This window comes from Actinomycetospora sp. NBC_00405, assembly GCF_036044095.1.
Lineage (GTDB): Bacteria > Actinomycetota > Actinomycetes > Mycobacteriales > Pseudonocardiaceae > Actinomycetospora > Actinomycetospora callitridis.
The window spans coordinates 5,894,622-5,950,240 of record NZ_CP107938.1 but is presented as its reverse complement, the minus strand read 5'-3'; the positions used below and the strand labels follow the sequence as shown (position 1 = coordinate 5,950,240).

Below are 55,619 nucleotides of genomic sequence, written 5' to 3'. Positions count from 1 at the left end.
GACTATGCGCTCGGGTTCGTGTTCGGCACGAACGACAGCGACGCCCTGCTTGTCGACGCCGGTCCACTCGTGGTTGCAGCCACGGTGATGGTCGATCAGCTCAGCAGCCGATCGAATTCCTTCCACGCCATCGTCGCTCAGGCCAATCTCCTTCACCACATCTCGCGGAGCACGGGCAAGCCGACGAGCGTGAACGCGGACGATGTCAATCGGAGCACCGCACTCGCGTTTCGCAGCTCCGTCATCGGTCAAATCATGGCGACCAACGATGCTGACCTGGCCGCCGGCTACAGCCGTTCGGTGAAGTCCTCTCCCCTACTGGCGATGGTCGAGGACTGGGCGTTCCCGACCTACACACACGACGCGAAGCCGACGCCGGACTTCTCCTTGCCGCGGTCCCTGCTCCTGCGTCACACCGCGGACGAGGTGATCCGCGAGGTGGACGAGTACAACGACGCCTACTTGATCTACCTCGCGGAGACGTCGATCCCAACGATCATCGCCCGCGACGAGACGTTCGGTCTCCGTCGCGACCACCTCCGGTCAAGGCTGCGAGCTCGTCGCGAGCGGGTCTTGCTGCCGGAGGCTGCTACCGCCTGCGACGCTATCCTCGGAGAACTTGACGGGACGGCGAGCGCAGTCGGAGGCAGTGGCTTTGACCAGCAGTGGTAGCGAGTCCGACACCTACGCACGGAACGCCGACTTCTGGGTAAAGATCATCCGCGAGGACCTGGACCGCTACCGCACCGAGCTGACTAACGACGCGGTGCTCGACGCCGTCGGCCCCTGTGAGGGTCTGGACGTGCTCGACGCCGGCTGTGGCGAGGGCTACATGGGCCGGCTACTCGCCGAGCGAGGCGCGCGGGTCGTGGGCGCAGACATCTCCGACTCGCTCATCGCTGCCGCCCGGACCCACGAGGACGCCGAGCGCCTGGGCCTTCGGTACGAGGTTGCAAGTCTCGAAAACCTGCCCGAGCCGGACGACAGCTTCGACCTCGTCATCTGCAACCACGTCCTGAGCGACGTCTCGGACCCGGGCCGCGCGCTCGCCGAATTGGGTCGCGTCCTGCGCCCCGGCGGAAAGCTCGTTGCGCTGATGCTGCATCCGTGCTTCTACACAGCGCACGCCGAGCGTGACGCTTCGGGCTCGATCCCAGTCACAACGTACTTCTCGGAGAGGACGATCTCGCAGCCTTTCAAGGTCGCAGGAGTCGAGTCCCCGGACGAGGTACACATGAACTTTCGATCGCTCGAGTTCTACGCAAGCGCTCTACTCCGAGCGGGTTTCCTAATTTCTGGACTAGAGGAACCGCATCCCCGGGCAGCAGTACTTAGTACTGATCCCTGGTGGGCGAAGAATTTCGTCAAACCACTGTTCCTCTTGATCTCTGCTCGGCGAGACAGGTGAGCGAATCGCCACCCAAGTCAAGCGCTGCAGGCAAAGAAGGCAAGGAGGACCGTCGGTTCAGACTGCCTCTAGGCTTGAACGTTGCCGCTGCACTCTTCTTGGCGATTCTCGTCGCAATCTTCTCGTTCGTTAGTGTTTGGTGGCTGCTTGGCCAGCCTGACCTAAGAGCCGGCGGGTTCGAAGCGCGGGATCGCCTCGATATAGTAAAGATTGCCCTCGCTACGGTTGCAGGTGTCGGCGGTGTGGTCGCACTCGTCGTGGCGTACCGGAAACAGCGGCTCAACGAAGCCGAGGACCGCCGTAAGGAAGCGGACTCAGCTCGCGAGAATACAAAGCTCCTCACCGAGCGGTTCGGGCGAGCGGCCGACCAGCTCGGCTCCGAGCGAGCAGCGGTGCGACTTTCTGGGCTCCATGCATTAGCTAACCTAGCAGACGACTGGGCTGCTGGGCGCCAAATGTGCATCAGCGTTCTTTGCAGTTATCTGCAGATGCCATATTCGACTCCAACACCATCCAAGCTACCTTGGAAACGACCCGACGTGGCGGAGCAACATCGAGAAAAGGGCGTCCGCGCAACAGCCTTTCGACTTATCGCAGATCGCCTGCGGCCTGGAGCGGAAGTTACGTGGCGCGGACACACCTTTGACTTCAAGCGCGCGGTAGTGGATTCGGCAGACTTCAAAGGATGTATTTTCGATAGCACCACAATGATCTCCTTCGAAGGTGCCACCTTTCCCTCGGGCGGCTTCGTCGACTTTCGCGACGCCTCCTTTGAAGGTGGAGTTGTCGACTTCACCGCCGCCAGTTTCTCCGGAGCCGCCATCGACTTCAACAGCGCGAGCATCGTTGACGGTGCAGTAGTTCAGTTCGCTGGTTCCGACTTTTCCGGCGGCGAGATAGACTTTGTATGCGTGGAAATTCAAGATGGCTGGCTCGATCTCGCCCACTCCTCGTTTTCCGGCGCATTAGTGCGCTTCAATGGAACCAAGGTCACAGGCGGCGGAATCCAATTCTCCGGATCGACGATATCAGGCGGCGAGGTACGGCTCTACCACGCCGAAGCTTCTGGCGACGGTTTGGTGAACTTCGCTGGCGTGCAGGCGATTGGCGGCTTCATCAACCTGGAAGGATTTCGGTCGACCGAGCCGAATCAGCTCCGAATTTTTCGAGCAGATCTTGATGCGGCGCATCCAACTTATTCTGCAATGAGTGCAGATTCGCATCCTCCAGACTTCTCCGACTGAAACCGCGAAGCCGACGTGAGCCGGAAGGAGCTAGCTTGGCCAATCTCCCCAGTCGGATGTGCCACCGTAGTTCACACGGCGCGGAAGCCTCCCTGGAGAAACAGTGACGAACGGCCGCCCGTCGTCGTCGATCGTCTGGGTCCGACGTACTCCTTCAACGAGCATTTCTAGCTCAATTGACCACTCGTGCCAGATAGCGTGCTCCGAATCTTGGGCATTGGCCCAGATATGAACCTGCTCGATGTCCCCCGCCGCAAGCTTCGCGGTCAGGGGCTTACCGACATCACCTGACGGGTTGCGCCAAGTAGTCAACGGCTGCTCACCCCAATCTAGGTCGATCTCAAGGCGTCGGGGTTCCAAGTCCGCACCCCCGACCCCTCTTGTTAGGATAATTCCTTCTTGAAGCTCGATTGTTCGGTGTTTCGCGACGCGCACGTTCTCCACCACGACTGCCGCCTCGACCCTCGCTTGGACGGTGACCCTCAGCGGAGTCGTTAGCGCATCGACCGCATTCAGTACACTGGCCCACTCCAGCCATGCATCGCGTCCCGTCGGTGCGCCCGACTCATTGATACGAAGTGGATCGTCGACATATACTGAGAAGCCAATCCAATCCGGATCACCCGACCAGATGACGCGCGGGTCACGATCGACGTGTACGTATATCGGTGAATGGCCGGGAAGCGACTCTCGCCCCTTCCGCTCGACCAACGAGGTGAGAGGCTTGAAGTAGGCTTGTACCGTCATCCCGAGAACCACGCCAATTGCGCCACCCAGTAAAAGCTCAACGAGATTCAAAGTACATCCTTCGCAGTAGACCGCGCCATTAGGCAAGATCGCGACCAAGATACATGATCCAGCTACACCATCGTGACAGCTCGAAGGACGCCGATAGCTGCGTTGAGCTGGCCGGCGCTATTAGGTCTTCTGACCCGACCGGCCTTTGAACAACTCCTATCGAGCCCGGCAAATCGGTCGGCTAGCGCCGTCGTCTCCTCGTGTTCGGCTCTCCCAACTCGTCCTGCGCTTCAGCCACAAGGCCCTCGGGCCCGAAAAGTCCAGTCGTCATCTGCAGGCCATTACACGCCACATTCGGCATGTAATGCACCCGGTCGGCGAAATCGCGAGGGCAGTAAATCCACTGAGAACGGTCGTCCTTGACGAGCTTGAAGAATTGAGCCTCGTTAAAAAGTTCCGGTACGAGCGGAATCGCGGAGCCAGAGACGCCCTCGAACCTCTTCCTCGCGTCGGCCCTTCGCACAATAGTGCTCATTACATTACCCCCCACTGCGCCATTCCAGCTACTAACCGCTCGAATGGCCCGGGTCAGCAGCCTTGCGATCGAGTTGGGGGAAAGGCCACGCCTAACGCATCGCCGTACTACCTTGACGAGCCGACGACGGTAGTCAGGCGAAAGACCCACTCCGGTGGCGTGCAACACGAGGTGGCCTTGGGGTACGAATTGAAGCTCGACGCTGAAGTCCCGGCTCGCCTCCTCCTCCCAGCCAGCGGCTAGGGTTTGCGCATTGCTCACCAAGCAAATGAATGATTGTAGCCCGTCGGGAGACGGATCTAGACCAGACAGATCAGGCTTGCGAGGTTCAAGGAAACCAGCACCAACGAAGGCGGTGCGCCTCACCTTGGCTCGATCCGCACGCGCAACACCTGGCAGAACCAGCGAACGGACCGCTCTCGTTGCGTTCCTTCCAAGCTCGTCCAGAACACCGTCGAAGTTCTTTGACCCGTGGACGCCGAGGGACCGAAGCAACAGCTCGTGAGTTTTCTCGGTGACGCCCATGTCCGCAAGCCCCGTGTACGCAAATGTTGCGTGGTTGCACAGCAGAGTCGCCTTATTCTCCTTCTCTTCAAATAGTTCTCCTCTCATCGTCGTCAAACGGCGGTCCGACGCTTGAACGACGCAGGACGGCGTTATGCACGTTAGAATCAACGTCACACCCGTGATACTCGCACTCGTACCGCCTTCCGTCATAGCGCTGCTTGGGTGAGATTTAGCTGGTATGCTCGTGTCGCTGCCAGAAACGTTGAGTTGCGCGATCCCGGTCCCACATGAGCTATCTCGGCGCGCTGTCGTTAGTCATTGTCAACGTCGTAGCGGTGGCGTCGGTGCATCGCTCCACAGCAGGCCGCGATCCTTCAGCCATGTCCGCGCCGCGTCGAGCCCGTCGTTCTCTGCGACGCTAAGCAGCTCGCACGCGCGGTTGTTACGCTGTACGCAGTCCCAGGTGTCGCCGCTCAGCGCGAGACGGCTGTCGGCGTCCAGGTCCTCCGCGGCGATGTCTTCGTCGGTAGCCTCTTCCCCGAGCATGGCGAGCCTGCGCAGGTCCCGCCGTCCGGTGGACCACGTCAGTTGTCGCCGGCCCTCGCTGGACTGCTCCCACTCCCACCAGCGCGCCATGGCCGACTCCTCGTAGGTGTCGACCGCGTCGGCGAGGAGCTGCATCGGAGTCCGGCCACCGGCCCGCTGGCCTTCCTTGCGGTGCGATCCGGTGACTTCGTGGGCGATCTTGGTGAAGTAGTCGGCCAGGTCGCCGTCCCCGAGCTGCACACGGCGCAGGTCCCACCCGTGATCATCGGACGCGTCGAAACCCTTGCGCTCCAGCGCGCCACGCCAACGGGCGAACATGCGAGCGCCGACGCTGCCGGCGACAAGCTCGGCGGAGACCTGGGCGCCGAAGCAAAGCAGAGCGTGGACGTGAACGTGCCAGCCGTTGTCGCCGTCGGTGACCTCCACGACCCGAGCCCAGCCCAGTAACCCGCCAAACAGCTCCTGATCGGCCTGCCACGCTCCGCCCGAGGTGACGCGCGCCCAGGCGTCGGACAGGACGTCCCAGCAGCCACGGGCCTGGCGCAGGGTGTTCTCCTCGATCGCTTCGGCCTCAGCTTCGCGCTCGTCGAAGTCCCAGTGGTTCGCATTGGCCGCTTCGTACAGCGAGCGGTTCTCCTCGAGGCGGCGCAGCCGGGCGCGCTCGTCCTTGCTCAGCCCGAGCCGGTCCCCGCGCGAGTGGCGCATGGTCAGGGTCAAAAGGAAGGCCGACCCGCCGGCCCCGTCGACCGCGCGCATCACCTTGGACAGCTCGTCCGCCCGCCGGGTGGCGATCTTCGCGGCGCACTGCGGGCAGCTCCACACCGACCCGCATGACGCGAGCCCGGAGTAGCCGGCCGAGCGGGAGCCGTCCTCGCCCGTCGTGAGCGCGAGCGTGACCCCGCCGTCGGGGTCAAGCGGGGTGCCGCAGTTCCGGACCCGGCGCAGGCTGGTGATGGGCCGCAGCTGCGACCGTCGCCCCCAGCGGGTCTCGCGTCGGTGCTGGGCCTTCGCCACCCGCTCACCCGGACTCAGTCGCTCGTTGGCTCCCCGGCGGGACCTGGTCTTGTGAAGACCTGTTCGCCCATTACCGAGAGCCGCCCCGCTCACCGGGCACCACCAGCGGTCAGAGCCGGCGCTGGCGCGCCGGCGGTGGCCGGCCCTTCCGGGCCGGCCACGCTCTCACTCCTGACTTCGTCCCGTGCCGCGCGGCCGGCCCCCGGGCCGGCCACCACAGCGGCGACAGCGACGACCTGGGCCACGGAAGCGACCAGGAGCAGGACGAGCATCGGCCTCCGGCGGCCAGGCGCTCCGCCCTGGACCAGGGCACCGACCTCAGGAGAGCCCTCGACGGCGACGAGCTCGGGGAAGTGGTGGTCGGGGCGGGGCCCCACCCTCGACGACGCGCCCGAGGGCTGCCAGACCGCCCGCACGGCCGCAAGCGCCACCCGGCAGCGCAGACGCCCGTCCTCGACGGCAGGGGCGCTTGCACCCGCACGAACGGCCCGGCAGGGCAGAGCCCGCGCCGCCGAGGGAGAGACCCCTAGGCCGATCGATGGCGGGGCATGGACGAGGCGGTGTAGCTCGGCCAGGGTGAGCCGGCCAGACCCGGCCTGGACCCCGCCGCCCGCTATGTAGACGCAGCCTCGACCGAAGGCGGACCGATGGACACCTCTGACGGCCATGACCTCAGCTGGCACGAGGACGACGAGCTCCACCAGGCTGAGGGCGTGCTCTCGGAGCGGCTCGGGATCAGCATGGACGAAGCCGTTATCGCCATCCGACGGCGTGCTGAGGCCTCGGCGCTGACGCCGGCCGAGATTGCCACCCAGGTGCTCCACGAAGTCAGGACACCCAGGCGCTGAGCGAACATCGCAACGACGGGCGGGCCGCCGCCGAGCGTGCGACAGCGCGACCCCGTTGTCTGTGGAGCACGTCGCCATGGTGAGCCGGGCAGGGCGAGTCGGTTCACCGACGCGACCGGACGAGACGGTGTTGGGCGCCTCCCCAGACCCCGTGAAGGCGGGGCCGGCTTGGACGAGAAGCGGCAAGAGCAGGCTCATCGAACCAGCACGGGACTGCTGAGATTGCCCGGACTCTGTACGGTGGCGGCCACAGCGCTCGACTTGACGGGCGCCGACCGGACGTGGAGCGCTCCGCTGGCTAGGAGAGCTCCCGGTGGTCCCGTTGTTCATGTGCGTCCCGACTGACCTGCGGGTGGCGGGCAGAACGCAGCCCATGTCGCTTCGGCTCTGCTCGGCGCACCAGCATCGTTGACCTGTCGCGCTCGTCCCCGCCGCGATCTTCAAGGTGGGACCCACATGGACCCCCGTCAGCACGACGAACTCGTCACCGCCCTCCGCCAGGCCGCCCGCGGCCTGGCGAGCCGGCGCAGCATCCGCGACCTCGAGGAGACGCTCGGGCAGATCGTCACCTCGGCCGTGGCCACGATCCCCGGGGTGGACGCGGGCAGCATCTCCATCACCCACCACGGGCACATCGAGACCCGCCACCCCACGAGCGAGACGATCGGCAAGCTCGACCGCACCCAGAGCGAGCTCAACGAAGGCCCCTGCATCTCCGCGATCAAGGACCCGCCCGAGGACGGGATCGTGATCGCCCGCGACCTCGCCGGCGACGACGCCCAGCGGTGGCCCCGGTTCGCCCCGCTCGCGGTCGAGGCCGGCTACCGGGCGCTGATGTCGACCCAGCTCTCGACCAACGGGGGCCCGCGGGCCGCGCTGAACCTGTACTCGGCCACCGCGGACGCCTTCGACGAGCACGCCCGCACCCTGGCCGGGCTGTTCGGCATCCAGGCCGCGATGCTGCTCTACGGCGCCGACACGGCAGCGAACCTGCAGCGGGCCGTGGACAGCCGCGACCAGATCGGGCAGGCCAAGGGCATCCTGATGGAACGGTTCTCCCTCGACGACGAGGCCGCGTTCCAGATGCTGGTCAAGTCCTCCCAGGACACCAACATGAAACTCACCGACGTCGCCCGCTGGCTCACCAGCGAAGTCGGCAAGAGCGCTGCCCGGCGTGCCTCCGATCAGGACCACGGCGGTTGATCCCGCACCGGCACTTCTCAGGTCGTGCGCGCCTGCCGCAATACTGTGATCGCCTCCCATCGCAGGACGACGATCGCTGGTGACTCCCGACCTGGTGCGGTAGGTCCCATCTGCTGCCATCGCCGCCGAAGAGGCCGAACGACCGGTTGAGCTGTTGAACGACTGTCGCGCCTGAGCCACCGTTGCGCGCGGGGCGCATCGGCTCATCGCGTTTCCCGGCGACACGCCACCGGGAGCACACTGTGTCGAGCCCCAGACACCACGCGCGCCTAAGTTCGCAGGTTGGCGGAGACCATGGAGAAGGTTCCAGCTACCACCGCGCCACTGGATGGCGCCTTGAAGGCGCATCTGTTGCAGCCAACGAGAAGTCGGGTGGAGGGCGGGGAGGGCGCTGACCACGGGCAGGTAGGCGCCGACGCCCGGGATGCCCTCGCAGACCCGCGAGGTTCGGCCGCCTACGAGCGCGAGCGCCGTGCTGACCACCGGGACGCCGAAGCTGGGCAACGAGAGCACCAGGCCGACGAGCGTGAGCGGCAGGCCGACGAACGCGACCGGCAGGCCGACGAACGCGAGCGGCAGGCCGACGAGCGCGAGACCTTCTTGGACGACCTCGCCCGCGCGATCGGAGTGGTTACGGCTAGAGGTCTGGACCGCGCAGAAGCAAGCCTGGACCGCGCATCCGAGGAGGTGGCGCGGGCGAACGAGGCCGTCGACCGTCTCCGCGAAACACTGCGCCGTGCTCGACAGCGAACAACCCGGGACCAAGCCGAGATCGATCGCGAGACTGCGGAGGTGCTCGATCGGGCGGCCAGAGCAGGACTCGATGAGCGGACTCTGAGCCACTGCCTTGCTGATATCAACAGCGATTCCGCAACCGAACTCGACTCGGATGCCGAGCCGAGCACATCCCGATCCCCGGCACCCTTCGCGCCCAACCCTCTCCCCGCGGACTAGTACGACGACGGAGCCGGCGCGGCCCGCAGCTACCTCAAGCGGCTCTCGCAGCCGTGGCTCTGCTGAGCGATGGGCCGTCGACTCGGCGTCCACAGGAGTCAGCAGGAGCGCCGGCTGAACCTCTGGGCCGTCACCCGCGGTTGGTCGCGAGCTGATCGAGCCGACTGCTGAACAAGATCGACCCAGCAAGTACCCATGACATTCGTCCGCCGACGGTCCAGGAGCCGCGAGAAACGCGCGAAGAACCGGTAGCCCGTTCTCGCAGGTCGGCCGGGTTAGTCGCGGATCGACGGTGACTCCATAAATCTCCCCGTCGAGAATCACTGGGTTCGGGGTTCGAGTCCCTGACGGCGCACCCATCTCGCAGCTCACAGCTCTACGAAGCGATCTTCGATGTGACTCCAAGGCCGTCCGGCGGGCCGTTCACTTCACGCACTGACCCCGACATGACCAGCTTCGGGGGTCTTCCGGCCTGTCGCTGTGACCGCCACTCCTCTATGTCGGAGGTCGGCGCTACCGTCGACCTATGACCGCCGCAGCCCAGCCAGAGCCGGCGCCGCACCCGCTGGCCGCTGGGGCGTCCCCAGCCGTGGTCAAACAGTGGCTGCTCCCCCACGACGCGGAGCGGTTCATCGCCGAGTACCGAGCAGCTCTCGACGACGCCCGCACCTCGCTGCAGCTCGAGGTCGTCCTCGAGGTCGTCGAGCGCTGGCGAGGCATCGCGATTCTGCAAACCGCCCCTGCGGCCTACCGCCGCACCGTCCGCCATGCCGCTCAGATCGCCACCGGCGAACCCTCCCCCCAGGACGAGCCCCTCGAGGTCACCAGCACCAAGGCCGGCCTCTAGTCACGTGTACGTCGTCGAGCCGGTCGGCGAGGACGTGCAAGCCTCGATCGAGGCTCTCCCACCTGAGCTGCTCGCTGCCTTCGCCGAGCTACGGGCAGCCCTCGAGCTCTCGCCATGGACAGTCGGCACGCCGCTCGTCCCCTCCAACCCGACGGGCCTGCGCGTCTCGACCATCGGACCTGATGGCACTGGCCAGGTCGTCTTCCACGTGGTCTAACGGGACCGCATCGTTCCCGTCGTCCAGGTGACCTTCGTCTGAGCGCAGGGCCTCCGGCGTGAGAACGTGCCCGCTCCACCGTAGGGCGCGCAGCGTGGCTTCATCAGGCGGTGTTGACCACCTCGAGCGGCATCACCTCGTGCCTCTCGGACAGCTTCACGCTTGTCCGTCACTCCTCGGCCTCGGGGAACTCGGTGTACCCGAGGAGATGTTCGCGGGCCTCAGTGCGCTTGAGCGCGGCGAGAACCTCGGCCGGCGTGGCGCGGAAGAAACCCGCGGCGCAGGCGGACGCGGCGGTCGGCGAGCTCGAGGTGCAGGCGGTCTGCACCGACAGTGCTGCTCGTACCGGGCCGACGCGTGACCGTCGACGGTGATGTCCGACGGCCCGCTTACGTCACACCGTCGCGCCGCACCAGGCTCTACTTGCCACCACAACCGACGAGTTCGTGCTCTGCCTGCCCGACGCCGGGAGCCGGTAGGACGTCGTCGCGCGCCTCGCGGCCGCCGGTCGGTACCCGGTCGCCCCCACCGCCTGCTGGGCCGACTATGACGGGATGACCTTCGTCGACCCTGACGGGCGCCGGTTGATCGTGACCTCCTGGATCTACTGCCCCTCGTGAGGTGCCCGACCTCGAGCCGCCGACGAGGACATTGAACGCTCTCGTAGACGTCGCGCCAGGTGCGGCCCGCTCGCGGACCGGGGCAGGTCGTGAGCTGCGGCGTGGCCCCCGCCGCCCGCACGGTCAGAACGGCTTGGAGCCCGTCGGCGATAAGGGACGGGGACCTCGCGGCACCCGAGAGCCCCCACGACCGTCGTCGGGCGGGTCATCCCCGGTGGGCGCACACCAGAAGCACACCCGGTTACCGGCGGCCATGCGCGCGTGCGGGCGAGGACGCTGCCCGCACACGACCGTGCCGTCCTGGCAGCGGGCGCATGGGACGTCCGAGCCCTGCGCCACTCGCCGAGGCAACAGACCGGCGTCGAGCACCGCGTCCTCGGCAGCCGTCACGGTGAGACCGCTGAGATCGGGTACCTCAGCACCCGGGCGCCGCCGACCCATGCCATCTCCCCGCGGCCCTCGACCCGAGCTCGGGCGCGCACAGAACAGGGTGTCGCGCCGAGTCAAAGGAACGAGACGCGACCTGATCGTCCGCGGTCATCTCGAGTGCTCGGTCACCACGGCGATCTCGGCGTCCGGGCCCGGGAAGACCAGGCACGGGTCCCGCCCTTCGAAGCGCACCAAGAACGGGCCGTCCTCGCCGTGCACTTCCACGATCGTGCCGACCCGATCAGCCTGATCGACCCGTCGGCTGTGCTGGATGATCCGGTCTCCGACGTTGCCACGCATGCGAGCTCGCCTTCTTCCCTCCAGCTCCGAGCAGCTCCATCTCGAGCAACGTCCTACGATCGGCGCGTCGACGAGCGGATGTCAACGCGCAGCCTCGATGAGACGGCGAGAGGCTCCGCTGATCGCCCCGGCCGTCCTGCTCTAACGCCTCCCGGTGGAAGCCAGAACGACACCGGCCCGGCCACGCCGTCGCGAGGGGCCAGATGGTGCGCCCACGCCGGCCCGACCCGAGACCGTGCCTCGCGCGACGCTGTGGTCCTGCTCGGCCGGGACCGCCAGGAGCCGGTGGCGATGCCGATCGGGAGCCCGAGCCCCAGCGCGAGGGCCGCCACCACGGCAACCGGACGCCTGGTCGACGTCGAGGATCGACCGGTTCCGCCGGTGTTGGGAAGGTCGTCGAGCAAGGAGACGAGTTCGTGGCGGTAGCGCGCCGCATAGGCCGCGGTCGGCGGACATCGGTCTCGTCGAGGTCGAGGCGCCCCTCAGGAGCGCAGGCTGCAGAGCCGCGGCCGCGTCCTCGAGTTCAGCATCGGTGGCCTCCACTGCCACGGGTTCGGGGTCATGCCTGCCTCCTTTCGCCGGCCCGACGGTGCGGCCGAACATCGGACGCGATCGGCATCGAATGCCTCCGGGTTGGTCAGCGAGATGGCGACACCCTCCTCGGCCCACGTGAGGTCCCGGAGAAGGGCCCGCGCAGACCACATCCCACCGACCGAATCGTGCTGACGAGCAGGGCTTCCCGGCTTTCGCTGCGCTACCTTTTCCCGGCGGCTTCCTCTCGGATGGGAGGCCGCGCGGTGAGGGAAGTGGCGAAATGATCGTTGCCCTTGCGCTCTGCGCTGCCGTTCTCCTGGTGGCCGCGATGCTGGTCGGGACGAGCATGCGGATCGTCCGCCAGTACGAGCGCGGAGTCGTGTTCCGGTTCGGCAGGGTGGAGCCCGGCACCACGAGAGCGCCCGGGATCGTCCTGCTCTGGCCGTTCGCGGACCGGATGACGAAGGTCAACATGCAGATCGTGACCCTGCCGGTCCCGGCGCAGGACGGGATCACCCGCGACAACGTCACCGTGCGGGTCGACGCGGTCATCTACTTCCGGGTGGTCGATCCCGTCCGCGTGGCGGTGGACGTGCAGGACTACATGTCCGCCGTCGGGCAGCTCGCCCAGACGTCGCTGCGGTCGATCATCGGGAAGAGCGACCTCGACGATCTGCTCAGCAACCGGGAGAAGCTCAACCAGGGCCTCGAGCTGATGATCGACACCCCGGTAATGGACTGGGGCCTGCACATCGACCGCGTCGAGATCAAGGACGTCTCCCTGCCCGAGTCGATGAAGCGTTCCATGTCGCGTCAGGCCGAGGCCGAGCGTGAACGTCGCGCTCGCGTCATCACCGCTGACGGCGAACGCCAGGCGGCGGCGACGCTCTCCGAGGCCGCGGAGACGATGTCGGACCACCCGGCCTCCCTGCAGCTCCGCCTCCTGGAAACGGTCGTGGAGGTCGCGGCCGAGAAGAACTCGACACTCGTGCTGCCCTTTCCCGTCGAACTGCTGCGGTTCCTCGAGCGCGTCACCCCCGAGGAGAACCAGGCCCCGACCGCGAGGGACCGGACCGCAGCAGGGGCTGCGCCGCCCCTCCCCCTCCGGGATCTGACCGGGTCCACGGCACGAACCCGGTCGGGTCTCCGCTCGACGACCCGCCTGCCAGTTCGGCCACGCCCCCGGCCACGATCCCGGAGGAAGACGCCGGCACGCGCCACCCGGAGGTGACCCTGCTCGGGGGCACACATCGCCCGGCTCGCACGCACAACCGTGCGCGGGCCGTCCAAGGACAGCCCGCGCACGAGGACACCAATCGGGCGGCTCAGGTCTCGGCCTTCACCGCCAGGATGGGGACGGGGCTGTCGAGCAGGAGGCGCTGGGCGGCGCTCCCGAGCAGCGCCTTGCTCACCGGCGAGCGGCGCTTCATGCCGATCACCAGCCGCTGCACGTCGGGACGCTGGTCGATCTCCTCGAGCACGGTGTCCGCCGGATCGCGATCCACCGGGCCCGGGCGCTCGAGGAGCGTCACCTCGAGGTCCTCCGAGCCACCGTCGCCGCCCACCCCGCCAAGGCAGCCCGACCTCGTGGAGACGATCGAATAGCTCGGCGCCCGCGGCATCGCTAGTGCCGAGCAACCTCCCCGACGGCCGCTCGGGGCGGTCGCCGCTCCGACCCGCTTCAACGGCCGACGGCACGCTTAGGGACCGCTTACGTCACACCACGGCCGCCACCGTCACTCCACCGCCGATGATCGATGAGCAGCAGCACCGATGCTGACCAGCACAAACGAGCACCAGACGTCACCGCGCAGGCCGAGGCTCTCGTCCACTGGGTTCGGGGTTCGAGTCCCTGACGGCGCACCCTTTCCGCTGCTCACAGCTCTACGGAGCGATCTTACGTGTGAGCCGAGGCCGCGCTACCGGCCATTTACTCCCGGCTCGCGGCGTCGGTTACCGCTGCTTCCCGGCGTAGAGATCACCACCGCGGCGTGCGGGCGGTGGTCGTCGAAGGCGTCGGGCACGGGCAGGTGGGCGGCCAGGTTCGATGTGCGCCCTTGGGATCGACGACGAGATCATCGTCGACATCAGAGCTCCTCGGGCTGGAGGTGCGCCGGCTCGCCGTGCTGGTGCCAGGCAGCGGAGTGGGCCCCGATGACCGAGAGCAGCTGCAGCTTGTCGTAGCTCTCGCTGCCCGGGACCGCCGTAAAGACCAACAGCAGGTGGGATTGCTCGGGGTCGAGCAGCGTCTGGCAGTGCAGCTCCAACGCGCCAACCTCGGGGTGCACGAGGCGCTTGAGGCCGTCGGGCCGTACACCGATCTCGTGCGTCTCCCACAGCGTGCGGAACTCCTCGCTCTGCGGCAGGAGCAGCTCGGCGAGGTGCGCGGCCCGCGAATCCGGGCCCCGCAGCGCGACGACTGAGCGCAGCCCGGAGACGTAGCGCCGGGAGAGCAGCGCATGGTCCCCGGGCGGGAAGAGCGCACGGGCGGCGGGGTCGGTGAACCAGCGGTAGCCGATGCTGCGCGCGGGCCCGGTGTGGCGGGTCGTGTCGCCGGTGAGGGCGACCCCGAGCGGGGTCTGACGCAGCGTCTCGCCGAGCTCGGTGACGATCTCCGCCGGGGTGTCGGTGAGCCGGTCGAGGATCCGCAACAGGCCCGGGCTGATGTGCTCGCTAACCACACCCCGGGCCGGCGGGTGCTGCCCGGCGAGCCGGAACAGGTGGTCACGCTCGGCGAGCGAGAGATGCAGCCCCTGGGCGATCGAGGCGATCATCTGCTCCGAGGGCTGCGGGCCGCGCTCCCGCTCGAGACGCGCGTAGTAGTCGGTCGACATGTGGCACAGGGCCGCGACCTCCTCGCGCCGCAGCCCGCTCGTCCGGCGGCGCTGACCGCGCGGCAGGCCGACGTCCTCGGGCTGCAGCGACTCGCGCCGGCGTCGCAGGAACGCCGCCAGGCCGGTCCGGTCGATCTCCACGCCAACGTGTCTACCGCCTGCGGCCCCGCGCAGCCACGGCCCGTCGATCCCCCTCTCCGGCCCGAGGGGCGGCCCGCTCAGACACTGATCAGCAGGCCGTGGCTGTCTCCCCGCCGACCCGCGAACGTCATCGGCACACAGCCACCGACCCGCGGAGCTCCCCGTGCCGAACGACCTCACCCCCACCGTGTCACTCGACCCCACCGTGCCCGTCCCGCTCGACCGCTCGACGGACCGCAGCGCCGACGAGCCGGCCGGCGGTGAGGAGGCGACGACGCTCTCGGCGGCGATGCGCGGCAGCCTGGCCCGCTCCGGAGGCGTCGCGGGGATCCTCGTCGCCGCCGCACCCGCCGTCGCCTTCGTCGTCGCCGACGCCGCCGGCGGACTGATCTGGGCGTTCATCGCCCTCGCCGTCGCTGCTCCCGCGGCCTTCGGTGTGCAGCTCGTCCGCCGGGAGCCGCTGCGGGGCGCGCTGGTCGGCCTGGCCGTGGCCGGCGTCTGCGCCGGCATCGCCGCGTTCTCCGGCGAGGCCCGGGCCTTCTTCCTGCTCCCCACCCTGATCCCCGCCGTGATGGGCGTGGTCTTCCTCGGCTCGGTGCTCGTACGCCGACCGGTGACCGGGATGCTGTTCAACCGCGTGGTCGGCGGCCCCGCCGACTGGCACGAGCACCCCCGGCTGCTGCGCGTCTACACCCTCACCACGCTGGCCGGCGTCGCGCTCCACGCGGTCAACCTCGCCCTGCGCGACGTGGCCTACCTCGCGAACCAACCCGCGGTCCTGGCCGCCCTCGGCGTCGCCGCCGCACCGGTGTTCGCCGCCCTCGCCGCGGTCACCGTCGTCGCCGCCCGCCGCGCGATCACGTACAGCGCCCCCGCCGTCGCCTGACCCTCGTCGCCTGACCTCCGCCGCTCGATGGCCGGCCTAGACCCGAACACCTCACCCCAGGAGCAACCATGTCCCGCACCCCTGACATCGACGTCCCCGACCTCACCGGCAAGCGCGCCATGGTCACCGGCGCCAGCGACGGCATCGGGCTCGGGATCGCCCGCAGGCTCGCCGCCGCCGGCGCCGAGGTCGTCCTGCCCGTGCGCAACCCGCGCAAGGGCCAGGCTGCGATCGCGGCGATCCGCGAGCAGACCCCCGGGGCAGCTGTGTCGCTGCGCGAGCTTGACCTGTCCTCCCTCGCCTCGACCGCCGCGCTCGGCGCGACCCTGCGCGACGAGGGCCGCCCGATCCACCTCCTGATCAACAATGCCGGCGTCATGACCCCGCCCGACCGGCAGACCACCGCCGACGGGTTCGAGCTGCAGTTCGGCACCAACCACCTCGGCCACGTCGCCCTCATCGCGCACCTGCTGCCCCTGCTGCGCGCGGGCCGGGCGCGGGTGACCTCCCAGCTCAGCGTCGCCGCGCGTAGCGGGCGCATCAACTGGGACGACCTGCAGTGGCAGAACTCCTACGCCGGCGGGATGGCCGCGTACTCCCAGTCGAAGATCGCGTTCGGGCTGTTCGCCCTCGAGCTCGACCGCCGTAGCCACGCCGAGGGCTGGGGCATCACCAGCAACATCTCCCACCCGGGAGTCGCCCCGACCAGCCTGCTCGCCCCGCGCGCCGAGCTCGGGCGCGACCAGCCGGCCCGAGGGCGGCGGTTCATCGGTGCCCTGTCCGCCCGCGGCATCCTGGTCGGAACCGCCGACAGCGCCGGACTCCCCGCCCTCTACGCCGCGACCTCTCCGCAGGCCCGCGGTGGGCACTTCTACGGGCCCGGCGGGCTCGGCAACTTGGGCGGCGCCCCCGCCGAACAGCGCCTCTACCGTCCCCTGCGCAGCACCGACGAGGCCGCCCGCATCTGGCAGGTCTCCCTGGAGCTCGCCGGCGTCCCCGTCGACAGCGCCGCCCCCACCACGGCCGACGACGCGCCCGCGCCCCGCCGCGTCCGACAGCACTGAGCCTCGCACCGAGCCGCGCGCGACGCCTCGAGCTTGAAAGGCGTCGCGCGCGAGCCGGAGGTCGCCCCGCACGGCGCCATCGCCGGCGGCGACCCCGCCCCTCGTCAGCAGCGACGGAGGGCGTTCGTCCTCGCCTTCACCAACACCGAAACAGGAGAACCCTCGTGGGAACCAACCGCATCGCCCTGGTCACCGGAGCCAACCAGGGCATGGGCAAGCAGCTCGCCACCGAGCTGGTCTCCGACGGGACCACCGTGTTCGTCGGGGCCCGCAACCTCGACCGGGGCCAGGCAGCGGCCGCCGAGATCGGCGACGGTGCCACCGCGCTCCACCTCGACGTCACCGATGCGCCCTCGATCGCGGCGGCCGCCCAACGCATCCGTGAGGACGCCGGCCGACTCGACCTCCTCGTCAACAACGCGGGCGCCGCCACCATCGGCACCGACGTCCGCGACCTGGCCGAGTTCCGCGCCGTCTCGAAGGCGAGCACGGTGCCCCTCGAGGAGGTGCGGGCCGTCTGGGAGGTCAACGTCTTCGGGCCCCTGGCGGTGTACCAGGCCATGCTGCCGCTGCTCCGCGCATCGTCGGACGCGCGAATCGTGAACGTGACCAGCGCCCTGGGCTCCCTGGCCACAGTCGCTGACCCGGCCTCCGTCTACCACTGGACGTTCGACCCGACCTACGCCGCATCGAAGGCCGCGCTGAACGCCCTCACGCTGTCGATGATGATCGAGCTGGAAGCCAGCGACATCAAGGTCAACCTGGTCTCGCCAGGCTTCGCGAACACCGCGCTGGTCAACTTCGAGGGGACGGACACGGTCGAGGACGCGATCCGTGAAGTGGTGCGGGTCGCCCGGTTCGGACCGCACGAGCCGTCCGGCACCTTCACCAGCTGGGAGGGCGCAGTCGTACCGTGGTGACAGTCCGCGCGAGTGGGAGGCTCATGCCCTCAGGAACGACCTTCCGAGCCGCAGAGATCCTCCGTCTCGTCATCCGGTCTGGTCCACACCTGGTCAGTGGGAGGGCGGCGAGACACGACGGTGGACACCGTCGAGACGGACCGCACCCGCCTCCACACTGGGCCCGAGGGCGTCGCTGCGGTTTGGAGCGGCTGCCCATCAGACGGCCGCTCAGCGCAACAACGACTGATGACCACCGGCCGCTGAGGTGGCCGCTTACGTCACACCACAGCCGCCGGTACCCGCACACCGCCGATGATCGGCGGCCAGGAGTACCGTTGCTGACCAGCACAGATGAGCACCGAGCATCATCCGAGAAGACGTGACTCTCGTCCACTGGGTTCGGGGTTCGAGTCCCTGACGGCGCACTCTTTCCGCTGGTCACCGCTCTACGGAGCGATCTTCCAACGTGACTCTCTTCACCTTTCGGGCACGCTTACTCTTGCGCGATGATCCCTTTGAGCGGTCGTGTGAAGATCGCTAGGAGCCGACCTGCGTAGATGATCGTGTAGGCAGGAGGCCACGCCGATGGGCCGAGGCTGACGTCATCGGTGTTTTCACCGGCCGTCACGTCCGGCAGCCGAACGCCTGGCTTCGTCTTGCTCGATCGTGACTCGCGCACGCCACAACTGCCTCCTACGGTCGGTTGGCACCGCCGGGGACAGACTCGCCGTGACCATGCTCAGCGTCCCGGTCGATCCTCGTGCCGCACTGCGGATGCTCGAGGCCGAGGCCGACGACCTCTCAACGCTGCTCGCCGAGGTCCCCGTCGACCTCGACCTCATCGACACCGAGGACCGCCAAATCGAGACGGACTCGCCTGCCGATCAGGTGTGGCGGCATGTCGATCGTTATCACCGCGGCCCGTCAGTCGCCTTCTGAACGCTGTCGATCCAGTGGCGCAGGTGGTGCAAGAGACAAGGATGGCGACCCTCAACGACACGTCGCCGTCCGACGTCCGAGCCGATCTGCCAAGCTCGAGGGCCGGCATCCGACCGGGTTCTTGGTTCTCGGCGCCGCGCGCGATGAAGCACCGGGGCCAGGTGGACCGCTACGAGGCCGGTCATGCCGGATGCCTGCCGTCTGGTGCAGGGATGAGGCCCCGCTCCATCGCCACGACCACGGCGCGCGTTCTGTCGCCCACGTCGAGCTTGGCGAAGGCCCGGAGCAGGTGCGTCTTCACCGTTGCCTCCCCTATGCCGAGACGGCGTCCGATGGCGGCGTTCACGAGGCCCTCGGCGACGGCGACGAGCACGTCGGCCTCGCGCCGAGTGAGGACGACGCGGGGTTCGGGCCGGCGAGTACGTGCCAGCAGCCGCGCGGCCACACGGGGAGCGAGGACCGTCTCTCCGCGGTACGCCGCATGGATGGCATCGACAAGCTCGGTCCGATGGGCGTCCTTGAGGAGATAGCCCACCGCACCCGCCGCCACGGCGCGTTCGATGTCGTCGTCGCTGTCGTAGGTGGTGAGCACGAGCACCCGGGTCTGGGCAGCACCGGAGGTCACCTCAGTGGTGAGCTCGACGCCGTCCAGCCCCGGCATCCGTAGGTCCACGAGCGCAACATCGGGTCGTAGGGACGCGATGCGGGCGAGGGCTTCGTGCCCGTTCGCTGCCTCACCGACGATCCGGACGGACGGCTCGCCGTCGAGCAGTGCAGCCACACCGGCCCGCATCACCGCGTGATCATCGACCACCAGTACCCGAACTGCCGTGTCCCTTACGGCGGTCACGACTCCCCACGCTCCTGGGCCCGTGCGAGAGAGGCGAGGATGCGAGTGCCGGTCCGGGGTGAGCTGGTGACGGTCAGCAGCCCGCCCAGCTCGGCCATCCGTCGGGCCATTCCGACCAGACCGAACCCTTCGGCCTCGGTGATCGCGAAGCCCCTGCCGTCGTCAACGATCTCGAGGTCGACCCGGTCGCCGTCGGCCGTGAGGGTGATCGACACAGTGCTCGCTCCGGAGTGACGGCGGACGTTGGCGAGCGACTCCTGGCTACACCGGAGCAGGGCGAGCCGCTCGGCCCGGCCGATCGGGACTTCGGTCAGATCGATGTGCACGTCGATGCCGGTGTCCGCGGCCAACCGCTCCGCGGCCAGCCGCAGGAGCTGTGAGATCGAGGCCTGGGTGGCTCCCTCCTCGGCTCCGGTGACCAGCACCCTCGCCTCGGCCAGGTTCTCGCGGGCGGTGGCCTCGATCGAGTCGAGCCGCCGTTCGGCGCTGCCGGGATCGGGCTGCACCGCGGTGCGCGCGGCAGCGGCGAGCGCGATGATCGACGCGAGACCCTGGGCAAGGGTGTCGTGGATCTCCCGGGACAGTCGTTCCCGTTCCTCGGCGGCCCCCTGTCGCTGGTGGGTCTCAGCCAGCTCGCGTTGGGTCGAGGCCAACTCCCGATCGAGCCGATCGGCCCGTCTCGCGGCGTGTGCTGCGAGCCGGTGCCCCCACACCCCGAGACCGGCTCCGGCCAGGAACCCGGCGACGACGACCGGGGTCCCGAGCGGCACGTAGCCGCCTCCCCACCAGGACCCGATCCCGGGACCAACCGCCATCAGGGCTCCGGCGGCGCTCCATGCCAGTGATGAACGGGTGCCGGCCGATTCCGACCAGTACAGCGGCAGCGACACGACGAACAACGCCTCCGCCCCGGCGGACAGCACCGCGAGCGTCCCGATCACGGCCGTGAGCACGGCCGAGAATGGCCACCGGGCGGCGCTGCCCGAGCGCACGACGCCGACGTACGTCAGACCCAGGACGACCACGGCCACCCACACGGTGGCCCGCACGCCGGCCGGCTCGTTCGTCGCGCCGATCACCGGCGGAGCGAGGCCGAACAGCACCCACAGCACCGGGTACCAACGTCCGAGGTCCGTCGGGAGCAGGCTCATCGCTGTCCCGCTCCGATCCGGCGGGGCGCCCGCGCGTCGGCCGTCCGGCCTCGCGGACCCGGCCACCACGCCTTCTCCCCCAGCAGCAACAACACGGCGGGCACCACGAAGAGCCGCACGACGAAGGCATCCAGCAACACCGCGACCGCCAGGCCGAGGCCGATCTGTTTCATCTCCATCAGGTGCAGGGACGCGAATCCCCCGAACACGGTCACCATCACGATCGACGCGCTCGCCACCACTCGTGCCGAGGCTCCCATTCCGGCCAGCACCGCGTCCCGGGCCCCGAGTCCGCGGTCGGCCGCCTCCTTGATGCGGCTGAGCGCGAAGAACTGGTAGTCCATCGACAGTCCGAAGAGGATCACGAGCAGGAACAGCGGTACCCGGGACCCGATCGAGCCGGTCGAGCTGAAGTCGAGCAGGCCCTCGGCCCACGTCGGCTGGAAGACCGTGACCACCACTCCCAGCGCGGCGGCGGCGGACAACAGGTTCAACACCACGCCGAGCGCACCGAGCACGACCGACCGGAAGGCCCACACGGTCACGGCGAAGGTCACCAGCAGCAACGCGGCGATGATCAGCGGCAGCTGCTCTGCCTGGTGCTTCGGGTAGTCGGCGTAACGGGCGACATCACCGGTCACCGCGATGGTCGCCCCAGGCAGTGCCGCGGCCAGCCGGGGCGTCGCCTCGTCCCGCAGCTCCGCCAGAGCCGCCCGGGCAGGCTCTGATCCCACGAGATGGGGAACCGGGAGATCGAGAACGGTGACTCGGCCGTCGCCGGAGGTCCGGAGCCTGCCTCCGGCAGCGAGGCCCGTGGCCTCCCGGTCCAGGCGGTTCAGCTCGGCGACCACCGCCCCGGCACGCTCCGGCCGATCCTGCACGACGACCCGATTTGCGGCGATCCGATCGGGGAACGCGCTGTTGAGCCGGTCGAAGGAAACCATCTCCGGGATCTCTCGGGAGTGTGTCTCGCGGCCCATGTCGGTGATGGTCAGCCCCAGCAGTGGCGCGGCCAGGACGAGCAGGGCCGTCACCATGACCACCAGCGTGACGACCGGGCGACGACCGACCGCCGACAGCGCCGCCCCGGTCGCCCGGCCCGGGCGAGCCGCCCGCCTGCGGAACTTTTCCGCTCCGCTGTGCCGCCCGGTTCGCCGGCCGAGCAGCACCACGACTGCCGGGAGAACGGTGAGGGCGCTGAGCACCGCGACGGCCGTCACGGTGACCGCCGCCGTGGCCACCGACGAGAAGATGACATCGTCGGCCAGGTAGAGCGTCGCCGACGAGACGACCACGGCGAAACCGGAGAGCACGACGGTCCGTCCGGCGGTCGCCGTGGCCAGCCGGACGATCGCCTCGCCACTGAGCGTCCCTCCGGCACGTTTCCGCTCCTCGCGTTGGCGCTCGAGGTAGAACAGCGTGTAGTCCACCCCGACGGCCAAGCCGATCAGCAGGATCACGTTGACTCCGACCCCGGCGTCCGGGAGCACGTGCGAGGCCACCATCGACAACCCGATCGCGGCGGCGATCGCGCTCGCCGCCAAGAGCAGCGGCACCAGCGCCAGCAGCACCGACCCGAAGACCACGAACAGCACCAGGACCGTCACCGGCACTGCCACGACCTCGGTCCGCAGCAGGTCCGCGGATCGCTGGCGGTCCACCCCCTTGCCGATCGACGCCGACCCCACCTGCTCGATGAGCAGGTCGGGATGGGCCGCCGCGACCGCAGCGGTCTGGGCGAGCAACGGCTCGACCCGGCTCTTGGCCTCCAGTTCCGGACCGGCCATCGTCACCTCGACGACCATCGCCGTACCGTCGGAGGACCAGCGGGAAGCCTCGACCGCAAGCACCTCCGGGAGTGCGCGCATCCGGTCGATCACCTCGCCCGCGGAATCATGCGTCGCGATCCGGTCGATCGTGTCGCTCTCGTTCCGTGCGGTGATCAAGACGTTCTCGACCGCATGTGTCTGCAGGCCCGCGCTCGCCGCCATGGCCTCTGCTCGCCCTGCCTCACCGACCCGGTAATCCTCGGTCGTCGCCTGGTTCATTCCAGCCGTGGCGCCCAGGACGACACACACCGCCACGAAGCACATCCATGCGGCTACCGCCCGCCATGGATGAATGGCGCTCCACCCCGATATCCGCAACAACAGTTTGGTCATCCTCGAACCTTCGGTCGGAGCCCCTGCTGGTCGGAACAACCGGTCAACGGACCTCGTGTCCACTGTTCGGTGGACCCGCTGCAGCGGCACGCGCCCGTTCACCGCCGCCTAGCGGCCGAGGACGATTCCGTCATCCCGCAGCCTCGACCGATCGGCTGGATGAACGCGCCGTACGTGACCTCGTTTCGCCCTCACCTGACGGCGATGGCGCCTTCGGCCGTGACGACGCATCGCCCTCGGAGTTCGACACCGTCGTCGGAGAGCCGCAGTTCCAAGAGGCTCGGTCGCTCCATGGAGTGGCCCTGTTCGATCCACACCGTCGTGCTGACCGAGCCCGCCAGGTGAGCGGCGAGAGGGCCGGCGGCGCTTCCCGTTGCGGGGTCCTCGCGGATGCCCGCGGTCGGGTTGAAGAACCTCGTGTACGCGGTGTGGGAGGCGTCGACGGGGTCCAGGGCGTAGGGGTAGCAGCCCTGGGCGCCGGCCCCGGCAAGCACCGCGCGCAGGCGCCGCGCGTCGGGCGACGCCTCGTCGACCGCCTGCCCGGTCCGGACGTGGACCAGGAGGTGCGGCACTCCGGTGGAGGCGACGAGTCCCGCCGGATCGACGAGCGCCGTCGCGGGGAGCCCGAGGGCGTCGGCGAGCTCGTCCTGTCCGGTCACGCGCCCACCGACCTCGAGGCGTCCCTGTGCCATGGCGATGGACGCGGGGGCAGCGAGGTCCCCGTGGATCACGACGCCGAGGCTTCGATCACCGAGCTGCTGGCGCAGGGGTGTCGGGGTATCGGCCAGGTGCCCGGACACCGCGAGCCACCACCAGGCACCCAGTGCGTTGTGCCCGGCGCCCACGACCTCCGTGCCCGTCGGGGTGAATGACCGCAGCCGAACCGTCGCATCAGGGGCGGTCGGGGTGCAGAGGGACGTCGTCTCGGACTGGTTGAACTCCCGAGCGAGACGCCGCATCGCCTCCTCTCCGATGATGTCCCCATCCGGCACGACCACGAGCGGGTTGCCGGCCAGCGGCATGTCGGTGAACACGTCGACCAGGGCGAATCGCACCCTCTCCGGTCCGGGACATCGGTACGAGGACCGCTCGGTGGTCGCCACCACCGCGCTCACACCGCGGTTGCTCGACGGCCCCACGTCGAGATCGTGAGGTAGGAGCTGACCACGAAGGTCGGGTCGGTCAAGAGGCCGCGCAGAGCGTCCAGCTCGACATCGGTGATCAGGCCCGTGCCGATCAACTGCTCCTGGAGCTGGAGCGAGTTGACGTGCAGCCAGCGACACCCGGCCGAGTCGCCGGGCCAGGCTTCGGCATGCGCGCGGTTGCCCACCTCGACCAGCCCCTGATCCTGCAGCGCGCGGTAGGCACGGACGCCCCAGGCGATGTCCGCTCCCGACCCGGACAGCAGGTGGCACAAGGCCTCGTGGAACCGGCCGAACAACGCTTCGGCCGCGTCGTCGGGCGCGGAGAGCACCGGCATCCAGGTGCAGTCGAACTCCACGAGGAGCAGCCATCCTCCTGGCTTCAGCGCCCGCACCATGCGGGCCAGCGCACGGTCCCGCTGCGCCAGGTGCAGCAGCACGAGGCGCGCGTGGACGAGGTCGAACTCGGCGTCGGGCAGCTCGTCGTCGACGATGTCGTGGAGACGCACCGTCACGTTGTGGGCGCCGGCCAGTCCTCCGGTGTCCACGTCGGTGACGAGCACGTGCCCGGTGTCGCCGACGCGTTCGCCGAGCCAGCGTGCGATCGAACCTCCACCTCCGCCCACGTCCACGCACCGCCAACCGGGTCCCACCTCGAGGGACTCCAGTCGGGCGATCGTCATCGGGTCCAGGCTCTGCTGCATGTACTTGCGCTGCTCATCGAGAAGGTCCGACGTCTCGAAGACGTAGCCGGTCATGAGTACTCCATCCGTTCCTCCGCATCCTCGGGCCCGTCGGGTCAGAGTTCGAGTCGTCGCGCCATGTCCGATCGGACCACCCTCCGGGGTCGATTCCGCTCGAGTTGCCCGCCATTCGTCGATCCGGCGGCCATCGGCGTACACCCGCCATTCACGCCGCAACAGGCGACGATCGACGCGGTGTCCCGGCGCGGTGCGCGGCGAAGAACGTACGCACCGACCGCGGCAGCCACAGCAGGACGAGCATGAGGATGTGGACACCGTCGCCGGGGATGATCGCCCACAGGTAGGTGGGCACCGCTGCCGCCGAGGCCAGGCTTCCGAGGGTGGCGACGACGAGGTAGACGGTCAGCGCGATGCGGGCCCACTGCTTTCCGCGAAGCGTCTGCACGCCGAACCAGACCGTGAGGATCGCGTCGACGGCGTGGACCGCGACGGCGAACACGATCACAGCGACGAAGGCGGTGCCCTGGTGGGACGGGTTCAGGTCGGGCTGGTCATTCATGATCGCCCTGATGGTGTCGTCGCGGTCGACGATCATGACCGCGGGCAGCGCCACCAGCAGCGCCACGCCGCCGATCATCCCCGGCACGATGCCCCACAGGACGCGTGGGATCGGGATCGAACGGGGCCGCGCCACCGGAGCGAGCGGGTCGGCCCGCTCGGCCCCGGCTCCTGGGTCGGGCGATGGTGATGTCATTCGTCGTCGGGGCGCAGACACATCGCACCGTGCCCGTTCCCCGTCCTCCTTTCGTCAGTTCTGAGGTGTCCTCGAGCCGGAGATCACACGGTGACGGCCAGCGGTGCGCCGAGGAGTCGGTAGGTGACCGCGATCCCGACGAAGCCGACGGCCGCCAGCGCGTATCCGCTGTAGGCGATCCGTTCTGCCCACGTCCACCAGCTGCGGCACCAGGAAACGACCGCGCAAACGGCGACAGCGACCGTCAGCACCCCCATCACCGAGACGGTGTTCAGGGCGAACGACAGGACCGGGTCTCCGGTCAACGCGATCTGCATCAGGCGATTGGCGTCGCTCGCGATCACCCCGAAGGCCGCGCCGAAGAGAACGGCACACAGCGAGGTCGCCCAGGCCAGGACTCGCGCGCTGCGGGAGCCCGCCGATCTACGCGGCCGGAGGAGGTGCCTGCGGATCAAGGCCTGGACCGGCAACAGGAAGAAGCCGAGCAGCAGCACCGCCAGCGCCGCCCCCGCGACGAGCAGGTGCAGCTGCGGCGACCGGTACCAGTCGAGCCGGACGTACGAGGCGGCCGGGGTCTGGCTGGACACCAGCGCGCCATGGTCGTCGAGGGCCATGGTCGCGGTGCCGCCCTCCAGCCGGAACAGGCCGGGCTCGATCTGCACCCAATCCTGGGTCGACACCGAGGGGTCCTCGGACAGCCCGTTCGTGGTCAGCTGCCCGCCACCGGCGACGTCGGCCGTGACAGGCTCGGTCAAGCTCCCGACCCGCGCGAAGCTGCTCCGGGAGGTACGCGTGTCCTCGTACTCGCCGGCGTAGCGCGAGACGTCGCCGTCGAGGGGGTCCCGCTCCGGCACGTCCGCGGGGAAGGACTCGTCGATGATCGTCTCGATGAGCTCCTTGCCGCCCCAGAAGGCGGCCTGATCGTGGCCGTCCCCGTTGTAGACGACGTGGATGCCGACGTCGGCGTCGGGCAGCAACGCCATGTCGGTGTGGAGGCCGGGCAGGTCACCGTCCTTGAACGCGACCGGGTGGCCGTTGTGCGGCCGCTGCTCGAACGCGTAGCCCATGCCGGGGATGCTGGCATCGGAGGTGAACCGTTCGCGTTGCATGAGCGCCGGCACGCCGGGACCGAGCGCCGGGTCGGCGCGAAGTTGCGCGATCATGAAGCGGGCGAGATCCGGGGAGGTCGTGATCACGTCCGCCCCGGCCGGCGTTGCCGGACTCTGCTGGCCGGCGGTCCGGGTCTGGGAGCCGCGGACCGGGCGGTGACCGGCCGCCAACCCGCCTTCGAGGGTCGGCGGGTGCGGCTGCGCCGCGCTCGTGGATCGCATGCCCAGCGGGGCGAAGACCCGCTCGGCGACGTAGCTCGCGTAGCTGCGCCCGGAGGCGATCTCGACCAGGCGCCCGAGCAGCGCGTAGTCGTAGTTGTTGTAGGCCACGAGCTCGCCGGGAGCCCGGACCCGGCCGGGCAGCACGTTCGCGGCGAACTCCGTCAGTGACGGCATCCGGTCGCCGTCCCACTGCGCCCAGCCGTAGACGTTGTTGTCGAAGCCGGACGTGTAGGTCAACAAGTGGTGCACCGTCACGGGCCGCCCCGGGTAGGTGTCCGGCACCGAGAAGCCCTGCAGGTAGGCGTTGACGTCGGTGTGGAGGTCGAGCTTCCCGGCCTGCACCAGTTGCAGGACCGCAGTGGCGGTGAACAGCTTGACCAGCGATGCGGTGTAGAAGCCGGTGGTGGCCGCGTCCATCGGTGCGCCGGTCTCGACGTGGGCGGACCCGTACCCCTGGGAGAACACCGTCCTGCCGCCCGCGACCACGGTGACGAGGGCGCCCGGGATGTCACCCTCGACCAGCTGCCGGGGCACGATCCGGTCCACGACGGCACCGACGTCAGCGAGAGGTGGCGCCTCACGAGCCGCCGTAGCGCCGTGCGCGGGCGGCGCCCACCACGCAGCCAAGCCGGCGACCAAGCCGACAACCAGGAACGCGACGAACACGCCCGCGCGGCGCCTCGAACGCACCCCACGATCGGCCGTGCCCATCATCAGGAGCCTCTCCGACCGACATCCGGGGACGGGACGACGCTGGCGTGCCCGACATCTCGAGACATCCGCCAGCTGGCCCATGTCGTCACGGAATGCTGACCACGCTCGGCACGGGGAGTTGCCTCCACGGTCGTCGAGGCGAAGCCTGTGTCGGGTGTAGGACTCGAGGGCCGAAGCGGCTCCACACGCGATGAAGACCGCGGGGGCGAGATGGGTTGCGTTCACCATCACGAGCCTGACCTGCTTGTAGCGACCGTGAGTGATCATCGCGCCGACCATGAGCACGACCCGGCAGACGGCGGTCACCGGCACCACGACCGGTGCGATGCGAGCAGGGCGGGCAGGACCAGGCCGACCGCAGCCAGGAGCTCGAGGATGGAGATGACTCATGTCCCGTGGCGAGGAGGTCTCGTGTTCCAGGTGACCGTGCTCTACAACCACCCCGAGGATCCCGTCGAGTTCGACGAACACTACGACGGGGTCCACACGCCGCTCGCCGCCACGATCCCCGGACTGCAGCGCTACACGGTGTCGAGGCCCGGGCCGGGCCCGGACGGCACGAAGCCCCCGTACCACCTGGTGGCGGTGATGGAGTACGAGTCCGAGGCGGCTTACGGCGCGGGCATGTCGGCACCGGAGGGGCGGGCGACGAGGGCCGACCTCGCCAACTTCGCGACGGCCGGCGTCACGGTGATGGCGGGACCGGCCGGCTCCGTCGTCTGAGCGCGGAGCTCGTCGACCGCGCCGACGGCGTAGGCATCGCCGCCCCGGTCGACCACCTCGTCCACGAGGAGGTCCGCGCCCTGGTCCTGCGGGTGCACTCGCGTCGACGTTCCCCACGGAGGCGGCAGCGTCGACGATCTCGGTGAACGTGCCTCGCAGCCCCGCGGCGTCTTGATCGACGCCCTCGCGTGCCGGCCGACCTTGCACAATTCACAGCGTGCCGCCACGCGCTGGGTCGGTCAGGCGCGCCTGGCGTCGGCACGGTAGCGGCCGGCTGCGAACGCGGCGAGGACCACGGTCCAGGCGACGAGGACGGCCAGGCCGGTCCAGCCGACGCCGGGTCCGCCCATCACCGCCCGACCGACCGCATTGAGCCAGTACGAGGGCAGGACCTGGGCGGCGGCCTGCACGGCCCCCGGCAGGATCTCGATCGGGAACCAGAAACCTCCGAGCAGCGACAGTGCGAGCAGCACGAACGTGCTGACCGCCTGCACGGACTCGTTGGTGCCCATGAAGCCGAGCGTGATCCCGAGCAGCACGAACGGCAGCAGCGCCGTCCAGGTCGCGGCGGCCACCGCGGCCCACTGCCACAGCGGCATCGTCACCCCCATGACGGCGCCCGCGAGGTAGACCAGCACCAGCCCGGGCAGCGTGACCAGCCACGCCGCCAGTCCCTTCACCAGCACGTAGGTGCGCGGTGGCAGCGGGGTCAGCCGCAGCTGGCGGTTCCAGCCGATCCGCCGCTCCAGGGCGATCGCGGCGGTGGAGAACAGCGCGGCCCCCAGCGATCCGTAGGCGGCCATGCTCTGCATGGTGTACGCGGTGGCCGACACCCCACCGAAGCGGGCGCCGTCGAACAGGTTCGCGAAGATCAGGAACAGCGCGACGGGCAGGACCACGGTGAAGCTCAGCAGCTGGGGCACGCGCAGCACGCGCAGGATCTCCAGCCGCAGGTAGGTCGGGCTCATCGCAGCTCACCTTCCGTCAACGCGAGGAACGCTGCGGTGAGGTCGGCGCCGCACACCTCGACGTCACGCGCCCCGGGTTCGGCGGCGAGCAGCGCGCGCAGCGCGCGATCCGAGTCGGTGCAGTCGAGGACGACGGTCTCGCCACGGGTCTCGGCCGCTCGCACACCCGCCAACGTCGACAGGCCTGCGACATCGGCGCCGGGCAGGGTTGCCCGGATGGTCCGGCCGGTCGCGGCCGAGGTGATCTCGGTGACCGATCCGTCGGCGACGACCCGGCCGCCGGCGAGCAGCACGATCCGGTCGGCGTGGGCGCCGGCCTCCTCCAGGTAGTGGGTCGCGAACACCACGGTGCGCCCGATGCGGGCGTGGCCGCGCATCGTGTCCCAGAACGCCGCCCGGGCCGCGACGTCCATCCCGGAGGTCGGTTCGTCGAGGACCAGTAGGTCCGGGTCGGTGACCAGCGCCAGCGCGTACCGCACCCGCTGCGCCTGCCCGCCGGAGAGCTTGTGGGTCCGCCGCGCACGCAGCTCGCTGATCCCCGCCTGCTCCAGGGCCGGCGCCACGTTCTGCGGGCGGTCGTGCAGCACGGCGACCAGGCCGAGCAGCTCGCCGACCGTGACGTGCGGGAGCAGCTCGCCGGTCTGCAGCATTGCCCCGACCCGGCCACGCCGGACCGCGTCGGTCGGCGTCAGCCCGAACAGGCGCGCGGTCCCGGCGTCGGGCGTGGTGAGCCCGAGCATCATGTCCAACGTCGTCGACTTGCCCGCGCCGTTGGGCCCGAGCAGGGCGACCACCTCGCCGGGGGCGATCCGCAGCGCGACGCCCTCGACCGCACGGGTCCGGTCGTAGGACTTGACGACGCTCTCGAGCAGGACCGCGGGGTGCGTCTCCGGGACGGACCGGGCCGCCACCAGGTGCGGGACGTTCTCGGTCATGCGTCTCGACGATGCTGTCCGGGGCCGCAGCGAGACATCCGTCGGCACGCGGATGTTTCAGCGACGGCCCTCCCGGGCGGCCGCGGCGGCGAGCTCGGTGCGCGAGGACAGGCCCAGCTTGCCGAACACGTGCCCGACGTGGGTCTGCACCGTGCGCCGTGAGAGGTAGAGACGCTCGCCGATCTGCGGGTTGGACAGCCCCTCGGCGACCAGGGCCACGACCCGGCGCTCGGTCGGGGTGAGGCTGTCCCAACCGGTGCGCGGACGGGCCCGCGGCCCGCGACGACCCCGCCGCACGCCGAGCTCGCGCAGCGTCGCCTCGGTCCGGGCCACCCCGCGGGCCGCGTGCAACCCCTCGAACGCGGTGACGGCCCGCTGCAGGAGCGTGCACGCGGTGTCGGTGTCGCCGCGGGCGGCGAGCAGGGCGGCGGCGTCCTCGGCGGTGAGTGCGAGCTCGAGGGGGCGGGCGGCGCCGGCGTAGGCCGCGACGGCGGCCAGCAGCGGCTCCGGGTCCGCGGCGAGCAGCCCCTGGCAGCGCAGGGCCGCCCCGGTCCGCGAGGGCGCGTCGTGGCTTCGGGTGACCTCGCACAGAGCCTCGGTCACCTGCTCCGCACGCTCGCGCTCGCCGGCGGCGAGCGTGAGGCGGACCAGGTCGGGGCCGAGCACCGGGTACTCGATCGCGAGCCCCGACCGGGTGCAGTCGTCCCAGGCGTCGGCGAGCGTGGCGACCGCCCGCCCGTCGTCGCCGCTCGCCTCGAGGAGCTGGGCCTGGACCCAGGGCGCCCAGTGGCTGCGGAAGCGGGGGCCGCTTGCCGCCAGCTCGCGCAGCGCCAGCTCGCTGGCCGTCGTCGCGCGCCGTAGGTCGTCCCGGTGCAGGGCGATCAGCGCTGTGACGCTGTGGGCCAGGACGAGGCTGTAGCGCTCGCCGGTCTCCTCGGCCAGCGCGAGTCCCGTCTCCACCCCGGCGAGCGCGTCGTCCCACTCGCCGGCCAGGAACCGCTCGACGGCAAGGAAGACCTCGAAGCTGGTCAGGGCCCACCGTGTTCCCAGGTCCTCGCTGCGCGCTCGACCGGTCAGCAGCGTCGCGCGGGCGTCGGGCAGGCGGTCGAGCTCCAGGAGGATGTGTCCCCGCGCGACGTGCACCGGATATCGGTGCCCCACCCCGCCGGGGCTGCGGTCGGCGTCCGCGACGGCCTCGTCGACGATCTCCAGCGCGCGGCCCGGCTGCCCGCGGAGCTCGGCGACCACCGCGAGGCAGGTGCGGGCCAGGCTGACGGCCGCGGGCTCGCCCGCCGTCCCGACGGCCTCGCAGGCCGCGGCCGCAGCGCCGGCCAGGTCACCGGTGGACAGCCGCGCCATGCTCGCCCATCCCCGCGCCGCTCCGAGCTCGCCCGCGGTGAGCGGGCCGGCCGGCGGCAGGCACTCCAGCTCCCGCAACGCGTCCGACATCCGGCCCTGCGCGATCAGGCTGCGCGCCAGGCAGATCCGGGCGAGCCCGGCGATCCGCGGGGCGGGGTCGCGCGCCAGCACGTCCCGGCAGGACAGCGCGGCCTCGACGGCATCACCGGCCCACGACAGGCTGCCGGCCTGCTCGACCAGCAGCCGGTCCCGGTCGGTGGGGTCGGCCAGCTCGACCGCCCGCCCCAGCAGCTCGGCCGCAGCCCCCGGAGACCGCGCCGCGACCTCGCGGGCCGCCCGGACCAGCCAGTCCACGGCAGCGTTGTCCCCAGGCAACGCTCCTCGCGACAAGTGCTCCGCGACCTGGCCGGCGGGCGCGCCGGCGCGGGCGAGCCTGCGGCCCGCCTCACGGTGCAGTCCGATCCGCACGCTCTGCGGGATGTCGGCGTAGACCGCGTCATGGATGAGGTCGTGCCGGAAGCGCAGCCGGTCCCCGGCCTCGACGAGGACCTGCGCCGTCATCGCCGGGCCCAGCGGCCCGGACAGCGCGAGCACCGAGCGCTCGGTGATCGTCGCCAGGTCGTCCACCGTGAAGCTCGTCCCCAGGACCGAGGCGGGCTGCAGGGCCGCGAGCGTGTCGTCGGGCAGGAAGCTGAGATGCCGCAGGATCGTCAGCCGCAGGCTCGGTGGCAGGCTCGCCGCGGACACCTCCGCCCGCCCGTCCCGTAGCCGAATCGCGTTCTCCCCGACCAGCGCCGCGAGCAGCTCGGTCACGAACAGCGGGTTGCCGCCCGCGTCCGCCACCTCTGCCAGCAGCTCGGCGCCGGGCGGAGCCGCCAGGATCTCGGTCACCAGGTCGTGGACGGCGCGGTTGGGCAGCCGGGCGAGGCGCACCGTGACCGCCCCCGCGTCGTCCAGGTAGTCCAGCGCGCGCTGCAGCTGTCTTCCCCGCGGGGTGGGCCGCCGGCAGCTCAGGACGGCGACCGGCACGTGGGTCAGGCGGCGGACCAGCGCGGTCAGGGTCAGCAGGCCCGCCGGGTCGGCCCACTGCAGGTCGTCGAGGCCGATCACCAGCGGTCCCTCGTGCGCGAGGTCCTCGATCAGGTCGACGATGGCGTCGACCGCCTGGAACTGCAGGCCCGGGTCGCTGCTGACCGTGATGGGCCCGTCCGATCCCGGGCGCGCCGCCAGCAGTGCCGCGATCGCCGCGCGGCGCGGGTCCGCCGACGTGGACGCGAGCCGCAGCGCGTCGACCCAGACACCGAACGGCCGGTTGCGCTCCAGCTCCTCCGCCCGGCCGGTCACGACCGGGAGTCCGCGCCTGCGGGCGACGTCGAGGGCGGCGTCCAGCAAGCTGGTCTTGCCGATCCCGGCCTCGCCCTCGACGGCGACCACCGATAGCCGCCCCGAGACGGCCCGCTCCACCGCCTCGCCGAGCGCTGCGAGCTCGGTGTCGCGGCCGAGTAGCCGCGCCGCGGACCCAGGAGCACGCATCCCGGCGAGGCTACCGCCGCTCTCACTCCTCCGGCGCCGCGTCGTCCCGATGAATCAGCTCGTCGAGGCCCCGCAGGAGTCCCAGCCATCCCGTGAACCGGAGCTCCTCGAGACAGCGCCGGTCCGTGTCGCAGCGGCCCAGTACGCCCGCAGGGGGCTCCAGCCGATCCAGCCGGACAACGATCTCCACGAGCCGATGCTCGGCCGCCCGACCCGCCGCGACATCCGCGTGCTGGCCGATGTCTCCGCCTGGACCAGGACGGCAGGCTCGCCCGATCGGAGCCGGACGACCACACGGAGGGAGGCACCCGGTGCTCATCGATCGCGACGGCGACGGCCACCGCAACCAGCGGCACTTCGACGCGCACGCGGGCGGCTACGACCGGCAGTTCGACACCGCCGAGCGGTGGCGCGCTGTGCACCGTCCGGATGCGTACGGCGCGTTGGCCGAGGCACGGCGGGTGCTGCGCGCCCGGCGGCGGCTGGTGCACGTCGAGCACGGGCCCGCCAGATCGGCGCACGCTCGCCCATGAGGCGCCTGCAGCTCGAACTCGGCGTCCTCGCGGCGCTGCTCGCCTCGTTCCTGACCGTCCCGCTGCCGGTGCCACACCTCGTCGGCGGGGTGGCCTGGGCGGTCCTCGCCGGTGTCCACGTCGTCCGCCGCCGTCGGCTCTACGCCTCCGTCATCCGCTGCCGCCGACGGCGCGCCCTCGCCACCACCGCTCTGCTGACCGGCGCCGGGCTCGTCACCGTGTCCGGTGCCCTGCAGTGGGCGGACGTGACCGCAGCGATCCCGTGGCACGCGGGCAGCTCGACGTTGCTCCTCGTGGTCGCCGCGACGCACGCGACCCCCCGGCTGTGGTGGCGGCGCACCCCACCGGTACCCCGCTCACCCAGCAGCCGGGTGCATCTCAGACCTGTCAGAGAATGAGAAAGGACGAAGACCGATGGCCATCCTGCTCACCGGCGGAACGGGAACGCTCGGACGGCATGTCCTGCCGCTGCTGCGCGACTCCGGTCACGACCTCCGCGTCCTGACGCGCAGCTCCCGGACACCCGAGCACGGCGCCGAGTACGTCACCGGAGACCTCCGCACGGGCACGGGGATCGAGCGCGCGGTCGACGGGATCGAGACGATCGTGCACCTCGCCGGCGGCCCCAAGGGCGACGACGAGGCCACTCGCAATCTCGTGCGGGCCGCCCGTGGGGCCGGTGTCACGCACGTCGTGTACATCTCGGTCGTCGGCGCGGACCGGGTGCCACTGGGCTACTTCAGGGCCAAGCTGGGCGCGGAGAAGGCGGTGGCCGAGTCCGGCATCGCGTTCTCGATGCTGCGGGCCGCGCAGTTCCACGACCTGGTGCTCGATGTCGTCGCCAGGATGGCGCGACTGCCCGTCGTTCCCGTCCCGGGCGGGCTGCGGTTCCAGCCCGTCGACTCGCGCGAGGTCGCCACACGCCTGGTCGAGCTGTCGCTCGGCGTCCCGGCGGGCATGGTGGCCGACCTGGCCGGGCCGGCGGTGCACCCCCTGCGTGACCTCGTCGCCGGCTACCTGCACGCCCGCGGCAAACGCCGACCGATGATGCCGGTACGGATGCCGGGCAACGTCGGCCGGGCGTACCGCGCCGGGGACAATCTCAACCTGGCCACGGCGACGCACGGCGTGCGGACCTGGCAGGAGTTCATGACAGAGCGCCTGCCGGCGACGGCCCCGTTCCGAGCCTCATCGGCCGGCAATCGATGAAGACACCGACCTCCGCCAGCCTCGGCCGACGAGGAGGAACGCGGCCGCACAGCACGCCCACGGTGCTGGTCGCGGGAGCGACCGGCTACATCGGCCGCCACACTGTGCGCGCGCTGCACGACGCCGGCTACCGGGTACGCGCCCTGGCCCGCGACGAGCGGCGACTGGATCCCGTGGCCGACGCTTGCGATGAGGTGTTCGTCGCTGAGGCCACCCGGCCGGAGACCCTCGACGGCCTCTGTGACGGCATCGACGTGGTCGTCTCCTCGCTCGGGCTACGAACCTTCCGCGCCCGCCCGACCCCCGAGGAGGTGGACCTGTACGCGAACCTGAACATCCTGCGGCGCGCACAGCACGCGGGAGTTGGCCAATTCATCTTCGTCAGCGCCCTGCACGTCGATGAGCTCGCGGACCGGGCACCGATACTCCGGCCGCGTGAGCAATTCGTCGGGATACTCAAGGACTCGACGCTGGATTGGACGGTCCTGCGGCCCACCGGAGCGTTCAACGACATGGCAGGAGCTTTCCGGCTGGCCCGGCGGGGGTGGGGTCTTGTCCTCGGCGACGGACGCACCAGGATCAACCCTGTCCACGCCGCCGACATCGCGGACGTGGCGGTACGGTCAATCACCGATCCCTCGCTGCATCGTGCGGAGTTCGGGTTCGGCGGCCCGGAGACCTACACGATGTCTGGGATCGTCCAGCTCGCCTTCCGCGCTCTCGGGAAGCGTCCGCGGATCGTGCACGTGCCGCTGTGGGTCGCCGACGCAACGGTCGCGCTGATCAGCCCCTTGAACAGCAACGCGGCCGGCTTCCTGCAGATGTTCCGCCAGGCAGCGGCGACGTCGGACATGGTCGGCACCCCTGTGGGCACGCACAGTCTCGACGACTTCTACCACGATCTGCGCGCTGAGCTCGACGCGGCCGCGACGGGCGGGGGTCTGACGTGCTGATCGGTAGCCCGCGAGCCGAGCGCGTGGATGGGGCGAGGGCGGTCATCACCGGCGCGGGCAGTGGAATCGGGCGTGCGATGGCTCATGCGCTGGCTGGGCGTGGAGCCCACCTCGTGCTCGCCGACACCAACGGCACCGGTCATCGACCGATCCAGGGCCCTACTCGCCGCCGCACAACGGGCACTTCCGGCCGAGAGGATCCGCGAGCTGCACGACCGGCCCGTGCGCCGGGTGCACGACCTCCTCGAACGCGGGCGCACCGAGGCGGTGTTCGCACCGACCTGCTCGCCACCACACTGCTGTCCGCCTTCACGCGGGTCGACGAGAACGCCCGGGAACCGACATGAGCGAGCCCATCACCGGGCGACGCGGTGCCGGGGGACGCCGATTCGGATGGGTCGACTCCCCGCTCGTCGACCGCGAGACCGCACCCGAACAGGGCGACGAATGGGCCCGCCCGCCTGATGTCACCGCCCTGGGCGTCGGGCACCTGCTCTCCGGCGCCTTCAGCAGCAGCCCGCCGCGCTCGTCGGCCCGGCGGACCTCCTGTAGAACCGGGCGATCCCGGCGGCACACGAGCGCTGACCAGCACAAACGAGCACCACATCACCCGGATCAAGTGCCTCTCGTCCACCTGGGTTCGGGGTTCGGGTCCCTGACGGCGATCTCCTAGGTGACTCCAGATCGTTCCTGGGGCACGCTCACTCCCGCCAGGTCGCTCCACCGGGGGCCGTCCGAAGATCGCCAAGGCGACGGCGCTGGGGGTGACGAACAGTTCCTTGGCGACCTGCGCGCCATCGGGTGTGGCGGGGTCAGGGCCGTGTCGAGGCGAGTTCGGGCAGGAGCCGGACGACCTCCGTTGCTCCGTCCTCGCCCTCGAGCCGGGCGGCGAGCCGACCAGCGGCGAGCCGGTGTTCGGGGTCGCCGACCGCGGCGCGGATCGCGGCCGCCAGGGCGTCGGCAGTGAGCCCCTTGCCCTCGAGGCGGGCGGGGGCGACCCCCAGGGCGACCTGTCGTGCCGCCCAGAAGTGCTGGTCGGCCGCGATCGGGACCGGCACCGTGGGCACTCCGGCGCGCAGGGCCGCCGCCGTGGTGCCCGCACCGCTGTGGTGGACCAGCGCCGCGACTCGCGGCAACAACCAGGTGTGCGGGACGTCGCCGACCGTGAGGACGTGCTCCTCACGCACCTCGAGCTCCGCCCACCCGGCCTGGACGACCCCGCGCAGACCTGCGTGCCGCAGGGCGTCGGCGATGAGCGCGCTCCACAGCTGCGGGTCGCGCGGAGCCATGCTGCCGAAGCTGACCGCGACCGGAGGCGGCCCGGCGTCGAGGAACTCCCGCAGCGTCGTGGGCGGGGTCCACGCGCCGTGGTGGGGCCAGAAGTACCCGGCCATCTCCAGGCCCGGCCGCCAGTCGTGGGGCCGGGGCACGACGAGGGGGCTGACGCCGTAGCGGACCGGCCAGCGGGCGCGGTCGTGGGCCCGCACGGCACGGCGGAAGCTCCGCGGCGCCAGCCCGAGCGTGGAGCGGATGTGCCGGATCGCGGGCGCGAGGATCGGGCTCATCCCGGCGAACACCGCGCGCCCCGCGAGCCAGTTGCCGGTGGGGCCGAGGTCGGGCAGCCCGATCAACGGGGGGAATTCCCGGGTGGGGTGGGCCGGCGCGGCGAAGACACCCGCACTCGGCAGCCCGAGCCCCTCGGCGACGTCCGCCCCGCCCAGGTAGGCCGGCCCCGACAGCAGCACCACGTCGGTGTTCTGTTCGGCCGCGGCGATCATGCCGTCGCCGAGTTCGCGCATGTGCCGGGCGAGCAACCGCGTCATCTCCGCCCCGCTCCGCACGCCGCGGCCGCGACGCTGCCAGCGCCGGTTGGCCTCTGACTGCTGCGCGGCCCGCGGATCGCCCGGCAGCACCCGGTGCTCCAGCTCCGCGGCCGTCACCATGCCGGCGAACGACGCCGCCGCGGCGATCGCGACCTCGTGGCCGGCCTGCCGCAACCGCGCACCCAGACCGGTGTAGGGCGCGACGTCCCCCGTCGATCCCACGGCCATGATCAGGACGTGCATGCCGCCCTCCTCGCTCCGTCACCGTTCACGGGCGCTCGTCACCGGGGAGCCCTGACCACCTCGAGGAAGCGGGCGTGCCAGGTCGCCGGGTCACTGCAGCGGACTGACGGGCTTGCCGCTCGCCCCCAGGTCGTTCTGGACCAGAGTCACCCCGACACCGATGGCTGCGGCGAGCGCGACCAACCCCACGACCACGGTCGTGTCGTACCCGACCGCGTCGGGTGACGTGGAGGAGAACAGCTCCCCGAGCAACACGTAGGGCAACAGGAGCACCCCACCCAGCAGGAGGTGCAGCGTCCGCCGGTCCGTCGAGACCACGAACGGTGCACGGATGGCGCGCACCAGTGGCCGGGCGTCTCGCCGCAGCGGCTCCTGCGTGGTGGTCCGGTCAGACACGTCACCGAGCATCGCGCCCTCCTTCCCGCGGGGCCCTCCCTCAGCAGTGTGGCGAGCTCCCCGGTCGAGAGGGAGCGCGATGTCGAAATGCGGCCGCCTCGTTCGTCGAGGTGGTGAGAGCCCGACCCGCGGAGGGAGCCGACCATGACGACGACGACGAGCGAGCCGCTCAGCCACCGGGACCGAGCCGTTCTGCGCGCGGTGGCCGGCGGTCGTTGCCGGCACACCAGCGAGATCGGGACGCCCCTGCTCATCGACGGCGCCTACAGCAGCGACCAGCTCGTCGGTGTCCGGCTGGCGGCCGCCGGGTTGATCGCCACCGAGCCCGGGCAGGGGGCCACGACGATCACCGCGCGCGGACGCGCCGCGCTGGCAGCCGCGTAGCCCGCGCGACGCGTCGTCATTGTGGCCCGCGGGCATGCTGAGCAAGTGCGCCGCGCCGCCCGCAGACCGACGGCCACCGTGGGCTTCGTGGTGGTCGTGCTCCTCGCCTCGGCCGCGACCGTGGACGCCGCCCCGTCCCGGGCGGCGCCCGATCCGGCCACGCTCGACCGCCACCTCGCCGACGCGCGGGCCGCGACCGGTCTGCGGGGATGGCGGTCGCCGTGACCCGTGGGACCGACGTCGTCCACCTCGCCGGCTTCGGCACGGACGGGCGCGGCGGGCCTGTCACCCCGAGCACGCGCTTCCGGATCGCCTCGTTGTCCAAGTCGTTCGCCGCCGCCGCGGTCCTGCAGCTCGTAGAGGCCCGACGCATCGATCTCGACACGCTCGTGCAGCGCTACCTGCCCGGCTTCGCCACCGCCGATCCCGGCGCCTCCGCCCGCACCACCACCGTGCGCCACCTGCTCAACCAGACCAGCGGCATCGCCGACACCGGCTTCCCGCGATCACCGCGGACGAGCCGGACCTCGAGCGACGGGTGGCGAGCCTGCGCAGCGCACGGCCCGTGAGCGAGCCCGGCACCGAGTTCCACTACTCGGACCCGAACTACCAGAGCGCGACTACGGGCCGGACGACTGGCGGGCGACCAACCCCCGTTTCACCGGCGAGAACCTGGTCCGCAACCTCGAGATCGCCGACCGCGTGCAGGCCATCGCCGCCGAGGCCGGCGCGACCCCGGCGCAGATCGCGCTCGCCTGGCTGCTCACGAGGGGCGAGGACATCGCCCCGATCCCGGGCACGAAGCGGATCGACCGTCTGGAGGAGAACCTCGCCGCCGACGACCTCGCGCTGTCCCCGGAGCACCTCGCGGCGCTCGACGACCTCCGGCCGCCGGCGGGCACCCGCCACGACGAGTCCGGGATGCGCCTGCTCAAGGGCTGGGATCAGCCGCCCACAGATCCCGGAGCTGCCGGCGGGACCTGATGCCCAGCTTGCGGAAGACGTTGCGCAGGTGGGTCTCGATCGTGCGCGGGCTCAGGAACATCTGCGCGGCGATCTCGGGGTTGGTGGCGCCGGTGGCGACCAGCCGGGCGATGTGCGTCTCCTGCGCGGTGAGCGCGTCGGAGGTCCGGGCGGAGCGCCGGCGCGGGTGCTCGCCGGTGGCGCGCAGCTCGCGGGCGGCGCGGGCGGCGAACGCCTTCGCCCCCATGGCCGACAGCTGGTCGTGCGCGGTGCGGAGCTGGTCGCGGGCGTCCTGGCGGCGGCCCTCGCGGCGCAGCCGGTCGAGCGCGGCGGCCGCGTCGCCGGGGTGGCCCGCACGCGCGGCCGCCTCGACGAGCTCGGGCAGGGCCCGATCGGCGTGCACCAGCTCGTGGGAGTCGCACGCTCGCGCGGCCGCGACCTGGGCGGCGGCATGGTCGCCCCGACCGTTCTCGAGCACCGCGAGCGTGTAATGGGCCAGGGTGACCTCGGTGCCCGCCCCCCGTCCGGCCGCCTCCTCGACGCTGGCCTCGTACAGCGCCGCCGTTTCGGCCTCGTCACCGCGCCACGCGGCCAGGAACAGTTGGGCGTGGCGCAGCGGCACGGCCCCGCTGCGGCTGCCGATCGCCTCCGGCCACCCGCTCCAGCAGCTGGACCGGGCCGACCTCGCCGCGATCGCCGCGATCGGGCTCACCGACCCCGCCCGCCTGGCCGGGCGGCGGATCGAGGTCGCCGGCGACGCACCGACGCCCACGCAGATGGCCGAGGCGTTCACCCGGGTCCTCGGGCAGGAGGTCCGCCACGTCCGAGATGACCTGGCCATGATCCGAAACCCGGACATGCACGCCATGTGGACGTTCCTCGCCCGGGACGGCTACCAGGCCGACCTAGTCGCCCTGCGGGCCGAATTCCCCGAGATCGCCTGGACGCGATTCGCCGACTGGGTCGGGCGGACGCTGACGCCGCAGAGCTGACCCGCACCGGCGTCGGTTCGAGGGAGTGCGTGTGATGGCCGTGGTGGACTGGTGGGCGTTCCCACCCACGACGACGCGCCCGAGGGCTCCCAGACCGCCCGCGCCGCCGAGGGAGAGACCCCGAACCCGTTGTCGTGCGTCGGGAACGAGCCGACACGCGCCACGCCATCGAGCGCATGAGCCTGGCGACTGATGGGCGCGTCGTGATCTAGTACTGACTTAGGACCAGCTAAGGAGGCTGCGTGGCGTTCACGGACCAGGAGTGCGAGTTCATCCGATCGCAGGGAATCGGCCGCCTGGCGACCGTGGCGCCAGGAGGCCAGCCTGACGTGGTCCCCGTGGCGGTCGAGTTCGACGGCGACCACTTCTGGGTCGGAGGGCCGGGAGCCGTCGCGCAAACGCGGAAGTTCCGCAACGTCGCTGCCGGCTCCACCCGAGTATCGATCGTCTTCGACGACCTTCTCTCGATGGACCCATTCGTGGCGCGAGGTATCAGAGTCTACGGAGAGGCAGAGCAGCCCTTCGAGCGTGTCGGCATGGTGGGCCCAGGGACCTACATGCGGATTGCTCCCACGACGTCCTGGAGCTGGAACCTGGCCGGGGAACCCGCGGGCGAAGAGTGGTACTCCGTCGCGCGTCGCGAGCACACCACGTAGGCGGCAGGCGCGTGACCGCCCCGTTGGTGATCGGCCCATGACGTACCCATGAGATTCAACTGGCTTCCGGTGGAAGTACCCGCAAGGGCCGAGAGGGCCGGCACAAGGTTTTCGCAGCTCAACAGGGGTGTCTGGCGGTCCGCGGTGACCTCGAGAAATTCACCGTCGAGGATCACTGGGTTCGGGTTCGAGTCCCTGACGGCGCACCCTCTTTCCAGGTCACAGCTCTACGGAGCGATCTTCGATGTGACTCCGGATCGTCCTGGGGCACGCTTACTCCGGACAATCGAGCTGCTGGAGATCATCCACACCATGGCGTCCGCGGCCTTGGGCAGAGCGGCCGGGCCCAGCCAATACGGTCCGTGAGGAAGTCCGTGTTTCCGCCGGGCATGGTGCCGGTCGGGGACCGGCGAGGTGCCTGATCGGGCTGCAGATCTCCTCGTCTCAGGGGTTCAGGGCTCGGTCAGGTGCGGTCAACTCACCGGACCCAGGCGGCCCAGGCGGATCATGGCCCAGTAGACCACGCCCGCGTAGGGCCTCTCGCGCGTCTGAAGCCCCGAGTGTGGGGGCCGATGTGGGTTCTCCTGTCCCGATGGCAGCTGGAGGGTGGCGCGGTGAGGGCGCCGCCGAGGTGCGCGGGCCCCCGAGCCGGAGGAACGTGGATGGTTGTCGATCAACGGGGCGTGGAGCGTCCACGCCGCCCGCACCAGGAGGGGGACCGGCGACATCGCCCCGAGGCAGCGGAACGGCGTCGGGGGCTTCCCTTGATCACACACCTCATCGTCACCGAGCCCACGGCCCAGGACCGGGTCAGCGCCGGCTCGCCGTCGGCAGAGGACGACGCCGCTCGGAAGTCCCTCTGTCGAACCACAGCCGCACCCACCGGCCTCGCCGAATCGGGGACGTCGTCCGAGGTGTTCGCCGAACGCCTGGCCGTAGACCTGTACCCGGTCGTCCTCCCCTACCGCCTCGGGACGCCGGCCGCGTTCACGCGGGCCAGGTTCAACGGTCGCGCCCTCGGCGACGACGGCATGACCCTGATGCTGACCTCGAGGACGAACACGCCGTTCGGGGGCGGCGCGCGTCCCGACGCCGGATCGTTCCTCGAAGATTTCCCCTACCTCGGTGTGCCGACGTCGGCGGAGCACACGTCGTCGTGACGGCACCGAGAGATCACGACCACCAGGGCGAGACGGAGGGTCTCGGCATCCAGCGGCTGCACGCCGACCTCGCGGCGTGTCGCCGGACGCTCGGACCCGACCACCCCGACTCCCTGCGGCTCTCCGACGCCCTCGCTCACGCCCTCGAGCACGCCGAACGACTGACCGAGGCAGTCGTCGGGTTCGAGGTGACGCTCGGGGCCCGTCGACGTGTGCTCGGCGACGACCACCCGGACACCCTGCGCTCGGCCGACGACCTCATCCGCTGCTACACGAGTGTGGGACGCGACGCCGAGGCTGAGGCGTTGTCCCGTTCCACCCTCGGTACCCACGGCCGACGTTCGCTCGGCGACAAGGACGCTCGCACCGATGACCGGACGTGAAGGGCTGCCGGTGATCGGGGCATTCGTGCCGGTGGCGGTGTGGGGCCTTTGGTCGCTCTCCTGGTCGTCGTACCGCCCGGGACGACGCGACCGACACCAGTGGGGTCAGGGGTCCACTCCCGAGGGCCCGAACAGCTCGCGGTAGGCGCCGTACCCCTCGGCGTCGAGGTCGTCGACGGCGACGAATCGCAGGGCAGCCGAGTTGATGCAGTAGCGCAGGCCACCGCCGTCGACGGGGCCGTCGGAGAAGACGTGCCCGAGATGGCTGTTCCCCTCCGCCGACCGCACCTCGACGCGCACCATCCCATGGCCGTGATCGGCCCGTTCCACGACGTTGCCCGGGACGACCGGCACCGTGAAGCTGGGCCACCCCGTGTGGCTGTCGTACTTGTGGATCGAGGCGAACAGCGCTTCGCCCGACACGACGTCGACGTAGAGCCCCGCCTCGTGGTGGTCCCAGAACTCGCTCCGGTACGGCGGCTCGGTGGCGTCCTGCTGCGTGACGCGGTACTGCTCGGGAGTCAAGCGCGAGAAAGCGTCGGGCATGGTGACCACCCCTTTCACTCCAGGCACGCCAGCAACCTTTCACGGCCCCACGGGAACCGGAACACCCACAGCGATCCCCACACGTGAGCGACGTCGGCTCCTCGATCTGCGACCGCCGTGGGGCCGTGTCGTCCCGACGTTCCGTTCGAGCGGTCCACGTAGTCTCGACTGGTGACCGAGGCGCAGGCGGCGACCGACGCCCCCGCGCCCGAGCCGATGCTCGCCGGGTCGCGGCTTCTGGCCACCAAGCTGCGCGCTCCGATGCGGCGCGACCTGATCCACCGGCGACGGCTCGTCGAGCAGCTGTCCGGAGTGACCGCGCACGTCCTGACCGTGCTGAGTGCCGCGGCCGGGTGGGGCAAGACCTCCCTGGTGAGCGACTGGAGTCGATCCGCAGAGGGCCCGGGCACGGTGGGGTGGCTGTCGCTCGACCCCCAGGACGACGACCCACTGCGGTTCTGGACCTACGCCGTGGCGGCGTTGCGGGCGGTGGTCCCCGGTCTCGGGGAGCACGCGTTGCAGACCCTCGCCTCCGCCGGGCACGCCATCACCGAGGCGGTGCTGCCGCCGTTGATCAACGAGCTGGCGGGCGTGTCCCGGCCGGTCGTCCTCATCCTCGACGACTACCACGTGATCACCAACCCGGTCGTCCACCAGTCCGTGGACTACCTGCTGCGCCGGGCTCCCCCGAACCTGCACCTCCTCGTCGCCGGCCGGACCGACCCTCCCCTGGCGACGGCGCGGCTGCGTGCGGCCGGCGACCTGCTCGAGCTCCGCGCTGCGCAGCTGGCGTTCACCGACAGCGAGGCCGCCCAGCTGCTCAACGGGCTGGAGCTCGGCCTCGGCGACGAGGACACGCACCGGCTCAGCGTCCGCACCGAGGGCTGGCCCGCCGGGCTCTACCTCGCGGGCCTTTCGATGCGGCACCACACTGATCCGCGCGCCTTCGTCGAGGCCTTCACCGGCAACGACCGCTACGTGCTCGACTACCTCGGCGCCGAAGTCCTCGCCGCTCACACCGACGAGGAGCGGCGGTTCCTGACCCGCACCTCGATCCTCGCCCGCGTGAACGCCGAGCTGTGCGACGCGGTCACTCGTCGCGCCGACAGCGCTGCCCTGCTGGCGCGGATCGAACGCACCAACGGCTTCGTCGTGACCCTCGACGACCGCCAGCAGTGGTTTCGCTACCACCGATTACTCCAGGAAGTGCTCCGCAAGGAGCTCACACTCCGCGAACCCGAGCTGGTGTCCCGGCTGCACCACCGCGCCGCGACATGGTTCCGCGACGCCGGGGCCGTGCCCGAGGCCATGGAGCACTCCCTCGCCGCCGGCGACCTCGATCAGGCGGAGGAACTGGTCCTCCGGCATTGGTCGCCCTACTTCAACGTCGGTCTGCTGGCGACCGTGGATCGGTGGCTCGAGGCGTTGCCGACCGAGCGGCTCCAGGCGAGCACCAGCTTGTGCGTGGCGCGGGTCTGGATCCTGCTCGACCGGGGGCGGCTCGACGCCGCCGAGGCATGGGTGTCGCGAGCGGAACAGGCGACGGCCGACTCCGCCGACGCTCGTGACGCTGCCCTCGTTCGAGCGGTCCTCCGCTTCAAGACCGGCGATGTGGCCGCCGGTCACGCGGCCGCACGGCGCGTCCTCGAGGTCGGGGCCGACGGATCGGGCTTCGCCGCCTCCGTCGCCCGCTGTGTGCTGGGCCTGACCTTCTTCTGGCAGGGCGATCTGGGCGCCGCGATCCGCCTCCTCACCGAGGCCGTCAGGCTCGCCCGCATCCACGGCCTCCAACTGGCGGTGGTCTACGCGCTGGGTTATCTCGCCCTGGCACACCTCCACGCCAACTCCCTCCCCGAAGCCCGGCGCGTGGCGGACGCCGCGCTCGAACAGGCCCTCGAGCCGGCGGTCGCCGAACACTTCGTCACCGCGCTGGCGCACGCGGCGCACGCCGCGACCCTCGCCGCCGCCGGCGAGCCCGGGGCTGCCGCACCCTCCGCCGCCCGCGCGGTCGAGCTGGCGGGCCGCGGCGCGGGCCGGGTCGAGCTCGGGTTCGTCCTGGCCACCCGGGCGCGCATCGAGATCGCCGGCGGACAGGACGCGACGGCGTCACTCGCTGCTGCCCGCGAGATCGTGCGCGCCTGCCGGGATCCCGGATGGCTCCCGGAGTGGCTGGCCGGACTGCAGCGCGCCGCGCGGGTGGGCAGCTCCGGGCAGCAGCCCCCCACGCCGGGCGACGCGGCGGCCGGACTGACCGACAGAGAGGCCGAGATTCTCCGGCTGCTGGCGGGCACATTGTCGCTGCGGGAGATCGGAGCGGCGCTGCACCTCTCGCTGAACACGGTCAAGACCCACAGTCGGGGCCTGTACCGCAAGCTGGGCGTCTCGTCCCGCGCCGAGGCCGTCCAGCGTGCCCGCCGGCTCGGTCTGGTCACGTGACGGTCCCGCGGCGGGCCGGTGAGCGGCGAGGCCGCTGTCCGTCTCACCCGGGTGAAGGTGGCGCGGGAGGCTGGCCCGCCGCACTCGTACAGCAGGCTCGTCGTCGTGATGTCGGAACCGACGAGCTTCGCGATCCTCCTGCGCCGTCATCGGCTCGCGCGGTCGCTGACCCAGGAACAGCTGGCCGAGCGAGCCCATGTCACGGCGAAGGCGGTGGGTGCGCTGGAGCGCGGCGAGCGGCGGCGGCCCTATCCGCACACGGTGCGCTCGTTGGCCCGCGCGCTGGCTCTGGGCGACGGCGAGCGCGCCGAGTTGGAGAACGCGGTCCCGTTCCGTGTCGCCCCACGCGGGGAGGTGACCCCGCCCCGGGGCGCGGCGAACCAGGACCGCGACCTCCCGGCTCCCCCCGGCCCGGTGCTGGGGCGCGAGGACGAGGTCGACCTGGTCAGCGACCTTCTGCGCGCCGGGGAGCGGCGACTGATCACGCTCGTCGGGACCGGAGGAGTCGGGAAGACCACCCTCGCCCTCGTGGCCGCGGCCGCGACGCGGTCCGAGTTCCCTGGCGGGGTCGTGATGGTGGAGTTCGCCGGCGTCTCCCGAGGGGACGACGTCGTTCCGAGGATCCGGGCCGCACTCGGCGTCCCCGAGGCCGCGTTCGACGGGACCGTGGCGGCGCTGGCGACGTACCTCTCGGGGCGCCGGACGCTCCTGGTGCTGGACACCGTGGAACACGTCCTGTCCTGCGGCCCGGAGATCGCCGGTCTCGTCGTCTCCAGCCCGGACCTGGTGGTGCTGTGCACCAGCCGCGCACCGCTGAGCGTCCGGGTGGAGCACCAGGTGCAGGTGCGGGTGGTTCCGCTGACGCCGGAGACCGCGATCGAGCTGTACCGGGACCGGGTGGCCGCTGCCGGGCGCGCCCTCGAGGAGGACGAGCGGACGCAGCAGGCGGTGGCTGCCCTGTGCGCGAGGACGGACGGGCTTCCGCTCGCCGTGTAGATCGCGCGTCCCTCGAACTGTGGGGGCCGGTGTGGGTGGCTCGGAGCCCCCCGAGTGATGAAGAGTCGCCCGTGCACCCGCCATGCGGAGAGAGGGGACAACACGATGGAGGTCCCCGCGACCCGCGGCTTCACCGGGCGTCGGCGACCGGCGGACCCGGAGGCCCGCATTCCGCCCGGCCAGCACGTCGTCGCCGACTTCCCCGTGCTGACCGCGGGCGCGACGCCTCAGGTCCGCCCCGAGACGTGGACGCTGACGCTCTCGGGAGAGATCGACGAGTCCGTGACGTGGACGTGGGGGGAGTTCCTGGAGCTCCCGAACGAGGACGTCACCTGCGACATCCACTGCGTGACGTCGTGGTCGAAGCTCGGCACCGGGTGGCGAGGCGTCGCGATCGACACCCTGCTCGAGGGCGTCGACACCGCCGCCGATTTCGTCCTCGCCCACTGCGACGGGGGCTACACCACGAACCTCCCGCTCGAGGATCTCACCGACGGGCGAGCGTGGATCGCCCACGAGTACGAGGGCTCTCCGCTGAGCACCGACCACGGCGGTCCTGCCCGGCTGCTCGTGCCGCACCTGTACTTCTGGAAGTCCGCGAAGTGGATCCGTGGCCTGCAGCTGCTCGCCGAGGACCAGCCTGGCTTCTGGGAGTCCAACGGCTACCACGACTACGGCGACCCGTGGCTCGAGCAGCGCTACCAGGGCGACTGAGGATGACGCGCCGGCCGTCGCGTGCCCGCGGCACCGAGACCCTCGACGAGACCGGCATCGCCGCGTCGAGCCCGAGGGGTCGCTGGATCATCGCGGCGGCGGTCCTGGGTTCGGGGATCGCCTTCCTCGACGGGTCGGTGGTCAACGTCGCGCTGCCCGCGATCGGACGGGACCTCGGCGGCGGGTTCTCGACCCTGCAGTGGATCCTCGACGGTTACCTCCTCACCCTCAGCGCCCTGCTGCTGCTCGGCGGCGCCCTGGGTGACCGGTACGGACGCCGCGCGGTCTTCTCGCTCGGGCTGGTCGCGTTCACCGTCGCGTCGGTCGGCTGTGGGCTCGCCCCGACCGGTCCGGTGCTGATCGCGGCGCGGCTTCTCCAGGGCCTCGGTGGCGCCCTGCTGATTCCCGGCAGCCTCGCGCTGCTCAACGCGGCCATCCGCCCGGCGGACCGGGGGCGGGCGATCGGGACCTGGGCCGGGTGGAGCGGCGTCGCGTCGGCGCTGGGCCCGTTCGTCGGGGGCTGGCTGGTCGACGCCGCGTCATGGCGATGGATCTTCCTCATCAACGTGCCCCTGGCGGCGGTCGCCTTCTGGATCACGCGCCGCCACGTACCCGAGACCCGCGATCCGACCGCAGGCCGTACCGACGTCCTCGGCGCCGCCACGATCACCGCCGGCCTCGCCGGCGTCATCGTCGTGCTGATCGAGGTGCCGGTCCGCGGCTGGTCCCCGCTGTTCGTGGCGTGCCTGGGGATCGGGATCGTGGGGCTACTCGCGTTCCCGGTCGTCGAGCGGCGGGCCCCGCAACCCCTGATACCCCTCCAGCTCTTCCGCTCCGCGCGGTTCAGCGGCGCCAACATCGTGACGCTGCTCGTCTATGCCGCTCTCGGCGGCGTCTTCTTCCTGCTCGCGTTGCAGCTGCAGCAGTCCATGGGCTACTCCGCGCTGAGCGCCGGGCTCGCCCTCCTGCCGTTCACGGTGATCATGCTCCTGCTCTCCGGCCCGATCGGGGCGCTCACCTCGCGCACCGGACCCCGCGCCGCTCTGATCGCCGGACCGCTCGTCACCGGCCTCGGCGTCGGCCTGCTCGTCCTCGCCCGGCCGGGAGCGACCTACCTGACGGGGGTGCTGCCCGGCGTCGCGCTCTTCGGACTGGGCATGGCGGTGACGGTCGCCCCCCTGACCACGACGGTGCTGGCCGCCGTCGGCGAGGCGCAGGTCGGGGCCGCGTCCGGGGCGAACAACGCCGTCTCACGGGTCGCCGGACTCCTCGCGGTGGCGGTGCTCCCCCTGCTGACCGGCCTCGACACCGCGGGCTCCGGGCCGCTGGGACCCGGTTACGCCAAGGCCATGCTCATCAGCGCCGCCCTGTGCCTGCTCGCCTCGGGCGTCGCCGCGATCACCGTGCGAGGCGTGGCGAGACCTGAATCCCCGCCCCCGCGAGTCCATCCCGGACTCCAACAGGCCTGCGCCCCGCAGGCTGCGGCCACCTGAGGAGGACACATGGGTGCGGACGACAGCGACAGCGCGTTCGGCGTCGACATCGACTCGGGCCTGCTCCAGCCGACCGAGAGCCTCGAGGCCCGCGGCCTCGGCGACGCCCTGGACGAGGGCTACTCGCCGCCCGACCACCCGTTGGCGATCAACCTGTCCTTCGACCCCGAAGGCCTCGCCCGCCGGCTCTCGCGCGAGCTCCCCGAGGTGATGATCGGCCCCGCCGAGACACCCGGGTCCGCCGGTGAGCTCTACGACGACGAGGTCGGGACACGGCGCTCCGGACGTCTTGCCGAGTACGAGGGGACCTTCGGCGACTACCAGTACCTCTACGCCGTCGACGTCGGCGTCGACGGTGGCTCCGCGAGCGCCGAGGAGGCCGCGGTCCACCTCGTCCTCGACCCCGACGAGCAGTGACGACCGACATCGACCGGGCAAGGGCCGCGCACCTGACCCGGCACGCGCGGACGGCGCTGACCGTGCCGCGACCCGTCGTGGTCCTCCCCTGCCTGGAGCGGGCGGAGGCGCTCGCGGCGGCACCGTGCCTCGAGGACGGGCGCTTCCGCCTCCCGCCGATCTCGTCGACGTGATGCGCCTCGTCGACACCGCGACCGGAGTCGCCCGACCACTGCTGCCGCTGGACCCCGGACGCGTGACGATCTACGTGTGCGGGGCGACCGTGCACGGCCCACCTCACCTGGGCCACCTGCGGTCCGCGATCACGTTCGACCTGCTCCGGCGGTGGTTGGAGCACCGAGGCCTCGAGGTCCTGCTCGTCCGCAACGTCACCGACATCGACGACACCATCCTGGCGAAGGCCGTCGAGGCGGGCCGGCCGTGGTGGGAGTGGGCCGCTACTCACGAGCGCGCGTTCACCGCCGCCTACGAGGCCGTCGGATGCCGGCCCCCGTCGGCCGAACCACGGGCCACAGGTCACATCACCGAGGCCGTCGAGCTCGTCCAACGCCTGGTCCACCGCGGGCAGGCCTACGTCGGGCCGACCGGCGACGACGGCGGGCGTGACGTCTACTTCGCCGTGGCCTCCTGGCCCGAGTACGGCCGCCTCTCCGGAACGAGGACCGATCACGCGCTCTCGGACGTGGAGCTCGCGCGCGCAAAGCACGACCCGCGCGACTTTGCCCTCTGGAAGGCGGCCAAGCCCGGCGAGCCGAGCTGGCCCAGCCCGTGGGGGCCGGGGCGACCGAGCTGGCACGTGGAGTGCTCGGCCATGTCGACCCGCTACCTCGGTCCGGCGTTCGACGTCCACGGCGGCGGGCGGGACCTGGTCTTCCCCCATCACGAGAACGAGATGGCCCAGTCGCGGGCGGCCGGCGACGGCTTCGCCGCCTCGTGGATGCATCACGGCTGGGTCACGGTGGACGGCGCGAAGATGTCGAAGTCGGCGGGCAATGCCGTGAGCGCCGCCGACGCGCTGATGCGGGTCCGCCCGATCGAGCTGCGGGCCTACCTGCTCGCCGCGCACTACCGGTCCACGATCGACTACTCCGAGGCCGCGCTGGCCGAGGCAGCGGCGGGGTACCGCCGGGTGGAAGCCATGCTCGGCCGCCTCCGCGCCCGGAGCGGGCCGATCGAGGTCGGCGACGTGCCGGCCTCCTTCGCGGCCGCCCTCGACGACGACCTGGCCACCCCGGCCGCGATGGCAGTCCTGCACACGACGGTCCGCGACGGGAACGCCGCGCTCGAGCGCGGCGACCTGCGCGGCGCTCTGGAGATGGCCGGCGCAGTACGGGCGATGGCCTCGGTGCTGGGCATCGATCCGACTCGGGCCGACCACGGCGAGACCGACGCCGCGGGGCGCGCTCTCGAGGGCCTGGTCGCGGAGCTTCTCGACGAGCGCAGCCGAGCGCGGAAGAGCGGGGACTTCGCCCGCGCCGATCGAATCCGGGAGCGGCTCGGGCGGGTCGGCGTGGACGTCGAGGACACCTCCCACGGGCCCCGCTGGGCGGTGGGCCGTGGCGGTCGCACGACCCCGCCCGCGACACCCGAGGACAACCCCTGACGATGCAGTGGTTCCGACGTGATGACCCCTGCGAGGACCGCTCGTGAGCGCCACGGACAGGGCGCCGGCGGTCGACCGCGCGCAGCGCCCGCGCTGCTCGCGCCCGGCGAGGGACATCGCCAGCACGCCTGCTGCCGTCAAGCCGTCGACCTCTCGGCCGCGACCGGCAACCTCTGGACCTTGAGCGGGGTCCTGTCGATGCTCCGGCCCGGACCGTCGAGTCCCGGGCCATCCGCTCGTCACCGGGCGGCACGACACGGGCCGCGATGTGGGGGCGCCTGTGGGTGTCCGCCGGCCACCTCGCTCGTCATGGTTGCCGAGTGACCACGACGAGCGCACGGTCGAGCCGAGTGGTGAACGCTGTGGACGGCCCGAACGCAGGGGGCGGGTGGACCTCGACGCCCCCACCTCGCCTGCCCGGCTCCGGTCCTTCCCTGCGCCTGTACGACACAGCCGCCGGGGCCGTGCAGATCACGTCGCCCTCCGGGACGGCGTCGATGTACGTCTGCGGCGTCACCCCCTACGACGCCACACATCTCGGCCACGCCGCCACCTACCTTGAGGTTGGCCCCTGGCACCGGACACCGACGGTGTGGGGTCAGTGATCTTGATCGGGGCCGGTGTGGTGGGCTTCGTACTCCAGTGGGCTGAGCATTCCGATACTGGAATGGCGCCGTTTGGGGTTGTACCAGCACTCTATCCATTCGAATATAGCGTTGGCAAGTTGGGCGCGGGTCTTCCAGGTCCGTGAGTCGAGTAGCTCGAGTTGCATGGTGCCCCAGAAGGACTCCATCATCGAGTTGTCGTAGCAGTCACCGATCGAGCCCATCGATCCGAGTAGTCCGGCGGCTTGCAGGCGTTGCCCGAACGCCCACGAGGTGAATTGCGAGCCGTGGTCGGAATGCATGATCGTGGAGCCGTTCTCGGGACGCCGGCGTGTGATGGCCATGCCGAGGGCGTCGGTGACCAGTGCGGTGCGCATGTTGTCATCGATGGACCAGCCGATGATTCTTCGCGAGTAGGCATCGAGGACCGCCGCGCAGTACAGCTTGCCTTCTTCGGTGCCGTGTTCGGTGATGTCGGTGAGCCACAGCTGATCCGGTGCCTCAACGCTGAAGCGCCGCTCGACCAGGTCGGAGTAGGGGTCAGCGGCGGGGTCGCGGACGGTGCAGCCGTGGCGTCGGCGCCGGTAGAGGCCCTGGATGCCGGCCTCGCGCATCAGCCGGGCGACCCGCTTGTGGTTGACCGCCAGGCCGAGCCCGAGGGTCAGCTCGGCGTGCACGCGCGGCCAGCCGTAGGTGCCGCGGGACTCCTCGTGGATCTTTTCGATGTGCTTGAGCAGCAACTCGTTCTCCTGCGCGCGGACAGACTTCGCCCCCGCGAGCCATTCGTAGTAGCCCTGACGACGAACATCGAGCACCCGACAGGTCACCGCGACGTCGAAACCGTCGTCGGCGAGTTCACGGACCAGCGGGAAGACTACTTTGGGAGGACGTTCTCCCGCGCGAAATACGCCGCAGCACGCTTGAGAATCTCGTTCTCGACCTCGAGGCGCTTGGACTTCTTGCGCAACTCGGCGAGCTCGACGCGCTCGTTGCTGGTCAACCGATCGGTGTGGTTGCCGTCATCGGCGTCGGCCTGGGCCATCCAGTTCCGCAGACACGACTCAGAGATTCCGAGGTCCTTGGCGATCGCGGCGACCGGCTGCTCGCCCAGACGAGCCAGCTCGACGGCGCGACGCCGGAACTCCGGCGGGTGAGGTGCGGGCACGAACGACATCCTCCCTGGCGGACCGGGTCCACCTCAGATGACGTGTCCGGTGCCAGGGGCCAACCTCACCTGGCGTTCGACCTGATCCATCGTGTGTGGCTCGACCTGGGCCACCACGTGGACTACGTCCAGAACATCACCGACGTCGACGACCCGCTCCTCGAGCGGGCCGCTCGCGATCACCAGGACTGGCGGGCACTGGCCGCGCGTGAGACGGCGCTCTTCCGGGAGGACATGTCCTTCCTCCGGATCCTGCCCCCACGTCACCACGTCGGCGCGGTGGAGGCCATGGCCCGGATCATCGACATGATCGCCGACCTGGTCGCCGCCGGCGTCGCGTATCGAGACGACCGGTCCCCCCATCCGGACGTCTACTTCGACGTCGACGCGGGCGGACCACTCGGCGTGGTGTCGGGGTACGAGACGTCCGTGATGCTCCGGCTGGCCGCCCAGGGGGACGGGGAGTCCCGACACCCAGGGAGGCGCCGTGTCCTGGACCCCGTGATCTGGCGCGCGCACCGCGACGGCGAGCCGGCGTGGGAGTCGGCGCTGGGACCGGGACGTCCCGGATGGCACGTGCAGTGCTCAGCGATCGCACGCCACTTCCTCGGCGACCGGATCGACCTCGCGGGCGGCGGCCGCGACCTCGTCTTCCCTCACCACGACTGCAGTGCAGCGCACGTCGAGGCGCTGTCCGGGGCACGTCCCTTCGCCGCGTGCTGGACGCACACCGGGATGGTGGGACTCGAAGGGGAGAAGATGTCGAAGTCGCGAGGCCACCTGGTCCTGGTCTCGAGCCTGCGAGACCGTGGCGTCGACGCGGGAGCCGTCCGCCTCGCCCTCCTCGACGGCCACTACCGGTCTGATCGCGAGTGGACCGAGGAGCGCCTGCGCCGCGCGCAACGACGTCTCCACCGCTGGCGCTCGGCGATCACACGCCCGTCAGGACCACCGGCCACCGAGCTGACCGCGGTGGTGCGCTCTCGCCTCGCCGACGACCTCGACACACCCGGGGCGCTGGCCGCGGTCGACGGGTGGGCCGATGCGGCCCTGGGTGGAGGAAATGAGGACGAAAGCGCTCCCGGAGAGGTCCGTGCGCTCGCCGATGGGCTGCTCGGGGTCGCGCTGCAAGAGGCCGGTGTCCCCTCTCGAGCATGAGGGACCGCTGTGGGCACCGCTCACGCCACACCATCGCTCGGCACGAGACTCAACGGCACATGATCCAGAGCGTCGAGCGCCACCACTGACCAGCACGGATGCTCACCATGCATCACGAGCGAGGACGTGACTCTCGTCCACTGGGTTCGGGGTTCGAGTCCCTGACGGCGCACCCAATGTTGCAGGTGTCGGGCCTGCGGTGCTTGTGTCCAGGAGATCAACGGTCCGTTCAAGGACCGTAAGCTCCGCTGGAGACGCTCCCTTCCGAGTCCGCAGCTCGTCCATGGTGGCGATGCGCTCGCCAGCGGCAAGGCCGCGATCGACCACGTCGCGCTCGATGTCACCTCGAGGCCACGAGCGGTACGCGCGTACCCGAGCACACCGCGGCAGTGCCCACACCCCGGGCTGGTCGAGGTGGACGGCCTCTGCGCCGAGGCGGCACCGGAGCTCGTGCACCTCGAGGTCTCGTCGTCGAGTGGCGGCCGGGAGTGTCCTCAGACGGGCACGGGCTCGACCGACCTCGGTCGGTGCGGATCGACGGGCATCCCTGCGCCCCCGACGTCGTCGCCCGGAAGACGTCGCGGACTCCGGTCCCACGGCCATCTGCACGGACTCTGCCGCTCCACGGCGCCGCCACGGAGTCCGGCCTGAGCCACATCTGACTACCGCATCATGTTCATCTGCATTCACAAGCGGCATGAGCTGCAGCGATGGACCCAAGAGCACCAGCAGCAAGCCAACAGTTGACTCTTATGTCAACTTGTGAGTACAGTCACCTACAGCACGGAAGGGAGCGCTTCGGCGAGGCCGTGGCGCGGTGGTCGTCGACGCGGATCCCGCGCCCGGCCGCCCGATGAGACGCAGCTCTGCAGGAGCAGGCAGGGATTCGATCAGCTGCCCGGTCGGCGAGCGGCGTTCACGGCAGAACCGAGGGAGACGAGCGCGGTGGCCAGCACTGAGTCGGCGACACAGAGGTCCCACTACCAGTCGATCACCGACAGGATGGCGGCCGATCCGGGGATGGGCCTGCCGGCCCTGCGCTCCATCTTCGAGGAGCTCGCGGACCTCGCGGCGGAGCCGGAGGACGTCACCTACGCCGAGGTCGACACGGCCGGAGCTCGGGGCATCTGGTGCAAGCCGCTGGCTGCCGCACCCGACACCGCCATCCTCTACACCCACGGGGGCGGGTTCGTGGGGAACACCGCCAGCAGCCACCGCAAGATGGCGGGGCACCTCGCGAAGGCGGCCGGCGTCGCGACCTTCGTCCTCGACTACGCCCTCGCCCCCGAGCGGCCCTTCCCGTCCCAGGTCGAGGAGACGGTGGTGGCGTACCGCTGGCTCAACGAGCAGGGCCTCTCGACCGACCGCATCGCGGCGGCCGGGGACTCGGCGGGTGGCAACCTCGCCGTCACGGCGACGCTCAAGCTCCGCGAGCTCGGGGAGCGGCTTCCCGCCGCGATCTGCGCGTTCTCGCCGTGGGTGGACATGGAACACCTGGGCAAGACGCTCGAGACCAACGCCGACACGGACGCGCTCGTCTCCCTGGGCGTGGTCAGCCTGATGGGCCAGATGTACCTCGGCGAGTCCGGATCACCGACCGACCCCCTGGCCAACCCACTGCACGCCGACCTCAGCGGGTTGCCTCCGCTGTTCGTCGCCGCAGGTGAGCACGAGACGTTGCTCGACGATTCCGAACGACTCGCCCAACGCGCTCGCGACGCCGGCGTCCCGGTCGAGTTCGCCACCTATCCCGAG

59 protein-coding genes and 3 pseudogenes (2 of these 62 cut by a window edge) are annotated in these 55,619 nt (G+C 70.7%); 38 read left to right on the top strand and 24 right to left on the bottom strand.

The window, feature by feature from the left end; genetic code table 11:
- The 3 genes in view from OG774_RS29395 to OG774_RS29385 are tightly spaced (each overlapping or abutting the next) and all read left to right on the top strand, a layout consistent with a single transcriptional unit that may run on beyond the window.
- A protein-coding gene (locus OG774_RS29395; protein ID WP_328305851.1) for a hypothetical protein crosses the window boundary here: on the top strand, positions 1-672 show its 3' portion. The gene continues 441 nt to the left of window position 1, outside the view; only the last 672 of its 1,113 coding nucleotides appear in the window; its start codon lies beyond the left edge, outside the window; its stop codon occupies positions 670-672.
- Positions 656-1,408 (top strand): class I SAM-dependent methyltransferase, encoded by a 753-nt coding sequence (locus OG774_RS29390; protein ID WP_328305850.1) that lies wholly within the window; start codon positions 656-658, stop codon positions 1,406-1,408. The genes OG774_RS29395 and OG774_RS29390 overlap by 17 nt, the downstream gene beginning before the upstream one ends.
- A complete protein-coding gene (locus tag OG774_RS29385) occupies positions 1,348-2,652 on the top strand; it encodes a pentapeptide repeat-containing protein (RefSeq protein WP_328305849.1) in 1,305 nt (434 codons plus the stop codon). The genes OG774_RS29390 and OG774_RS29385 overlap by 61 nt, the downstream gene beginning before the upstream one ends.
- A 30-nt stretch (positions 2,653-2,682) precedes the next feature.
- Here OG774_RS29385 and OG774_RS29380 read toward each other — a convergent pair whose 3' ends face one another.
- The 3 genes from OG774_RS29380 to OG774_RS29370 all read right to left on the bottom strand — a co-directional run bounded on the left by OG774_RS29380 (position 2,683) and on the right by OG774_RS29370 (position 5,992).
- The gene (locus OG774_RS29380) at positions 2,683-3,498 is read right to left on the bottom strand and encodes a hypothetical protein (RefSeq protein WP_328305848.1); all 816 of its coding nucleotides are present in this window, start codon (positions 3,496-3,498) and stop codon (positions 2,683-2,685) included.
- Between the two features lie 133 nt (positions 3,499-3,631).
- Positions 3,632-4,546, bottom strand: a complete 915-nt coding sequence (locus tag OG774_RS29375) for a hypothetical protein (RefSeq protein WP_328305847.1) — start codon at positions 4,544-4,546, stop codon at positions 3,632-3,634.
- A 207-nt stretch (positions 4,547-4,753) separates the two neighbouring features.
- On the bottom strand, positions 4,754-5,992 hold the full coding sequence (locus tag OG774_RS29370) for a hypothetical protein (RefSeq protein WP_328305846.1): 1,239 nt from the start codon (positions 5,990-5,992) through the stop codon (positions 4,754-4,756).
- A gap of 647 nt (positions 5,993-6,639) precedes the next feature.
- On the opposite strand from OG774_RS29370, the gene OG774_RS29365 reads away from it, so the two are divergent.
- The 5 genes from OG774_RS29365 (at position 6,640) to OG774_RS29345 (ending at position 10,061) form a co-directional block, all read left to right on the top strand.
- The gene (locus OG774_RS29365) at positions 6,640-6,840 is read left to right on the top strand and encodes an ANTAR domain-containing protein (RefSeq protein WP_328305845.1); all 201 of its coding nucleotides are present in this window, start codon (positions 6,640-6,642) and stop codon (positions 6,838-6,840) included.
- A gap of 456 nt (positions 6,841-7,296) precedes the next feature.
- Positions 7,297-8,043, top strand: coding sequence for an ANTAR domain-containing protein (locus OG774_RS29360; RefSeq protein ID WP_328305844.1), 747 nt, complete (start codon positions 7,297-7,299; stop codon positions 8,041-8,043).
- A 282-nt stretch (positions 8,044-8,325) separates the two neighbouring features.
- Positions 8,326-8,997, top strand: coding sequence for a hypothetical protein (locus OG774_RS29355; protein WP_328305843.1), 672 nt, complete (start codon positions 8,326-8,328; stop codon positions 8,995-8,997).
- Positions 8,998-9,523: 526 nt separating this feature from the next.
- Entirely contained in the window at positions 9,524-9,844 is a 321-nt protein-coding gene (locus OG774_RS29350; protein ID WP_328305842.1) for a DUF6247 family protein, read from the top strand.
- A 4-nt stretch (positions 9,845-9,848) separates the two neighbouring features.
- Positions 9,849-10,061: a hypothetical protein gene (locus tag OG774_RS29345; protein WP_328305841.1), complete on the top strand. Its 213-nt coding sequence runs from the start codon at positions 9,849-9,851 to the stop codon at positions 10,059-10,061.
- Positions 10,062-10,230: 169 nt separating this feature from the next.
- On the opposite strand, the gene OG774_RS29340 is transcribed toward OG774_RS29345, so the two are convergent.
- Entirely contained in the window at positions 10,231-10,389 is a 159-nt protein-coding gene (locus OG774_RS29340; RefSeq protein ID WP_328305840.1) for a hypothetical protein, read from the bottom strand.
- Between the two features lie 166 nt (positions 10,390-10,555).
- On the opposite strand from OG774_RS29340, the pseudogene OG774_RS29940 reads away from it, so the two are divergent.
- Positions 10,556-10,681, top strand: a pseudogene (locus OG774_RS29940) (hypothetical protein); the annotation flags it as partial.
- 123 nt (positions 10,682-10,804) lie between these two features.
- Here OG774_RS29940 and OG774_RS29935 read toward each other — a convergent pair.
- Both OG774_RS29935 and OG774_RS29335 read right to left on the bottom strand, forming a co-directional pair.
- A complete protein-coding gene (locus tag OG774_RS29935) occupies positions 10,805-11,122 on the bottom strand; it encodes a PASTA domain-containing protein (RefSeq protein WP_442873923.1) in 318 nt (105 codons plus the stop codon).
- A gap of 96 nt (positions 11,123-11,218) precedes the next feature.
- Positions 11,219-11,410 (bottom strand): DUF1918 domain-containing protein, encoded by a 192-nt coding sequence (locus tag OG774_RS29335; protein WP_328305839.1) that lies wholly within the window; start codon positions 11,408-11,410, stop codon positions 11,219-11,221.
- 862 nt (positions 11,411-12,272) lie between these two features.
- On the opposite strand from OG774_RS29335, the gene OG774_RS29330 reads away from it, so the two are divergent.
- Positions 12,273-13,175: a slipin family protein gene (locus tag OG774_RS29330; RefSeq protein ID WP_328311213.1), complete on the top strand. Its 903-nt coding sequence runs from the start codon at positions 12,273-12,275 to the stop codon at positions 13,173-13,175.
- 94 nt (positions 13,176-13,269) lie between these two features.
- Here OG774_RS29330 and OG774_RS29325 read toward each other — a convergent pair whose 3' ends face one another.
- Entirely contained in the window at positions 13,270-13,476 is a 207-nt protein-coding gene (locus tag OG774_RS29325) for a universal stress protein (RefSeq protein WP_328305838.1), read from the bottom strand.
- A 555-nt stretch (positions 13,477-14,031) separates the two neighbouring features.
- Positions 14,032-14,913: a helix-turn-helix transcriptional regulator gene (locus OG774_RS29320; RefSeq protein ID WP_328311211.1), complete on the bottom strand. Its 882-nt coding sequence runs from the start codon at positions 14,911-14,913 to the stop codon at positions 14,032-14,034.
- Positions 14,914-15,082: 169 nt separating this feature from the next.
- Here OG774_RS29320 and OG774_RS29315 point away from each other — a divergent pair, with 169 nt between their 5' ends.
- From OG774_RS29315 to OG774_RS29300, 4 genes are all read left to right on the top strand, one after another.
- Complete coding sequence (locus OG774_RS29315) at positions 15,083-15,805, top strand: DUF3159 domain-containing protein (protein WP_328305837.1); 723 nt, start codon at positions 15,083-15,085, stop codon at positions 15,803-15,805.
- A 68-nt stretch (positions 15,806-15,873) separates the two neighbouring features.
- Positions 15,874-16,869 carry an SDR family oxidoreductase gene (locus tag OG774_RS29310; protein WP_328305836.1) on the top strand — a complete coding sequence of 332 codons (996 nt, stop codon included), beginning with the start codon at positions 15,874-15,876 and terminating at the stop codon, positions 16,867-16,869.
- 164 nt (positions 16,870-17,033) lie between these two features.
- Positions 17,034-17,789, top strand: coding sequence for an SDR family NAD(P)-dependent oxidoreductase (locus OG774_RS29305; RefSeq protein WP_328305835.1), 756 nt, complete (start codon positions 17,034-17,036; stop codon positions 17,787-17,789).
- A gap of 648 nt (positions 17,790-18,437) precedes the next feature.
- Positions 18,438-18,710 (top strand): DUF6308 family protein, encoded by a 273-nt coding sequence (locus tag OG774_RS29300; protein ID WP_328305834.1) that lies wholly within the window; start codon positions 18,438-18,440, stop codon positions 18,708-18,710.
- Positions 18,711-18,891: 181 nt separating this feature from the next.
- On the opposite strand, the gene OG774_RS29295 is transcribed toward OG774_RS29300, so the two are convergent.
- The 7 genes from OG774_RS29295 to OG774_RS29265 all read right to left on the bottom strand — a co-directional run bounded on the left by OG774_RS29295 (position 18,892) and on the right by OG774_RS29265 (position 27,350).
- Positions 18,892-19,560, bottom strand: a complete 669-nt coding sequence (locus OG774_RS29295) for a response regulator transcription factor (protein WP_328305833.1) — start codon at positions 19,558-19,560, stop codon at positions 18,892-18,894.
- Positions 19,557-20,711, bottom strand: coding sequence for a sensor histidine kinase (locus tag OG774_RS29290; protein WP_328305832.1), 1,155 nt, complete (start codon positions 20,709-20,711; stop codon positions 19,557-19,559). The genes OG774_RS29295 and OG774_RS29290 overlap by 4 nt, the downstream gene beginning before the upstream one ends.
- Complete coding sequence (locus tag OG774_RS29285) at positions 20,708-22,873, bottom strand: MMPL family transporter (RefSeq protein WP_328305831.1); 2,166 nt, start codon at positions 22,871-22,873, stop codon at positions 20,708-20,710. The genes OG774_RS29290 and OG774_RS29285 overlap by 4 nt, the downstream gene beginning before the upstream one ends.
- A 191-nt stretch (positions 22,874-23,064) precedes the next feature.
- Complete coding sequence (locus OG774_RS29280) at positions 23,065-23,928, bottom strand: PhzF family phenazine biosynthesis protein (RefSeq protein WP_328305830.1); 864 nt, start codon at positions 23,926-23,928, stop codon at positions 23,065-23,067.
- A 56-nt stretch (positions 23,929-23,984) separates the two neighbouring features.
- A complete protein-coding gene (locus tag OG774_RS29275; RefSeq protein WP_328305829.1) occupies positions 23,985-24,917 on the bottom strand; it encodes a class I SAM-dependent methyltransferase in 933 nt (310 codons plus the stop codon).
- A gap of 7 nt (positions 24,918-24,924) precedes the next feature.
- The gene (locus OG774_RS29270) at positions 24,925-25,356 is read right to left on the bottom strand and encodes a hypothetical protein (RefSeq protein ID WP_328305828.1); all 432 of its coding nucleotides are present in this window, start codon (positions 25,354-25,356) and stop codon (positions 24,925-24,927) included.
- Between the two features lie 200 nt (positions 25,357-25,556).
- On the bottom strand, positions 25,557-27,350 hold the full coding sequence (locus OG774_RS29265) for a serine hydrolase domain-containing protein (protein WP_328305827.1): 1,794 nt from the start codon (positions 27,348-27,350) through the stop codon (positions 25,557-25,559).
- A gap of 579 nt (positions 27,351-27,929) precedes the next feature.
- Here OG774_RS29265 and OG774_RS29260 point away from each other — a divergent pair.
- A complete protein-coding gene (locus OG774_RS29260; protein ID WP_328305826.1) occupies positions 27,930-28,241 on the top strand; it encodes an EthD family reductase in 312 nt (103 codons plus the stop codon).
- Between the two features lie 239 nt (positions 28,242-28,480).
- Here OG774_RS29260 and OG774_RS29255 read toward each other — a convergent pair whose 3' ends face one another.
- Genes OG774_RS29255 through OG774_RS29245 form a run of 3 tightly spaced genes read right to left on the bottom strand, consistent with a single transcriptional unit; the run spans position 28,481 to position 33,036 of the window.
- Positions 28,481-29,209: an ABC transporter permease gene (locus OG774_RS29255; RefSeq protein WP_328305825.1), complete on the bottom strand. Its 729-nt coding sequence runs from the start codon at positions 29,207-29,209 to the stop codon at positions 28,481-28,483.
- Entirely contained in the window at positions 29,206-30,144 is a 939-nt protein-coding gene (locus tag OG774_RS29250) for an ABC transporter ATP-binding protein (RefSeq protein WP_328305824.1), read from the bottom strand. Before OG774_RS29250 ends, OG774_RS29255 begins: the two co-directional genes overlap by 4 nt.
- A 57-nt stretch (positions 30,145-30,201) precedes the next feature.
- Positions 30,202-33,036, bottom strand: a complete 2,835-nt coding sequence (locus OG774_RS29245) for an ATP-binding protein (protein WP_328305823.1) — start codon at positions 33,034-33,036, stop codon at positions 30,202-30,204.
- Positions 33,037-33,347: 311 nt separating this feature from the next.
- On the opposite strand from OG774_RS29245, the gene OG774_RS29240 reads away from it, so the two are divergent.
- The 5 genes from OG774_RS29240 (at position 33,348) to OG774_RS29220 (ending at position 36,078) form a co-directional block, all read left to right on the top strand.
- Positions 33,348-33,569, top strand: a complete 222-nt coding sequence (locus OG774_RS29240) for a hypothetical protein (RefSeq protein WP_328305822.1) — start codon at positions 33,348-33,350, stop codon at positions 33,567-33,569.
- Positions 33,566-33,967, top strand: coding sequence for a hypothetical protein (locus OG774_RS29235; RefSeq protein WP_328305821.1), 402 nt, complete (start codon positions 33,566-33,568; stop codon positions 33,965-33,967). The genes OG774_RS29240 and OG774_RS29235 overlap by 4 nt, the downstream gene beginning before the upstream one ends.
- A 16-nt stretch (positions 33,968-33,983) precedes the next feature.
- A complete protein-coding gene (locus OG774_RS29230) occupies positions 33,984-34,778 on the top strand; it encodes an SDR family oxidoreductase (protein WP_328305820.1) in 795 nt (264 codons plus the stop codon).
- Between the two features lie 62 nt (positions 34,779-34,840).
- On the top strand, positions 34,841-35,731 hold the full coding sequence (locus OG774_RS29225; protein WP_328305819.1) for an SDR family oxidoreductase: 891 nt from the start codon (positions 34,841-34,843) through the stop codon (positions 35,729-35,731).
- Positions 35,725-36,078: an SDR family NAD(P)-dependent oxidoreductase gene (locus OG774_RS29220; RefSeq protein ID WP_328305818.1), complete on the top strand. Its 354-nt coding sequence runs from the start codon at positions 35,725-35,727 to the stop codon at positions 36,076-36,078. The genes OG774_RS29225 and OG774_RS29220 overlap by 7 nt, the downstream gene beginning before the upstream one ends.
- A gap of 465 nt (positions 36,079-36,543) precedes the next feature.
- Here OG774_RS29220 and OG774_RS29215 read toward each other — a convergent pair whose 3' ends face one another.
- Positions 36,544-37,797: a glycosyltransferase gene (locus OG774_RS29215; RefSeq protein ID WP_328305817.1), complete on the bottom strand. Its 1,254-nt coding sequence runs from the start codon at positions 37,795-37,797 to the stop codon at positions 36,544-36,546.
- 90 nt (positions 37,798-37,887) lie between these two features.
- Entirely contained in the window at positions 37,888-38,205 is a 318-nt protein-coding gene (locus OG774_RS29210) for a hypothetical protein (RefSeq protein WP_328305816.1), read from the bottom strand.
- Between the two features lie 132 nt (positions 38,206-38,337).
- On the opposite strand from OG774_RS29210, the gene OG774_RS29205 reads away from it, so the two are divergent.
- The 4 genes and pseudogenes from OG774_RS29205 to OG774_RS29190 form a co-directional block, all read left to right on the top strand.
- Positions 38,338-38,577: a hypothetical protein gene (locus OG774_RS29205; protein WP_328305815.1), complete on the top strand. Its 240-nt coding sequence runs from the start codon at positions 38,338-38,340 to the stop codon at positions 38,575-38,577.
- An 87-nt stretch (positions 38,578-38,664) separates the two neighbouring features.
- Positions 38,665-38,802, top strand: a complete 138-nt coding sequence (locus OG774_RS29200; protein ID WP_328305814.1) for a hypothetical protein — start codon at positions 38,665-38,667, stop codon at positions 38,800-38,802.
- Positions 38,799-39,146, top strand: a complete 348-nt coding sequence (locus tag OG774_RS29195; protein ID WP_328305813.1) for a serine hydrolase domain-containing protein — start codon at positions 38,799-38,801, stop codon at positions 39,144-39,146. Before OG774_RS29200 ends, OG774_RS29195 begins: the two co-directional genes overlap by 4 nt.
- A gap of 52 nt (positions 39,147-39,198) precedes the next feature.
- Positions 39,199-39,561: pseudogene (locus OG774_RS29190) on the top strand (aldo/keto reductase); the annotation flags it as partial.
- Here the strand turns inward: OG774_RS29190 and OG774_RS29185 are convergent.
- Complete coding sequence (locus OG774_RS29185; RefSeq protein WP_328305812.1) at positions 39,509-40,018, bottom strand: helix-turn-helix transcriptional regulator; 510 nt, start codon at positions 40,016-40,018, stop codon at positions 39,509-39,511. The pseudogene OG774_RS29190 and the gene OG774_RS29185 sit on opposite strands and share 53 nt — an antisense overlap.
- 31 nt (positions 40,019-40,049) lie before the next feature.
- Between OG774_RS29185 and OG774_RS29180 the strand changes: the two genes are divergently transcribed.
- The 4 genes from OG774_RS29180 to OG774_RS29165 all read left to right on the top strand — a co-directional run bounded on the left by OG774_RS29180 (position 40,050) and on the right by OG774_RS29165 (position 42,731).
- A complete protein-coding gene (locus OG774_RS29180; protein WP_328305811.1) occupies positions 40,050-40,532 on the top strand; it encodes an NmrA family NAD(P)-binding protein in 483 nt (160 codons plus the stop codon).
- A 242-nt stretch (positions 40,533-40,774) separates the two neighbouring features.
- Positions 40,775-41,188: a PPOX class F420-dependent oxidoreductase gene (locus tag OG774_RS29175; RefSeq protein ID WP_328305810.1), complete on the top strand. Its 414-nt coding sequence runs from the start codon at positions 40,775-40,777 to the stop codon at positions 41,186-41,188.
- Between the two features lie 914 nt (positions 41,189-42,102).
- Entirely contained in the window at positions 42,103-42,348 is a 246-nt protein-coding gene (locus OG774_RS29170) for a hypothetical protein (protein WP_328305809.1), read from the top strand.
- A complete protein-coding gene (locus tag OG774_RS29165) occupies positions 42,345-42,731 on the top strand; it encodes a tetratricopeptide repeat protein (RefSeq protein WP_328305808.1) in 387 nt (128 codons plus the stop codon). The genes OG774_RS29170 and OG774_RS29165 overlap by 4 nt, the downstream gene beginning before the upstream one ends.
- 105 nt (positions 42,732-42,836) lie before the next feature.
- On the opposite strand, the gene msrB is transcribed toward OG774_RS29165, so the two are convergent.
- Complete coding sequence (gene msrB / locus OG774_RS29160) at positions 42,837-43,277, bottom strand: peptide-methionine (R)-S-oxide reductase MsrB (protein ID WP_328305807.1); 441 nt, start codon at positions 43,275-43,277, stop codon at positions 42,837-42,839.
- A 171-nt stretch (positions 43,278-43,448) separates the two neighbouring features.
- Here msrB and OG774_RS29155 point away from each other — a divergent pair, with 171 nt between their 5' ends.
- From OG774_RS29155 to OG774_RS29120, 8 genes and pseudogenes are all read left to right on the top strand, one after another.
- The gene (locus tag OG774_RS29155; RefSeq protein ID WP_328305806.1) at positions 43,449-45,713 is read left to right on the top strand and encodes a LuxR C-terminal-related transcriptional regulator; all 2,265 of its coding nucleotides are present in this window, start codon (positions 43,449-43,451) and stop codon (positions 45,711-45,713) included.
- Positions 45,714-45,821: 108 nt separating this feature from the next.
- Positions 45,822-46,709 (top strand): helix-turn-helix domain-containing protein, encoded by an 888-nt coding sequence (locus OG774_RS29150; RefSeq protein WP_328311209.1) that lies wholly within the window; start codon positions 45,822-45,824, stop codon positions 46,707-46,709.
- Between the two features lie 105 nt (positions 46,710-46,814).
- Positions 46,815-47,423, top strand: coding sequence for a sulfite oxidase-like oxidoreductase (locus tag OG774_RS29145; protein WP_328305805.1), 609 nt, complete (start codon positions 46,815-46,817; stop codon positions 47,421-47,423).
- A 2-nt stretch (positions 47,424-47,425) separates the two neighbouring features.
- Positions 47,426-48,916, top strand: coding sequence for a DHA2 family efflux MFS transporter permease subunit (locus tag OG774_RS29140; protein ID WP_328305804.1), 1,491 nt, complete (start codon positions 47,426-47,428; stop codon positions 48,914-48,916).
- Positions 48,917-48,925: 9 nt separating this feature from the next.
- Positions 48,926-49,333, top strand: coding sequence for a DUF5709 domain-containing protein (locus tag OG774_RS29135; RefSeq protein WP_328305803.1), 408 nt, complete (start codon positions 48,926-48,928; stop codon positions 49,331-49,333).
- On the top strand, positions 49,330-49,506 hold the full coding sequence (locus OG774_RS29130) for a hypothetical protein (RefSeq protein WP_328305802.1): 177 nt from the start codon (positions 49,330-49,332) through the stop codon (positions 49,504-49,506). The genes OG774_RS29135 and OG774_RS29130 overlap by 4 nt, the downstream gene beginning before the upstream one ends.
- Positions 49,506-50,936, top strand: a complete 1,431-nt coding sequence (gene cysS, locus OG774_RS29125) for a cysteine--tRNA ligase (protein ID WP_328305801.1) — start codon at positions 49,506-49,508, stop codon at positions 50,934-50,936. Before OG774_RS29130 ends, cysS begins: the two co-directional genes overlap by 1 nt.
- 362 nt (positions 50,937-51,298) lie before the next feature.
- A pseudogene (locus OG774_RS29120) lies at positions 51,299-51,496 on the top strand (hypothetical protein); the annotation flags it as partial.
- A 38-nt stretch (positions 51,497-51,534) separates the two neighbouring features.
- On the opposite strand, the gene OG774_RS29115 reads toward OG774_RS29120, so the two are convergent.
- Positions 51,535-52,407, bottom strand: a complete 873-nt coding sequence (locus tag OG774_RS29115) for an IS3 family transposase (protein ID WP_328310830.1) — start codon at positions 52,405-52,407, stop codon at positions 51,535-51,537.
- An 8-nt stretch (positions 52,408-52,415) separates the two neighbouring features.
- Entirely contained in the window at positions 52,416-52,706 is a 291-nt protein-coding gene (locus OG774_RS29110; protein WP_328304505.1) for a transposase, read from the bottom strand.
- A 93-nt stretch (positions 52,707-52,799) separates the two neighbouring features.
- Between OG774_RS29110 and OG774_RS29105 the strand changes: the two genes are divergently transcribed.
- On the top strand, positions 52,800-53,864 hold the full coding sequence (locus OG774_RS29105; RefSeq protein ID WP_442873922.1) for a cysteine--1-D-myo-inosityl 2-amino-2-deoxy-alpha-D-glucopyranoside ligase: 1,065 nt from the start codon (positions 52,800-52,802) through the stop codon (positions 53,862-53,864).
- A 1,002-nt stretch (positions 53,865-54,866) separates the two neighbouring features.
- Positions 54,867-55,619, top strand: partial view of an alpha/beta hydrolase gene (locus OG774_RS29100; RefSeq protein ID WP_328305799.1) — the 5' portion only. Its footprint extends 102 nt past the window's final position; only the first 753 of its 855 coding nucleotides appear in the window; its start codon is at positions 54,867-54,869; the stop codon falls past the right edge of the window.

What these genes read in the sequence shown, in the direction of transcription:
- OG774_RS29365 (WP_328305845.1), top strand. Translation starts at nt 6,640, where the DNA reads ATGGACACCTCTGACGGCCATGACCTCAGCTGGCACGAGGACGACGAG.
- OG774_RS29360 (WP_328305844.1), top strand. Translation starts at nt 7,297, where the DNA reads ATGGACCCCCGTCAGCACGACGAACTCGTCACCGCCCTCCGCCAGGCC.
- OG774_RS29350 (WP_328305842.1), top strand. Translation starts at nt 9,524, where the DNA reads ATGACCGCCGCAGCCCAGCCAGAGCCGGCGCCGCACCCGCTGGCCGCT.
- OG774_RS29935 (WP_442873923.1), bottom strand. Translation starts at nt 11,122, where the DNA reads ATGGGTCGGCGGCGCCCGGGTGCTGAGGTACCCGATCTCAGCGGTCTC.
- OG774_RS29335 (WP_328305839.1), bottom strand. Translation starts at nt 11,410, where the DNA reads ATGCGTGGCAACGTCGGAGACCGGATCATCCAGCACAGCCGACGGGTC.
- OG774_RS29330 (WP_328311213.1), top strand. Translation starts at nt 12,273, where the DNA reads ATGCTGGTCGGGACGAGCATGCGGATCGTCCGCCAGTACGAGCGCGGA.
- OG774_RS29310 (WP_328305836.1), top strand. Translation starts at nt 15,874, where the DNA reads ATGTCCCGCACCCCTGACATCGACGTCCCCGACCTCACCGGCAAGCGC.
- OG774_RS29290 (WP_328305832.1), bottom strand. Translation starts at nt 20,711, where the DNA reads ATGAGCCTGCTCCCGACGGACCTCGGACGTTGGTACCCGGTGCTGTGG.
- OG774_RS29285 (WP_328305831.1), bottom strand. Translation starts at nt 22,873, where the DNA reads ATGACCAAACTGTTGTTGCGGATATCGGGGTGGAGCGCCATTCATCCA.
- OG774_RS29270 (WP_328305828.1), bottom strand. Translation starts at nt 25,356, where the DNA reads ATGATCGGCGGCGTGGCGCTGCTGGTGGCGCTGCCCGCGGTCATGATC.
- OG774_RS29255 (WP_328305825.1), bottom strand. Translation starts at nt 29,209, where the DNA reads ATGAGCCCGACCTACCTGCGGCTGGAGATCCTGCGCGTGCTGCGCGTG.
- OG774_RS29250 (WP_328305824.1), bottom strand. Translation starts at nt 30,144, where the DNA reads ATGACCGAGAACGTCCCGCACCTGGTGGCGGCCCGGTCCGTCCCGGAG.
- OG774_RS29245 (WP_328305823.1), bottom strand. Translation starts at nt 33,036, where the DNA reads ATGCGTGCTCCTGGGTCCGCGGCGCGGCTACTCGGCCGCGACACCGAG.
- OG774_RS29235 (WP_328305821.1), top strand. Translation starts at nt 33,566, where the DNA reads ATGAGGCGCCTGCAGCTCGAACTCGGCGTCCTCGCGGCGCTGCTCGCC.
- OG774_RS29230 (WP_328305820.1), top strand. Translation starts at nt 33,984, where the DNA reads ATGGCCATCCTGCTCACCGGCGGAACGGGAACGCTCGGACGGCATGTC.
- OG774_RS29215 (WP_328305817.1), bottom strand. Translation starts at nt 37,797, where the DNA reads ATGCACGTCCTGATCATGGCCGTGGGATCGACGGGGGACGTCGCGCCC.
- OG774_RS29210 (WP_328305816.1), bottom strand. Translation starts at nt 38,205, where the DNA reads ATGCTCGGTGACGTGTCTGACCGGACCACCACGCAGGAGCCGCTGCGG.
- OG774_RS29205 (WP_328305815.1), top strand. Translation starts at nt 38,338, where the DNA reads ATGACGACGACGACGAGCGAGCCGCTCAGCCACCGGGACCGAGCCGTT.
- msrB (WP_328305807.1), bottom strand. Translation starts at nt 43,277, where the DNA reads ATGCCCGACGCTTTCTCGCGCTTGACTCCCGAGCAGTACCGCGTCACG.
- OG774_RS29150 (WP_328311209.1), top strand. Translation starts at nt 45,822, where the DNA reads ATGTCGGAACCGACGAGCTTCGCGATCCTCCTGCGCCGTCATCGGCTC.
- OG774_RS29145 (WP_328305805.1), top strand. Translation starts at nt 46,815, where the DNA reads ATGGAGGTCCCCGCGACCCGCGGCTTCACCGGGCGTCGGCGACCGGCG.
- OG774_RS29140 (WP_328305804.1), top strand. Translation starts at nt 47,426, where the DNA reads ATGACGCGCCGGCCGTCGCGTGCCCGCGGCACCGAGACCCTCGACGAG.
- OG774_RS29135 (WP_328305803.1), top strand. Translation starts at nt 48,926, where the DNA reads ATGGGTGCGGACGACAGCGACAGCGCGTTCGGCGTCGACATCGACTCG.
- cysS (WP_328305801.1), top strand. Translation starts at nt 49,506, where the DNA reads ATGCGCCTCGTCGACACCGCGACCGGAGTCGCCCGACCACTGCTGCCG.